The sequence below is a fragment of the Halobellus clavatus genome (genome assembly GCF_900107195.1).
Taxonomy (GTDB): domain Archaea; phylum Halobacteriota; class Halobacteria; order Halobacteriales; family Haloferacaceae; genus Haloquadratum; species Haloquadratum clavatum.
In genome coordinates this window covers 55,162-111,059 of sequence record NZ_FNPB01000008.1, presented here as the reverse complement: position 1 = coordinate 111,059, position 55,898 = coordinate 55,162, and the positions used below count along the sequence as shown (strand labels likewise).

The following is a 55,898-nucleotide window of genomic DNA, read 5'->3' as shown; positions in this document are numbered from 1 at the left end:
ACCGCGGCCTGTCGTATTAACCGACCGCTGGCCGTGGAGGTCTTCTTCACCGCCGACGGCCGCGACGACGTGCTCGCCCGCGACGGGACCCTCCGCCGGGACGCACTCGACCGGCCAGCCGTCTACAAGTCGGGACTGCACTTCCAGTACAAAGCGCAACTGTATCACGTCGGCCTCCTGACTGCGCGGGGGACCGACGACAAGGCGGCCGCGCTCGACGACCCCTGGGCGCTCGAACATCCGGTGGGGCCCGGATCGGCCGAACGTTCTTAGGGGAGCACGAGGCCAGACCGGTCGATGGAGCGAACCTTTCGCGTCGAGACCGGAGACGGGTCGTTCCCGATCACTGCTATCCGGCGGGCGGACTGGCGCGACCTGCGGGAGCCCTGTCCGGTCTGTGGTGGCGGAGACTTCGATCACGTCTCGACGTCGGGCGGTCACTACGGCCAGCGGGGGACGGCAGTCGTCTTGCGTGCCGACAGGTGGGCGGCCGAGCGGAGCCTCCTGACCCGATGCCGTGCCTGTGGGACAGTCCTGGACAAGCACGCAGCGATCGACCTGCTCTTCGAGTTCGATCGGGACGTCGACTCAGAGGAGGCCTAACGGGAGCGCCACAGTCGATAGAGAGCGCTAACTACTATACGGGGGCCTGCCGTTGCGTGGAGCGTGAGCGATTGGGGGGCCGAGTCGTCGGGCGATCCGCTGCCGGAAGTCACGACCGGGAAGCGCCGAACCGACCCGGACGCCGAGGCGATCGACGGCGACGACGACCCAGTGACTGAGCGGGCTGCAGAGAGCCGGGTGGCCGAGAATGCCACCGAGGACGGCGGATCCGGCGGTCCGGACGGGGGACACGCATCCGGCGGTCCGGACGGGGGACACGGAACCGACGGCTCCGACCCCAGCGGCACGGACGCGTGGCTCTACGGGTGGGCGCTCGGGTACGCGGCGGTCGGTGCGGCGTCGCTGTCGGTGCCCCTGTACGCGATCGATCTGGGGGCGGGCGCGTTCGTTGTCAGTCTGATCGCCGCAACGGCCGCCTTCGCGGGTGTCCCGGGCGCGATCCTCTGGGGACGGCTGGTGGCGCGGACGCGTCAGCGACGCCCGTTCGTCCTCGTGGCACTGGGTCTCACTACGGGGGTCCTGCTCTCGTTGCCGTTCCTCACGTCGCCGTGGACGGTCCTGCTGGCGAACGCCGTCCTGTGGTTCGTCGTCGCGGCCGCGGCCCCGGTGTTGAACATCATCGTCGTCGAGGGCTACGCGACGGACCAGTGGAACCGTCGCTTCGGCCTCCTGAACCACTACCAGGGCTACGGCTGGCTCGCCGGTCTCGTGGCCGGCGGTGCCTGGTCGGTCGCCGCAGGCCCACGCTTCGGGCTCGCGTCACTCCCAGCGATGCGACTGTTCTTCGTCTTCAGCGGCGTCGCGGGCGCGCTGGGCGTGCTCGTCGTTCTCGCGTGGTACCCAGAGGCCCCGACGATGTCCGAACAGCGTTTCCGGCGGCTGTCCCGCCGGATCCGCCTCTCCGGCGTGGGGCCGATCCGGAGCGCGCGCGGGATCCCGTTCGGACCGGTCCGCATCTACTGGGCGCTCGGGGACCTCGGCGGCCGGGGCGCGGGCTGGCACGGTCTCGTGGAGGGGTTCCGTGACCGCTTCCCGGCGTCGCTCCGTCGATACCTGCTCGCGGCGACGGTCTTCTTCGCGGGATTCTCGGCGTTCTTCGGCCCGCTCCCGGCGTACTTCGTCAGCGCGGGCTACGGGACCGGCGAGGTGTTCGCGCTGTTCATCATCAACTCCGCGGCATCGGCCGTCGCGTACGGCCGCGCCGGCGTCTTGGCGTCCGAGCGGGATGCCGTGGGCCTCCAACTCGGCGCACTCGCCTTCCGCGCGGGAAGCTTTCCGATCGTCGCCATCGTCGGCGCGGCTGTCGCGCCGCCGTTCGGTCTCGTCGCCGTCGCTGGGCTGTTCGTCGGGATCGGCGTCTCGTGGGCGGTCGTCGCGGTGACGGCGACGGGGTTAGTGACGCGGTTCGCGACCGAGACGGGACGGGCAGAAGCGCTGGGACTGTACACCGCGATCGGGAGCCTCGGTGGCGGGATCGGGAGCGCGCTCGGCGGTGCCGTCGCCGAGGGATTCGGCTACTCTGCCGCGTTCGTCGTCGCCAGCGGCCTCGTTGCCGTCGCGGTGCTCATCGTGCGCGGCAACGCTGCGGACCGCAGTAGTGCGATACGATGAGAACGGAGAGAACCGTCGGACGCGCAGTGGAACCGAGAGCGATCAGTTCGACGTCGTACTCGTCGGGGAGATCCAGACCACGAGCCCCTCCTCGCGGCGGACGATTCCCTCGATGAACTCCCCGCGCTCCATCGGCGGATCCTCGACGTCGTCCATCGAGACGCGGACGACCTGGTCGACTTCGTCGACGAGCCACCCGACGGCGGCATCGTCTTTGAATTTGCTGGCGTCGAAGATGACGATCCGGCTGGCCTCGCCCGTGTCTTCGACGTTCAGGAGCGTCTTCGGATTCACGATCGACGTCGTCCGGCCGCGGAGGTCCATCACGCCTTCGACGAACTCGGGCGCGTTCGGAACCGCCGTGAGCGAGCCCCGATCGACGATTTCAGAGACGTAGTCGATGTCGACACAGTACGTTTCGCCCCCCAGTTCGAACTCGAGGACCTGCATCTTGCGGGCGGTAGCGTCGGTGTCGTCGGTGGCGGTGGGTGCGGACGCGCCCGCCGCCGCAGTTTGTTCTTGGGACATATGGTGGTCGACGGCCGGGGCCGTCGGTCTTACACAAATCGGGGCACACGTCGGCAATAAATGTACGCACGCTATTATCAGTGATGATTTTCGCCGGCGAGTGCTTAAGTCCCCCAATTCGGAAGTGCAAGTATAGATGAGCGGGTACGAGTATGCCGCGGGGAAGTCGACTCCGACGCCGGACCGCCGGCAGTGTGCGTCCGAGGTATTCGGCGGCCGTCTGGCGGGCCGCACGATCGGACCGCACGCGGCAACACGCGACGAGCGAGGTATCGCCGTGGTCGACAACGGGGGTGCGGACCGGTGAGCGCGGCCTCCGAACCGGGCGGGAGCGAGGGATCGACCCGCGCGGTCGTCGTCGATGACTCGCGGTTCATGCGCACCCTGATCCGGAGTCTCCTCGAGGAGGGCGGCGTCGAGGTCGTCGGCGAGGCAGCGGACGGCTCGGACGCGCTCGATGCGGTCGTCGAACACGATCCGGACGTCGTGACGATGGACATCGAGATGCCCTCGATGAACGGGCTCGAGGCTGTCGAGGCGATTATGGCAGATCACCCCACGCCCGTGTTGATGCTCTCGGCACACGCCGAGGAGGACGCAGACGTGACCTTCAAGGCACTTGAGCGGGGCGCGGTCGACTTCGTGACGAAGCCGGGCGGCGAGGTCACGTCGTCGATGCCGCGCGTGAAACGCGAACTGGTCGAGAAGGTCGAGTCCGCCGCTCGCGTCGATCTCTCGGCGGACGTGCGGGCCACCGGTCGATCATCGAGTGGGCGTGGCGGGGCCGGATCGGCCGGTGGCGGCGCGGCAACCGCCGGATCGACATCCGGCGAGGCGAGCAGCGACCCCACAGCCGCCGGGGGCGCGAGCGGGCTCGGACGGAGCGACAGTCGGAGTTCGACGGGAGCGGCCAGCGCGAGCGGGTCAGCGTCGTCGTACCCGGACGTGGGCACGCTCGTCGTTGGCGCATCGACCGGCGGTCCGGCAGTCGTCGAGCGGGTCCTCGGCGGTCTGCCGACGGACGCGAACCTCCGCGTGCTCGTGGTTCAACACATGCCAGAAGGGTTCACGACGCGCTTCGCGGACCGTCTCGACGGCCGGTCGTCCTACACCGTCACGGAAGCGACGTCCGGCGAGCGGATCGGACCGGGTGAAGCCCGGGTCGCCCCGGGGGGCCACCATTTGCTCACGACGTCTGACCGGAGCGGTCGACTGGAACTCGAACTCACCGAGAGCGAACCGATCCACGGGGTGAGACCCGCAATCGACGTTACGATGGCTGCGGCCGCAGAGACCGTCGATGGGCCGCTCTGTGCGGTCCTCCTGACGGGGATGGGCCGCGACGGGGTCGATGGGCTCCAGCGCGTCGCTGGGAGCGGCGGTCACACTGTCGCCCAAGACGAGGAGACCTCGGCGATCTTCGGGATGCCCCGACGGGCAATCGAAGCCGACTGTGTCGACGACGTGGCGCCGGCGGGCGAAATCGCCGAGAATGCACTGCAGTACTTCGCGGAGGAGTGACCTATGGACGACGAACTTTACCAGGAATTCATCACCGAGTCAGAAGAGAGCATCACCCAGTTGAACAACTCCCTCTTGGATCTCGAATCGAACCCCGAGGACGACGAGGCGATCGACGACATCTTCCGGCAGGCACACACCCTGAAGGGGAACTTCGGTGCGATGGGCTTCGACGACGCGGCGAAGGTGGCTCACGCCGTCGAGGACCTGCTCGATGAGGTCCGCAACGACCGGATCGAGGTGACTCACGAGCGGATGGACCTGGTCTTCGACGGGATGGACGAGATCCTCGACATCCTCCACGAGATCGAGAAGAACGGCGAGTCCACGCGGGACCCCAGCGACCTCGTCGACGAGATCCGCGCGGCCGCAGAGCCCGTCGAGGGCGACGAGGCTGACGCCGAATCGGCGCCGGACGGGGCGGACGCAGAGAGCACTCCGGACGACGACGCGGAGAGCGGCGCGGACGACGCGGAGAGCACCGAATCGGATGCGGGGCAGGCGGTCGAAGCCGCGGCCGAGGCGCTCGAACTCGACGATCCTGCCGTCGCGGACGCCGACCGGCTCCACAGCGCAGAGATCGCGCTGAACGTCGGCGATATGAAGGGCGTCGACGGCGGGCTATTCGTCCAGGGGCTGCCGGAAGACCTCGGGGTTGTCGGGGCCGACCCGAGCCTGGATCGGATCGAAGCGGGCGACTTCGGCGAAACGTTCGTCGTCTACATCGCCGACGAAGAGCGGGGCGACCTCGAAGAGACCCTGTGGGATCTCTGGAAGGTCGAGTCGGTGACGCTCACCGACGTCACCGCTATCGTCGAGGACACCGATGGGGGAGTGGACGGCGACTCGGCGACCGCAGGCGGTTCCGACGCCGGGGCGGACGCGGATGGCAGTGCCGCCGGCACCGAGGGACCGACACCGGACGACGCGGCGGACGAGTCCGCACCCGCCGTTTCGACCGCTACGCCCACCGAGGACGTCGACACCGACTCCGCGGCCGCGGCGGTCGACGCCGTGGTCAGTGCCTACACTGACGGCGAATCGTCGGATGACGACGCCGAGAGCGGCTCGACCGACGATTCCGGCGGCGAGGGCGATGGCGAATCCGCTGCGACTGGATCGGACGACGGGACGCCCGCAGAAGCGGAGGCGGGCGAACCAGCCATCGAAGCGGTCCCGGAGGAGACCGATGCCGATCTGGCTGCGGCTGGGTTCGAGGCGGCCGAGGACGAATCGACCGACGATTCGCCTGCCCATCAAGCGGGCGACGGTGACGCGGAACCCGACGAGCGCACAGCCGACACCGACGACGGGGCCGCCGAGCCCGACGAGCGTGGTGGTGACACCGACGAGGGGGGAGCCGAAGAGGACTCCGAGGAGGAGGAGGCCCGCTCGATCTCCGCGGTGAAGTCGGTCCGCGTCGACGTCGACCAACTGGACGAACTCCACAGCCTCGTCGAGCAACTGGTCACGAGCCGGATCAAACTCCGTCAGGCGCTCGGCGCGGACGACTCCGCCGGCCGCGACACGCTCGACGAACTCGACAAGATCTCCTCGGACCTCCAAGACACCGTGATGGATATGCGGCTGATCCCGCTGAAGAAGGTGTTCGACAAGTTCCCGCGGCTGGTGCGGGACCTCGCGCGGGATCAGGACAAGCGAGTGGACTTCTCCGTCGAGGGACAGGACATCGAACTCGACCGGACGATTCTCGACGAGATCTCCGACCCGCTGATGCACGTGCTCCGCAACGCGGTCGACCACGGGATCGAGCCCCCCGAGGAGCGCGAATCGGTCGGCAAACCGAAGACCGGGTCGGTCGAACTCCGAGCGGAGCGCGAACACGACACGGTCGTCATCACCGTCGAGGACGACGGGGGCGGCATCGACGCCGACGTGATCAGAGACAAAGCGGCCGAGAAGGGGATCCGCCCGCGGAGCGAACTCGCAGAGCTGACCGACAGCGAAGTGTACGACTACATCTTCCACCCGGGCTTTTCGACCAACGAAGAGATCACCGACGTCAGCGGCCGCGGTGTCGGGATGGACGTCGTCAAGACCACCGTCGAGTCGCTCGACGGGTCGGTCAACGTCGAGAGTACACTCGGCGAGGGGACGACCATTTCGATTCGACTGCCGGTGTCGGTCGCGATCATCAAGGTCCTCTTCGTCCGGATCGGCGACCGGGAGTTCGGCGTTCCGATCAAGTACATCGACGAGGTCTCCCAGCAGTCCCGCGTCGAGCGCGTCGACGGCGCGGAGGTCATCGTCCATGAGGAGCGCATCTTCCCGCTGATCCGACTCCGAGAGGCGCTCGATATCGACGGGCCGCGCCACGAGGCCGGTATGACCGTCCGGATCCGGCCGGCCGACCGGCAGGTCGCGCTCCGATGTGACAGCGTCTCGCGGCAGGAAGAAGTCGTCGTCACGCCGCTGCAGGGGCCGCTCAAGGGGACTGAGGGGCTCTCGGGGACGGCCGTCGTGGGCGACGGGAACGTCGTGCCGATCCTCGACGTGAACTCCCTCTCGATCCCGGAACAGGGCAAGCAGGCTCGCCGCCAGTGGGCCCCGCCGGAAGACGACGCCGCCGAAGCAGAGGGGGCAGCCGACTGATGGGGTTGGACATCGACATCGGCTCGGGGTCCGACGACGACGCCGACGAGGACGACGAGGGGTTCGAGGAGTTGCTGGAGTACGTCGAGTCCTCGCTGTCGTTCGCGACGAGTTCGTACAACCGCTCGTATCTCGACCGCCGGATCTCCGCCCGGATGCGTCGCCAGCGAATCGACGAGTACGGCGTGTATCAAGACCTGCTCGCGGAGGACGACGACGAGCGTGAGGCGCTGTTGAACGCGCTCAGCGTCAACGTCACCAGCTTCTTCCGCAACCCCGAGGTCTGGGAGTCGCTCCGGGAGATCATCGCTGAACTCAGCCAAGACGGGCGAACGCGGATCTGGAGCGCCGCCAGTTCCGACGGCCGGGAGGCGTACTCCGCGGCAATGTTGGCGCTCGACGACGACCGGATCAACGAGCGGAAGGTCGAGATCCTCGGGACCGACATCAAACCCGAGATCCTGCGGGCCGCCCGACGCGGTGAGTATCACGCCTCCGAGACCAACGACCTCGAAGAACAACTCGAACCGCTGGCGGGCAACGCCCAGTACGTCGAACGCGACGGGGACACGTTTAGCGTCACCGACGAGGTGAAAGACCTGGTCTCGTTCCGGAAACACGACCTGGTCCAAGAGGACCCGCCGCAGACGTTCGATCTGGTCATTTGTCGAAACCTCTTCATTTACATCAACCGAGAGGCGAAGGAGGCGATCTTCGAGACGCTGAGTTCGGCCGTCGAATCCGGCGGATACCTCACGATCGGAATGACGGAGACGATACCGAGTTCCTGTCGTGACCGGTTCGATCCGGTGGAGAAACGGCTCCGAATCTACCGCGACGCCAGTGACGCCGGCGACGGTGGGTCGCGGTCCAGAAACCGCTCACGGAGGTGAGCACGCGTGCAACCCGGCGAAACGAAGATCGCTGACACACGAGGGGAGTTCCTGAGAGCCCTCCGTGACGGTCGCGAACGGAACGACGCCGGCTGGACCAACGGACGTATTCTCTTATCGAACAAGCGAATCGTTCTGGCGGGGACGGGCGGGAAACGCACGTTCCGGCTCGACGCCATCGACCGGGTCGGCGGACGGTTCGACGTGAACCAGCGCGTCGCTACCGTCTCGGACTACCTCGCGCTGCAGTTCGACGACGGCGAGAACGTGATCCTCATCGCACCCGCCGATTTCGAGGAGTTCGAGATGGACCTCTACGACGCCCTCCTCTCTTCGACGAAGTTCCTCGTCCGCCACCCGGCCGTCGAGGGCGGCGTGGTGCAGAACACCGAGTGGGAGGGTGCGCGGATGAAGGTCGAAGAGGAGTCCGTCAGCGTCGCGACCGTCTCTGGGACCTTCGTCGAGATCCGCCTCGACGACATCGGTGACATCGAGATGGGCCGACGGACTGTCCGCGAGGAACCCCGCGAGGTCATCGAAGTCGAACACTCCGACAGCGAGGGGACGAGCGTGCAGACGTACGTCTCCGGCCCCGAACGAGCCGTGAGTATCCTGAAGTCGCTCCTCCGAATCGGCGAGGAGCAGACCGAGACGTCGCTGGATCTCTCGATGCAGGACAAACAGGTGCTGATGGCGCTGTACTCCGGTGTGTCACCGTTCGACATCCCGCAGTTCCTCGGCATCGACGTCGATCAGGTCGAAGAGCTCTTCGTCCGACTGATCGATCACGACGTCCTCGACGAGGTGCGGATCCGTCACGAGGTGGAACTCAACGCCCGTGGCCGGTCGATCGCGGCGGACGCGATCGACGAACAGGGCGCGGAGATGTGACAGCGCGCCGCGACCGACACGGTCGGCCGACCCGTGGCTATATCCCGTCGGCCGGCGACGCAGAGAACGACCGATGATCGTCTTTCACGGCACCTTTCCGATCGATCCCGAGCGGATGGACGACGCGCTCGCGCACGCCGACCGACTGGTCGAAAAAACGAACGACGAGCCAGGCGTCATCGACTACCGCATAGCGAGAGACGTCGTCGACAACAACACGCTCCGCTTTTTCGAGCAGTACGAGGACGAAGCGGCCGTCGAGCACCACGCCCAGACGGCGCACGCTCAGGCGTTCGTCGAGGCGCTCTCGGACCTCCTCGCAGACGAACCGGAGCTGACACAGTTCACGGTCAGCGAAGCGAGCGAGCGAGAGCTCTGAAACCTCGTCTTCCCCGGGCTTCGGTCTGTGAGCGCCCGATCAGCCCGACGCGTGGGCTAAGATTTCCGTGCGGGCCTCAGAGGCGCAGTCGCGACCGCTTCGGCCGAAGTGCAGCGTGTTCTCGTTGACCGGATCGCTCAGCAGGCCGCCGGCGTCGACCGCAACCCCGGTCTGTTCGATCTGGAAATAGCCGATGGTGACGCCCTTCGAGAGGTCGACGCCCTCGATCTCGTCCGCCGGGATCGTCTTGTCGTCGAACCGCGAGCGCTCGACGCGCTCGATCTCGACGCGGTCGGCGTAGACGACGAGCGTCCCGTCCTGAAACGAACAGACGACTATCGCGTCGGGGTATTCGTCGGCGTCGTCGCTCGAATCGCCACCACCGCCACCCCAGGGGAAGTCGATCATCGCCGGAGTCTACCCAGAGCGCTCGCAAAAGCGTTCGGCCCGACCGGGAGTTGCCGAGTCGTTTGGGATACCCGCTCGGGCCGCATACTGATGACTCTCGTCTCTTACCGCCGGGCGCCGTCAACGGGGGTGACGCCCGGCGGTAAATAGTGAGCGTAGCCAGTATCAATCATTCGACCACTGTGCGTCCGAGAGCGTCCGCTGGACGGCCTCTTCGCCGACGGCGGCCGCCAGCGCCTCGAACCCACGGCGCTCCGCCCGATCGCGTGCGTTGGCCACGAGTCGGGAGACGATGAACTCCGGTGTCGACTTTCCGACGGTGCCGAACCGCGGCTGATAGTCGACTTCCAGAGCGAGGTCCTCGGTCAATCCTTCCGCGAAGATACCGTCGATGCGCGCCTCGGGCGGGAGCGGACTGAGGTCGTCTGCCAGGTGGGTGACGTAGACGCCGAGTGCCTCCTGGTCGACCGTCAGATCGACGAGTCCGTTCAGGAGATCGGCGGCCCGACCGGGTTCGGTGATCGCCTCGAACTCGTCGACGAGCATCAGGGTCCGCTCGCCCGTCGAGAGCGGCGGGACGATCGACTTCAGCGTCGATTCCAACACGCCGGCGTTGAAACTGGCGTGTCGACGGTGGAAGACGATCGTATCGAACCGGCCGACGGCCGCGTCGGACGCGGGGACCGGCAGTCCCATCGCCGCCAGCAGGGCGACCTGCGCGAGCGTCTCCAGGAGCGTCGTCTTCCCGCCGGAGTTCGCGCCGGTGAGAACCGCGACTCGGTCGCCGGTCGGTGGCGTTTGCGGACTCTCACGACGGGTCGAGGCGTCAGCCCGGGGCGCGGACGCGTCCCCGGCACTCGGGCCGTCCAGGTCGTGATCGCCGATGGCGTAGGTCACGGGTTGCACCTCGCCCGAGAGCGTGAGATTCCGCGCCCCGACGACCGCGAGGCCGTCGTCGACGAGTCGCGGGCGTGTGAGATCGTGCGCTGCTGCGAACCGCCCCAGCGAGAGGTCCAACGCGATGTCCGAAACCGCCGAGACCGCAGTCTCGACGCCCTCGCGTGCCGTCTCGATCGACTCTTCGAGCTGAGCGGCGACGGTCGCCTCCCGCTCGTCGACCTCATCGTCGAGTTCCGACCGAAGCGCGCGAAGCGAGGTGGCGGCGAAGTCGGCCTCGTCGTGGGCATCGCCGGCGACGGCGGCCTCGACGCGTCCCCGGCGCACGTCGGCCTCGCTGGCCACGTACTCGACGAAAGCGGCGCGGAACTCCTCGAAGTCGCGGACGCCGCGCTCTCTGATCGATTCCAGAACGTCGAGCGCGTTCGTCTCCAGTTCGGCGACGGCGTCGCGCCGCTGGCGCAGGCGGTCGAGTTCCTCGTCCGCGCCGGCGGCGACGCGGCCGTCCGCATCGATGGTGCCGAGCGCCTCGGCAGCTGCCTGCAGCGCGTCGTCGTCGAGGTCGTCGAGCGCGGCGAACGTCCCCCCGCGAAGCCCCGCGTCGCGGAGTTCCAGCGCCGTCTCGACGGCTGCGCGGTCGGTACCGTCCTCGCGATCGTACGCGTCGAAGGCCGACGTGATCGCTTCGCGGGCGGCCTCGTCGAGTCCCAGCCACGCGTCGCGCGCGTCGAGAACCCGGTCGAGTCGCGTCTCTCGTTCGTCGATGGTGGAAAGCGGCGTCATCACGCGGACGCGGTCGGCCGCGTGTCGGGTGAGCGCGTATTCGCTCGCGAGCGAGAGCAGGTCGTCGTAGACGTCGCGGGCGTCGCGCGTCCCGAGCGTCTCGATCCCGTCCGCGCCGTTGGCTCGTCGGAGAATGCGAACCGCGCGCCCCCGCGGGAGTCCGGCGTCCGCGAGCGCCCTGATGTCGGCGTCTTCGATGGCCGCGACCGCTGCCTCGACACCAATCGACTCGCGGAGTCGCTCGCTCGTCTTCGGGCCGACGCCCCAGTAGTCCTCCAGTCGCATATCCGCACCTCAGCCGGGACCGTCTTGTAGGTTTCCGGTCGGCGGTGGCGGCGACCGACAGCCGCGGTGTCTCCTCACGGCGGTGACCTGCACCGACGACGTCGGGCTGTGACGACGCCGACCGATGGCGTCGGACTACGATGATGCCGACCGACGGCGGTATCAGTCAGCGGGAGCGCCGCGGATCCTCAGTCCCACCCGCTGAGAACGGTCAGGTACCGTTAGGTCCATCGCGGTCGTCGGTTCAGGTATGATCCGATCACTCATCGGTCTCCTCGGGTGTCTCGCCGCTGCGGTGCCGGGCCGGCTACTCGACGTATTCGAGACCCTCGCCGTCGAGAACGCGGACGACCGAACGCGGCGGTCGTGGGCCGCGTCGGCGATACGAGCGGAGGGCGTCGTCGTGGCTGCCGCCAGCCGCACCGACGGACGAGCCTACGCCTGGATGCTGAATCTCACCGGGATATTCGGCGGTGTCGTCTTGATCGCTCCACGCCTCTACCGTCGGTTCGCCGCTGCGTTCCTCTACGAGGACGGCGGCGACGTCGTCTGGACCGACGCGCTCGATACCGGCGTCCGCGCGCTCGGAGCGGTGTACGTGCTCCTCGCGCTCGACGCGTTCAGGGAACGCCGACGGGGGGAGTGACGGCGTCCGTCTGCCGGCCGCGCGACCCGACCGCAACACGGGACGCGCGGACCGGCGGGGAAACGGGGTGGGAGAGAACTGTGTGACCCTCGGCGTCAGGGAGACGACGAGACGCGGCGGGCACGGGCGTCGCGGACCTCGGCACCCTCGCGGATCGCGTCCTCGCAGTGCGGGCAGACGCGGGCGTCCTTCAGCCCCTCGGGGGCGAACACGCGGACGTAGTCCCGCGATACGAAGGAGCCGCAGTTCTGGCATTCAGGCATCGGGGCCCACCTCGGTGACAGTTCGGTCGTGCATATCCACTTAGGTGGAGGGAACGGGAGTACCTAACACGGAACCCTATGTCGTTAGGGACCGTTCGCTGATTCGACCGAGGGGCAGTTATTTACCCGTGGACTCGCTTCTTCCGGGAGATACGATGCCGTCCGAGCGTCCCGCAGCCGACGATATCGAGAGCGCGAGCGGGGCCGCCGACGAACGCGCGGCCGCTCCCGCGGCGCAGACGGGGCGGGCCGAAGAGGAGGACGACGAACCGGTCGTGCTCGTCGTCGACGACGACAGGGACCTCGCAGACACCTGCGAGTACTGGCTCCGGGACGATTTCGCCGTCCGCGTCGCGTACGGCGGACGGGAGGGGCTCGACCGGATGGACGACGCCGTGGACGTGGTCCTCTTAGACCGTCGGATGCCGGATCTCTCGGGCGACGAGGTCCTCGCGGCGATCGACGAGCAGGGGTACGACTGCCGGATCGCGATGATGACTGCGGTCGAGCCCGACACCGACATCGTCGAGATGCCGTTCGACGAGTACCTCGTCAAGCCGGTCAACGAGACGGACCTCCGGGAGACCGTCGAGGAACTCCTCGTCCGCGCCGAGTTCGACGCGCGGGTGCGCGAGTACTTCGCTCTCGAATCCACCGAGGCCGTCCTCGAATCCCGCGACGCCCACGACCTCGGCGACCCGGGCGCGCTCGACGATCTGACGGCCCGAGTCCAAGAGCTCAGGGCCGAACAGGAGTCGGCGATCCGCGAGCGGGAACGCCAACTCGAACGGGCCCGCCGGATCAACGGCTTCCTCCGACAGATCGATCAGGCGCTGGTGGATGCGACCACCCGCGACGACATCGCACAGACGGTCTGTGACTCCTTCGAGGCGTCACCGTACGACGGTGCCTGGATCGCTCGATACGACGAGACGATCGACGCCATCGAGCGTCAGGCGGCTGCTGCGTCGATCGGCGACCCACTCGCGAGCGAGGACGGGCCGAGCGGAGACGCGAGCGGGCAGTCGGCCGCGGCACGGGAGCCCACCGCCGTCGTCCGCGAGGCAATCGAGTCGCGGTCGGTTGTCACCGCGCCGGTGTCGAAAGCGCACGTCGAACGCGCACTGACGACCCCTCCGTCGGTCGACGGAGGTCACAGCGTGATCGCCGTCCCGATCGTCTATCGGGAGACGATCTACGGGGCGCTCGTGATCTACGTTCGCGGGGACATTTCCGCCGAGGAGCGATCGATGCTCGCCGAGATCGGCGAAACCGTGGGCAACGGCATCAACGCCGCGGAGTCGAAACAGTTGCTCTACGCCGATACGGCGGTCGAACTGGTGTTCGGCCACACCGACACTCGGGACCTCGTGATCGATCTCTCACTGGAGTTCGAGACGACTGTTCGCGTCGAGGGGATCACACCAACGCACGAGGGCGTGGTTTCGGCGTACATCGCCGTCGAGGACGGAGACCCAGCGGCGGTCGTCGGAGCGGTCGCGCCGCTCGATGCGGTGATCGACGCGCGGACGGTCTCTGAGGAAGCCGACGAGGCGCTGTTCGAGTTTCGGATGACTGGCGCGTCGGTCTTCGTGACGGTGGCGGCGCTGGGAGCGACGCTGGAATCCTTCAGTGCGACGCGGGGTGACGGCGAGTTCGTCGTCAGTGTCCCGCCCCAGGCGGACCTCAGGGCCCTCCGGGACGCGATCGAGTCTGAGTTCCCGGAGACGTCGGTGCTGGCGAAGCGCGAGGTGGAGTCGGCGGTGCAGTCGCCGTCGTCGTTCCGACGGCAACTGGAGGAGAAACTGACCGATCGCCAGCGCGACGTGATGCAGACGGCGCTGGCCTCGGGGTACTTCGAGTGGCCGCGGGGGAGCACCGCAGAAGAAGTCGCAGACTCGCTGGGAATCGCCGCGCCGACGTTCCACGAACACCTCCGCGCCGGCGAGCGGAAGCTTATCGAGTCGTTCTTCGCAGAGACCGAAGCGGACAGGCGGGCAGGCGAACGGCGCGCGGGCAACGCGGCCGACGACGACTGACGCCGCCGCTCAGGCGTCGTTCATCCGCTGGCTTCGCTCGTCGCCGCAGGTGTGACACTTGGTCACGCGGTAGGGCTCGCGGGAGAACGCTCGGTTGGTCTCCTTTTTGCTCTCGGTCTTGAGTTCGATCGAGACCTCGTGGGGGGTCCGGGTGTCGCAGGTCTCACAGTACTCGGTCAGTTCGGTGACAGTGGGCTGGCTCTTGGACATCGTTGTTCGGTACTACAAACGAGGACTGCCACAACATTGACACCGGACCCTACAATGTTAGGGTGTCGATCAGATGTCGCCCTGTCGGTAGATGAGATTGCGTTGAATCTCGTTCGCACCCTCGTAGATCACCGGAATACGGGCGTCGCGGTACACACGCGAGATGGGGTACTCTTCGAGCACCGAGCGTCCGCCGTGGAGTTGCATCCCGCGCTCGGAGCAATCGACCGCAGTCTCCGTGGATTTGGTCTTCGTCGCGGCGGCCCAGAATCCGGCGTCCTCGCCCTGTTTGACCTTCCGGGCGGCGCGCCAGTTCAGCGCTCGTGCCGCCTCGAACTCCATTCGCATATCCGCGAGGATGTGCTGCGTCGATTGGAATTCTGCGATGTCCCGACCGAACGCCTCCCGGTCGTGGACGAACTTCCAGGTCTCCTCGATGGCGTGAGCCGCGAGACCGATCCCGTGGCCGCCGACGACCACCCGACCGTGGTTGAAGAAGTCCGCGAGCACGTAGAATCCGCCGCCCTCGGTGCCGACGAGGTTCTCCTCGGGGATCTCGCAATCGTCGAAGATGATGTGTCCCTGCTTGGACGCGCGCATCCCGATCTTCTCGGGGATGTGCTGGGCCTCGTAGCCGGCGGTATCCGTCTCGACGATGAACATCGAGTAGTTGCCGTAGCGGTCGTCGCCGTCGCCGGTCTTCGCGTAGACGGTGAGCCAGTCGGCTTCCACTGCGTTCCCCACCCAGTACTTCTCACCGTTCAGGACCCAGCCGTCGTCAGTCCGCTCGGCGGTGGTGGTCATCCCGGCCATATCCGACCCCGTCTGGGGTTCCGACACCGCGAGTCCGGAGAGTTGGTCGGTGGCCGCGACCGGGCGGAGATACTCGTCTTTCTGTGCTTCGGTTCCGTAGGTCTCGATGATCTCACACCCGAAGGAGGCGAGCATCAGCGTGAGCGCGATCCCCGCGTCAGCGGCGTAGAACTCCTCGTTGATCGCGAGTACCTGTTCGAGGTCGAGCCCCCGACCGCCGTACTCTTCGCTGATGTCCTGAGCGACGAGTCCCGCGTCCATTCCCGCCTCCAGAACGTCCCACGGGTACTCCCCCGATCGGAAGTACTCCTCAGCGTTCGGTCGGATGTGTTCGTCGGCGAACTCTCGGGCCTCCCGCTTCACCTCGTGGGCGTGCGCAGGGACGACCGATTCGTCGAGCAGATCCATAGCCACGGATGGGGGCGCGAAACTAAATAACCCCCAGAACTGGAGAAAACTTCAACTGGGTTGTTCGTTTATCACCGCGTTTCGCCGTCCTCACCGTCGTCAGACTCCGACGCTGGTTCCTCGTGCGTTCCGTCGTGGTCAGCGGTCGATTCGGGTCCCGCAGGCGATGCAGACTCGGGGGGCGACTTGGAGCCACCGTCCGAGTCGGAGTCACTGCCAGACTCGGAGCCACTGCCCGACTCGGAGTCACTGCCCGACTCGGATCCACTGCCAGACTCGGAGCCACTGCCCGACTCGGAGTCACTGCCCGACTCGGAGTCACTGCCCGACTCGGACCCGCCAGCCGATGCCGATTCGCCAGGGGTCTCGGGATTGGCGACCGAATCGGCCCCGACATCGGCGACCGTCGCCCCGTCGTCGCCTGCCGGGGGCTGGCCCGCGTCGGCACCAGAGAACTGCGCCCGCACGGCTTCTCGATCGATCGTGCCCGAGACCGTCCGGGGGAGCGACTCCGCGATCGCGATCGTCTTCGGGAGTTTGAATCCCGCCAGTCGCTCGCGGGCGAACGCGAGCACGTCGTCTCGATCCAGGGGATCACTGGGGTCGTCCGCGTGGGCGTCGACGTCGCTCCGGTGGGCGCGCTCCGGGACCACGAGCGCGGAGACGCGCTCGCCCCACTCGGCGTCGGGGACGCCGACGACTGCCGCGTCGTAGACTGTCGGGTGGGCCCGGAGGACGTCGGCGACTTCGCCGGGATCGACGTTTTTCCCGCCGGTGAGGATCCGATCGTCGAGGCGGTTCAACACCGTGAGAACGCCGTCCGCCGCCCGAACGCCGACGTCGCCGGTGTGAAAGCCGTGCTGGCCGAACGCGTCGGCCGTCGCGTCGGCGTCGCCGTAGTACCCCGGAGTGACGGTCGGCGCCTCGACGACGATCTCACCGGATTCGCCCGCCGGCAGCGGGGCCCCCGCCTCGTCGACGATGGTCACATCGGTGAAAAACAGGGGCCGGCCCACCGACTGGGGCGCCTCGAACGCCTCGGCTGGGCTGGCAGTGGCGATCTGCGACGCCGTTTCGGTCATCCCGTAGGTCGGGTACACCGGGACCGAGTAGTCTCGACAGCGTTCGATCAGGTCGGTGGAGGCGGGTGCGCCGCCGAGCAGCACGACCCGGAGCGAGTCCGGGAGCGTGCCGCGACGGGCGAGCATCCGTCGAAGCATCGTCGGCACCAGTGAAGTCGCGGTGGCGTCGTAACGGTCGATGTCGTCAACAGTCGCGCCGGCATCGAACGACTGCCGGAGGACGACCGTCGTGCCGTACAGCGGGAGCCGCAAGATCGGCGCGATGCCGCCCATATGGTGCAGCGAGAGCGTCACCAGCCACCGGTCGTCGGGATCGATCCCCAGCCGGAACGCGGACGCGACCGCGCTCGCGAGGAGGTTCTGCATCGTCAACTGGACGGCCTTCGGATCCCCCGTCGTCCCCGAGGTGAACAGCACGAGAGTCGTGTCGTGGAGCGCCCAGTCCGCCGGCGACACCGTCTCGGGCTCCATCTGCGAGAGCGCTTCGGCCCCCGACGTTCGCGGATCGTCGACGCTCAACACCGAAATGCGCTCTGTGGTCTCGCGGCCCTCGGTGGCGTCGACGACGGCCGGTTCGGTCTCCGCGCCGCAGACGACAGTAGTCACGTCGGCCGTCTCGAACTGTCCGGCCAGCTCGCGCGAGGTGAGTTCGTCCCCTATCGGGACGAGCCGGGCACCGAGGCGCATCGCGGCGTGGATCAGACAGACGTACTCGAGACGAGTGTCGAGAACGGCACCGAGATGTGTGCCCGCCCCGACCCCCGCCGCGGCGAGGCGGCCGGCGAGGTCCTCGACGAGCGTATCGAGGTCTTCGAAAGTGAACACGTCGCCGCTGCGAGCGACGACGAGCGCCTCGCCGGACGGCTCGATCCGGGCGCGGTGAGAGAGCCAATCGCGCATACTACCACCACTGGGTAGGCGACGGTCTAAACTGTACTGACCGGGGGGCCGTCACTCGGACGCGGCCGACGCGCCGTCGACGTACTCGACGAGCACGCCACCGGTCGAGTTCGGGTGTAAGAACGCCACGTCGTGGCCCCAGGCGCCGGGACGGGGCTCCTCGTCGACGAGTTCGACACCGGCGTCGCGGGCGCGGTTCAGGGCAGCGTCGAGGTCCGCAGTCCGCAGTGCGACGTGGTGGATACCCGGTCCGTTCCGCGAGAGGAACTGCGAAATCGTCCCCGTTTCGTGCGGTTCGAGAATCTCGAAGTAGCCCCTCCCGAGATCCAAGAACCGGACGGTCATCCCCCCGAAGCGCTCCTCGTGGACGAGCGACGCGTCGAAGAGCGTCTCGAACGTCTCGGCGAGGTCCGCTCCCGACTCGGTCGCGACGCCAAGGTGGTCGAAAGACACCGACATACCGGATTCCTCGCGCGAGAGGCGAATAAAGCGTCGGGGTCGGTGCGACGAGTACGGACGTCGCTACAGCCGCTACAGCGGGCGATCACACCGCGGGGCGATACTCGCCGAACTCCTCGCGAAGGACGTCCGAGATCTCCCCGACCGTCGCGTACGCCTTCACCGCCTCGACGATCGGCGGGAGGAGGTTCTCCTCGCCTGCAGCGGCCGCCCGGATGTCTGACAGCGCCGCCTCGACAGCCTCGTCGTCGCGCTCGTCTTTCACCGCTCGAAGGCGCTCTTGCTGCCGCCGTTCGTCCTCGGGATCGACCGCTTCGATGTCCGCCTCGGGTTCCTCGTCGACCTGGTACTTGTTGACGCCGACGACGACCCGTTCGCCGGCTTCGATCTCGCGCTGGCGCTCGAACGCGACGTCCTGGATCTGGCGTTTGACCCACCCGGATTCGACGGCCGGCCGCATCCCGCCGCGGTCGTCGATCTCCTCGAGCAGGTCTCGGGCTTCGGCCTCGATCTCGTCGGTGAGCGACTCGACGGCGTAACTCCCGCCGAGCGGGTCGATGGTATCTGCGACCCCCGACTCGTGCGCGAGGATCTGCTGCGTCCGCAGCGCGGTCCGAACCGACTCTTCGGTCGGCAGTGAGAGGGCCTCGTCTTTCCCGTTGGTGTGGAGGCTCTGGGCCCCGCCGAGGACGGCCGCCATCGCCTGGTAAGCCACGCGGACCACGTTGTTTTCGACCTGCTGGGCCGTCAGCGTCGAGCCCCCGGTCTGGGCGTGGAACTTCAGTTGCTTCGACTTTGGGTTGTCGGCGCCGAACCGCTCGTCCATAATCCCGGCCCACAGTCGCCTCGCGGCCCGGAACTTCGCGACTTCCTCGAGGACGTTGTTGTGTGCGTTGAAGAAGAACGACAGTTGCGGCGCGAAGTCGTCGACCGCGAGACCGGCGTCGAGCGCCGCCTCAACGTAGGCAATCCCGTCAGCGAGGGTAAACGCGATCTCCTGGGCCGCTGTCGATCCCGCCTCGCGGATGTGATATCCCGAAATCGAGATGGTGTTGAAGTTCGGCACTTCCTCGGCGCAGAACTCGAAGATGTCCGTGATGAGCCGCATCGAGGGCTCCGGCGGGTAGATGTAGAGGTTCCGTGCGATGTACTCCTTGAGGATGTCGTTCTGTATAGTGCCACGCAGTTTATCACGGTCGACGCCCTGCTGATCGCCGATAGCGACGTACATCGCGAGCAGCACCGCTGCGGGCGCGTTGATCGTCATCGACGTCGAGACCTCATCGAGCGGAATCCCATCGAAGACGACTTCCATATCCCGGAGGCTGTCGATGGCGACGCCCGCCTTCCCGACCTCGCCGGCGGCCATCCCCGCGTCGGAGTCATAGCCCTTCTGCGTCGGGAGGTCGAACGCCATCGAGAGCCCCGAGGAGCCCTGGTCGATCAGATACCGAAACCGCTCGTTCGTCTCACGTGCGGTCCCCATCCCGGCGTATTGCCGCATCGTCCAGAGTCGGCCGCGGTGCATCGTCGGATAGACCCCCCGCGTGTACGGTTCCGCACCCGGGAGTCCGAGATCCGCGTCGTAGTCGAGGTCTGCGACGTCGTCGGGAGTGTAGACCCGATCCAGTTCCGGGCCGCTCGTGTCCGTCGTGAACGTCTCCTTTCGCTCCCCGAAGCGTTCGATCGTGGGTTCGAGCGTCTCCTCCTCCCACTCGCGCTTGGCCGCGCGGATCTTCGCGAGGTCGTCGGGGTCGAACATACCCGAACGAGCGCGCCGGCGACCTTGAAACTGTGTGACGCGCGTGTCGTCGTGACGCCGCCCGAAGGAACAAAGGCCATAACGGAGGCCGACGAAGCGCCGGTTATGTCTGATGATGTCGATCCGGGTCGGGTTCGCGGCGGGCAAATGACCGACGCGGAGATCGACGCATATCTCTCAGAACAGGGTACCGGCATTCTCTCACTGGCCGACGACAGTGAAGCCTACGCAGTGCCGATCTCGTTCGGGTATGAATCCGGACGGGCGGTGTTCGCCTTCTGGCGATTCCGGTCCGACAGCCAGAAGATCGCGTTCAGTGAGGCGACCGAGCGCGCTTGCCTGGCGGTGTACGACATCGAATCGCAGGCTGACTGGCGAAGCGTGCTCGCGTTCGGGCCGCTGAGGGAACTCTCGACAAAGGAGTGGTCCGATATCGGCGCGTTGATCGACGAGAACGCGTGGTCGCCGGACCTCTCGAATGTGGGCCCACGGCAACTTTCGATCGTCGGGTACGAGATGGAGATCGAGGAGGCGACCGGCCTGCAGCGCTCGCCCGAGGAGTGACCGCTGGCCCGGCGCGTCGAACGAAATGCCCGCACAGGCCGGGTTCGCCACGCTTTTGCTACCGGCCGCCCTCGCATCGGACAACTATGTTTGGCGGAGGCGGAATGAACCCCCGGAAGATGAAGCAAATGATGGAACAGATGGGCATCGACGTCACCGAACTCGATGCCGAGGAGGTCGTCATCAAGACGGCCGACGAGGAACTCGTCTTCTCCGACGCGCAGGTCACCCGGATGGACGCCCAGGGGCAGGAGACGTACCAGGTCGTCGGCGAGCCCGAGACCCGCGAGCGCGGCGCCGGCGGATCCGACGGTGCCGACGCCGAAGCCATCGACGACGGGGCGGACGGGGAGGAGGGCATCCCGACCGAGGACGTCGAACTCGTCGCCCAGCGAGCGGGCGTGAACACTGATGCGGCCCGAGAGGCTCTCGAAGCACACGACGGCGACCTCGCGGCCGCCATCGCCCACCTCGAGTGAGCTACCTCCTCGTCCACGAGAATCGCGAGTACCTCCGCGCGCCGGGCGACGAACTCCAGACCGATCTCGGGGTGCTGGACGTGCCCGAAGACGTCGAACCCGGAGACGTCCTTGAGACGCATCTCGGGGAACCGTTCGTCGTCCGTCGGCTGCGCGGGCCGGACCTGTTCAACCACTTCGAGCGCACCGGCGCGCCGATGATGCCGCGCGACGTCGGCCTCGTGGTGGGCTACACCGGCATCGCGGCCGACGACCGTGTTCTCGACGCCGGGACCGGGACAGGTGTCCTCGCGGCGTATCTCGGTCGGATGCGGGCCCGCGTGACCTCCTACGAGATCGACCCCGAATTCGCCGAGGTCGCTCGCGAGAATATGCGCCTGGCCGGCGTCGACGACCGCGTCGACGTGCGGACGGGCGACCTCACCGAGCGCCTCGACGACCTCCCCAGCGGTGGAGCGTTCGACGCGATCACGCTCGATACGGGTGACGCACCCGAGGTCGTCCGCCACGCACCGGATCTCCTGTCGGATGGCGGCCACGTCGCCGTCTACTCGCCGTTCGTCGAGCACAGCCGCGAGGCCGTCGAGGCCGCCCGCGAGGCGGGGCTGGTCGACATCGAGACCTACGAGACGATCCAGCGCGAGATGGACTTCGGCGAGCGCGGGTCCCGACCCTCGACGGCCGGCGTCGGTCACACCGGCTATCTGACGTTCGCGCGAAGCGGGCGATAGCGCTGTAATCGGCGCAGGTCACTCCGGAGCGTACGCTTCGTGAATTCGATCCATACGCGCCGCCATTACGAAGTCGGTCTTGTGTAGTCCGTCGATTTTGTGGGTCCACATCTCGACTCGAACCTCGCCCCACTCGAGTTGGATATCCGGATGGTGCCACTCTCGTTCCGCGAGTTCCCCGATCTCGTAGGTGAACTCCAGTGCATCGCGGAAATCCTCGAACGGGTACACGCCTTCGAGATGGTGATCGTCAACGACGTCCCAGACGTCGTCGTCGATTTCGGTCAGGTACTCGGCGTACGCCGTCTCGGTGAGCGGTTCGTCCTCTGACGTACAGGCCTCACATTCCTCATCAGCAAGTGATGATGCCATAGCGATATCTTCAGTCGGCTCGACACTTGTGTGTTTGTCTAAAATAGCAGCCACTGTCGACACGGCCGGAAAGCCGACCCGACCGACCACACTTATACACCGAGAGAATCGCGCTCGCGTCCGATACCACGCGAACGCTGTCGGCATCCCACGCGAATCGATAGGAATACAGAGGCGCTAGTCCCCTCACTGTCGCCCGACCGTTTTGGGACAGAGTCCATCAGTTGCCGGCACCGACCAATCGCCCGTGAGGCCGGGAGCCTACAGTTCCCAAATCAAACGCGAGGCTGTGAAACCGCCGGCTACTTTGTGATTAGGAACAAATTCGAGGTATGCTCTCGGCCCTCCAGCGAGCAGTGACGCAGCCGGCAACGTTCTTTGAGACGGAATCAGAGGATCCGAGTCTGGGGCCACCGGTGGTGGTTGTCGGACTCGTCGCAGTGGCGGGAATCCTCGGATCGATCCCGACGGTTCTCGCGGTCAACCGAGCGCTTCCAGCGGAAGCCGGACTGTTTGCGGCCATCGGCTTCTTGTTCGGCAGCATCACCGCTGTGATCGGTCCGTTCGTGTCGTGGGTGATAGTCGCCACGTTGCTCTTCATCGGCGCAGTGCTGGCGGGCGGCGATGGGGCGTTTCGGGACCTGTTCGCCCTCGCCGGGTGGGGGTTTGCCCCACGAATCGTCGTCCCCCTCGTCGGTGGAGTCGTCGCGTTCCTGCTCCTCTCCGGGACGAACTTCTCTGACCCGCAGCAGGCTCGCAGACTATCTCAAACGGCCACGACTGGGACGCTCGGCCTGGTGTCACAGGGGGTGAACGCGGTGATGTTCATCTGGGCTGGATGGATGTGGACTCACGCGATTGCCTCCACGCAGAACCTCACCACTCGAACCGCCGGGGTCGTCTCCGGTGCTGTCGTCCTCCTCCAGCTCCTGGTTAATCTCGGCCTCTCACTGCTGAGTGCTTCGCTCGTCTGAGTCGAATCCGCATTCGAGCTGTATGCTTGCCGAGTGAACACCTGCTGAACCATAGTTTAGAGCCTTGACACGACAGTTCGAATCGGAAGTGGCGACCATCGGGACAGCCACACGGTACTGGCGATATCAATCGAGCGCTCGGACGGCACCGCTACACGCGCGATGTCGCCGACAGTCAGGTCGTCGAACGCCTCAGCGATACCGGCGAGGATGAAGTATCGGCCCGGACGGACATCGCGCTGCGACAGCGACGCGGGCCGACGGTTCAGAGGCCAGGACTCACAGACGCGAGGGGATCAGGCTCTGGGGGATGCAACGACACCGGCGAATACGTTCGAATACTCGTGATTACTTGGTGATGGCGACCGAGTACGACTGGTGTGAAAGTGACTACCGTACGGCTTCCGGACGACCTCGCCGAAGCAGTCGAGGAGGCCGCCGACGCCTCGGAGCGTAGTCAATCCGAATACATTCGATTCGTGCTGCGTAATCATTTCGATAGTGAACCGAATACAGACGCCGGAGCCGACCGCGTTGCCGAGTTGGAGACGCGCCTCGCGTCGCTCGAAAGCCGGTTCGAGGCCCTCGACCGCACTGGAGCGTCCGACGAACGGATCGACGCGTGGCGGTCTGTCGCCGAGTCCGACGACCGCTAGGGCGACAGTCGCAACGCCGAGTCGTCCGTCCCCTCGGGCCAGCACTATCTCTAATTCTTCAACTGATAGTACGTTTCGGCCTGCCCCTCGTCTCACAGCAGCCTCACCGCACCATCTGCAGTCGGGGCCGGCCGTCACTGCTGTCGAACGCGTCCCCGTCGTCTCATCGGATCGATCGCAGCATCGAGAACAGTTCTTCCCGTCCACGTTCGGGATCGAACGTCTCCGAATCGGGGAGCGACAACGGATACGCACCGCCGCCGAGCAGATACGCGCCGTCGTCGGGCCACACCGCGACGTACGCCTCGACCGGGACGTCGAGGCCGTCGATCCGCACGCTGGCCCGGTATCGCGTCGCGTCGGCCGTCTCTTCGCCCACGTCCAGGCGGTGGTCGTCGGCCCGCTCGATCGCCTCGAACCCGCGCTCACGCAACACGTCCCGGAAACGCGCGTTCGCTCTGTCCGTGACGAGTCGTGTGAGCGACTGCGACACCGACGTCGCCGGGCGGATTCGGAGTCGACTGGCGAAGACGAACCGCCAGGTGGTTTCCGTGCCGGTGACGTCGGCGAGGCGGTCGCGAAGCGCGTCGTCCTCGTAGATCCGGGTCGTCGCGTCGACCGAGACGACGCCGACGTCGAACGGTGTCTGCCGCTCTTCGGAGACCAGACGCCAGTCGTCGGGCACATCCAGTTCGGGCGGCGGGACGTCGCGCGTCACTCCCGATCCTTCGGGTGGTGGCGACTTAATTCGTCGCGGTGGGGCTCAGACAGTCCTCAGCGGACCAGCAGCCGGCTCGTTTCGAGAGTCATAAACCGCTTTTTGCTACATAAAATATCCATAACTCCCGTCGTCGACCGACTACACGGGGGTACAGGACGCACGCAGGTCTGGACGCTGGACGCGCTGACCCCGTTCGGACGGATCCCCGGCTTCCGGTAGGAGGTGCTGGTCCTGTCGCTGGCGATACTCGCCTCGCGCTCGATTCCCGGGTGACTGCCCGACACCGGCCGGATGATCCGCGTGGTAGACCTGGGACGTTCTCGTACTCGGGTTCGCTATGTCTGTCGACGTTCGAGGAGCGCTGAGCAACAGGCCGGACAGCTCCGCCGCAGTGATTCTCGTCTTCGCCAGTTCCGAAGTCGCGTTCACAGTCGCTGTCGCAGTCGCTGTCGTCGGAACGGAGACGGGTCCCTGTTCAGTTGGACGTTCGGCGCGCGTCGGTGTCGCTGATAAGCGCGCTGGGTGTCGTGAGAACCGTACCGAGCGGATAGCGGCAGAAGCGTTGCGGGCGGACTGCAGGACTGCAGACTGTCTTGTGGCCCCGACCGGATCGAGACACTGGCCCTCGACCGTTCAGTGGTCGTCCTCGCGCCACTTGTGCCCGCAGTCTGTACAGGTGAAAAAGCGCGTCTCGGATTCGTCCGCGGAGCGGATTTGCTTCATCTCATAGCGCGCGCGGTCGTGGCCGCACTCCGGGCAGATGACGGTCGTCGTCGGGCCGATCTCGGAGTCGTCGACGTCGGACATATCGACGACCTCGCTCTCCTCGCGGGCGGCCGTCGAGGTCATATGTGCTTCGTCGGCTGTGTCGCGGTCCGCTTCGTTCCCGCAGTTGTTGCAGACCCAGACGTCGCCGTCGGTCTTCATCATCGAGCCGCATTCGTCGCAGAACTCCATAGTACGTCTACCGCCACGCAGAGGCTTGACGGACTTAAACGACCGGGATCGACGCGACGGGATGTTGAAACGACTTTGTACTCGGGGACGAACTGCCGGGTGTGACCACCGATCCAGCCCTCTCCGAAGCGGAGATTTCGCGCCTCGCCGACGTCGTCCGGTTGCAGCCGACGAAGAACAAGGAATTACAGGACGCGTGGGGGATGGAATCCGGCAGCGAGGTCCACCAGTACCTCGAGAACGAACTGGGGGACTACTACTACCGCGACGACAACAGCCTCATTCGGGCGACCCCCGAGGCTGCCGATCTGGTGGACGTCGAACCGGGCGTCGAGGGAGGCGACGGCTCCGACGGCGTTCCCGCGGTAATCCGCGTGCCCGAACTGGAATCGCAGGTGTTCGCGGTCGTCGCCGGTCCTGAGGAGCGGTCCGAGAGCGTCGTCAGCGTTCTGCAGGGGGTTCGCGAAGCGTTCGACGTCGACCCGCCGGTCGAAGACGTCCGGGAGGCGCTCCAGAGCCTCCGCAGGAAGGGCGTCGTCGAGGTGATCTACCGGACGGTCCCGACGTTCCGACTGGCCGCTCCGCGCGAGGAGATCGACATCGAAGTGACGGACTCCTGAAACTCAGCCGCCGTCTCCGCCACCACTCGTCTCGCGTTCCCGTTCGCGGACCCACTCGCGTCGCCCGCGAAGCAACGCCTGGATGCCCGTTCCGGGGCCGCCCTCGATCGGCCACCCGCGGGTGCGCCAGGCTGGCGGCTCAGGCTCGAACGCCGGACACGACCCGGCGCATTCGGCGGCGGTCGGAGATCGGTCCTTGGCCGCGCAGTGCGGGAGCAGCGACCGCCCGAACCGACGGAGTTCGAAGTGTCTGCAGTCCGGTCGCATCGTCTCGACGTACGAGCGCCAGCCGCGTCCGTAGGCCCGCTCGGCGAGCTCGAAGCGACGGCGACGCCGCTCGTCGTCGCCGGGCGCACCGGGGGGCGTCACCTCGCTCGGGAGCCACTCGACCGACGCCGCGGTGCGGGCCGGACCGGCAGCGACGGGACCGTCAGCGGCCCCGTCCCCGCCGGCGCTGTCAGCCTCGTCGAACGAGAACGCGAGGATCCCGACGTCGACCGGGAAGTCCGCCAAGAGCGCCGGTTCGATACGCTCGCCGGTCGCCTCCGTGGCGACCCAGACCTCGTCGGCCAGTCCGGTCTCGACGTCGTGGGCGACCTGATCGGCGAGCGCTCGCGCGGCCGACGCGTCCAGATCGGGTTTGTTCTCGATGGCGACGAGTCGATGCAGCCAGTCGGGATACGGCGCGATGCGTCTGATCTCGATCCGGTTGCCCTGGCGGCGCGTCTCGACGACGTCGCGGTCGGCCGCGCGGTGGACCGCAGCGCGAACATAGCGCCACGGATAGCCCGGATCCGGGAGCGCGTCGCGGTACCACGCCCACTCGGCGGGCGCGTGGCGAACGACGTGCAACAGGTCCGAATCGAGTTCACGCGGGCCGAATCGCTGACGGGCCGCGAGTCCCGCAGGGTCGCATTCGAGAACGACTGTATCCCAGCGCCGCTGCTGCGTACCGAGTTGACGCGCGACCACGACGGCGTGCTCGCGGTCGCCCGTCGGCGGCCACGACAGCTCCGCCCAGCGACAGACGGACAGTTCGAATCCGAACTCCGCAGTTCCGGGGGACACGCCGCCGCCTACGCGAGGTACTTCCCTTCCTCGCCCTCACCGCTCTCGGCGGCGAGTTGGTCGAGGTATTCGTGGGCCTGCTCGAAGATCTCGCGCGGACCGTCCTGCGTGATCGTGTTGAGCGCCTGCTCGTAGTCGCGCCACTGCAGGTCGCGGTGCTCGTTCGAGAGTTCCGCACTGGCCTCGAACGAGCGCGCGATGAACAGGTGGACCGTCTTGTGAATCGTCTTCCCGTTCGCCTCGAAGACGTAGTCGTACTCCTCGCGGAACCCGTCGATGAGGCGGAAATCGTCGATTCCCGCCTCCTCTTTCACTTCCCTGATAGCCGTCTGCTGGAGCTCCTCTTCGCCCTCGACCCCGCCTTTGGGGAACTCCCAGTCCCCCGGTCGGCTCTTCAGGAGCAAATACTCCCGTTCGCCGCGGGTGTCGCGGAAGAGGATGGCTCCAGCGCTTACCGCTTCCACTGTCATTAGGTGGATAAACCGGGTAGGGAGTTAAGAGACTATCGGACGTTCGAGGCCGGCAGACCCCCGTCGGAGCCCCGAACTCGGCTCGCCCACCGGCCGGTGGACGCACTGTCGTCCCCTCCTGTCACGAGGGCTCACGCGCCCGATAGATGTGTTTTTACGGCTCGGCGTCGATGTGTCAGTAACTCAGCCTCACGATGACTTTCGTCACAAAACTACACTTTCAGTCGGGGAACCGATACGAACTGGAGTCCGCGGTCTCCGACCTCAAGTCGATGATCGAACGCAAGGGCGCCGAGTGCAAGGGCCCCCACGCCGACCCGCCCGAGCGGATCACCGTCCCGCAGTACCGACAACTCCAGCCGGGCGACGAGTTCTCCTCGTGGGACTACACGGTCTACTCCCGGCAACTGGAGATCCACGGCAACGACCACATCGCCCGCGAGGTCGGCCACATGGAGTTCCCGGAGAGCCTCCACATCGAGATCGAAGTCGAACAGAAGAAGCCGCTCGGCCACCGGCGCGACTGACGTCATCACCCCCGGCGATCACGACTGACCCCGTCTCTTCTCCAGCCTCCGACGCCTGCGGCTGACGGCTTCACGCCTCCAGACGTCACACCCGAAGACCGTCCGATCGACGCCCTCACTCGGCTTCTTCGAGGACGTCGACGACTCGGGCGGTCCCGCGGTGCGTTCGCGCGTCGAACGACTCGATCTCGATCTGCACTTTCGCGTCGAGCAGCGACGGGTCCGCGTCGGGGAGTTCCAGCACCGTATCGCCGACGCGGACGAGGAGGCCGTCGTCGCCGCGGCCGGTCACGAACGCCGGGACCTCGTCGCCGACCTCGAAGGCCGGCGTCGACGTGCGGAAGGTGAGGCCGGCGAACAGACTCTCGAAGCGGCTCATACGCGACTCACCTCCTCACTCGCCCGATCGGAGACGTACTCCCGGCCGTAGCCGGTCCACGCCGCAAGCAGGAAGACGGCGACGAGGAACCACCCGTGGAAGACGAACGGGAAGACCGAGGCGGGGTTGACGACCATCGCCTGGGTGAACCACTCGTACTGCTCGGGGAGTCGCTGCATCGCGGAGAACCCCGCGAGCAGGCCGCCGCCCCACGGGAAGATGTAGCCCAGCGCCGACGTGTTGGCGTCGAGGATATTCGCCCGGCGGTACCCGTTGATGTTGAATCGGCGGCCGAGCGTTCGGATGTATGGCGCGATCGCGATCTCCGCGGCGGTGTTGATCGTGATCATCGCGTTCACGAGCGCCGTCCCGACCACCATCGTCGTCTCGGCACGCCGAACCGTGGTGGCGACGCGCTCGAGGAGGAACTCCTGGATCGCCTCGAAGCCGCCGCCGCGTTGCATCACCTGCGCGGCCGCGACGATCAGGAGGACGAGCACGATCAGCGGGAAGAAGCCGACCGCGCCCGTATAGAGGCTCCCCGAGACGGCCGCGTTGCCCGGGTCGACGGGAACCACGAGTGCGCCGATGACCGGGACCGCGTCCAGCGCTTGCACGATACCCGACGTCCGGGGTGCCTCGAAGGCGACGATCGCGGACGCCTCCGCGAGACCCAGCACCAAGTTGAGCACGACCGAGAGGATGATCCCCCACGAGATGGCTTCGACGATGTGGCGGCCGCGGACCGCAGTGACGATCACGACGCCGATCGAGAGCAGGTGGACTAATCCGAGCGCGGTCCCCGCCCCCCCGGCGCTGCCGACGTCGACGGGCGTCCCCTGCATCGTCTGTCCGGCGAACAGGTATGCGGCAAACGCGAAGACGGCCGCGACGATCGCGTACTTGAATCGCGACGCGACGACACCGCCGATGTCGGCGTTCTGCGTCACCGCGGAGACGATCGTGGTGTCGCTGACGGGCGCGAGGTTGTCGCCGAAGACCGCTCCGGAGAGGATCGCGCCGAACAGGAGCACCGGGGCAGCCCCGATCGCGACGCCCGCGGGGAAGACCAGGGCGGTGAACGCGATAGCGGTGCCGTATCCGGTGCCGATCCCCGTCGCCAGGAGCGCCGCGAGCACGAACGTCACAGCGGGAAACAGCCCGGCCCCGACCTGCGCGACGTCGGCCGCCCAGACCAGCCCGTCCACGAACCCACCGGCCTGGATCGTCTCGGCGAACATCCCGGCCCACAGCCAGGCAACGATCGCCGTCGCGGCGACTCGCTGGGTCATTCCGTCGAAGAGGACGTCCGCGTAGACCTTCCAGGCCCCGCGAACGAAGAACATCCCGACGATCAGTCCCAGCAGGATTCCCACGATGAGGCCGCTCGTATCCCCGATTCCGAGGAGTCCGCTCTGGACGATGGCCCAGACGATGAAGAAGCCGATCGGGATCGCGCTGGCGGCGCGACCGCCGTAGAATCGAAGCGTCGTCGACTCGTCACTCGTATCACTCATCGCGCGGAGGATCACGATCCCTCCCGATAAACCGACCGATACTGGGCCGGGGTGAGTGAAGGTGACTCACTCGAACGCGCGAGCGCGACCGCACGATGTCGGTTCGCGTGACCCGTCGTAGCCGACGCGATTTTATTGGGTGACTGCCCAGAGGGAGATATGACCGCCGCCGACCTCGTGGCACTCCGTCGCGACCTGCACCGGCATCCCGAACCCGCGTGGCGCGAGTTCTACACCACCGCCCGGATCGTCGACGAACTGGAGACGCGCGACATCGACGCGCTCTACGTCGGGAGCGAAGTCCTCGGAGACGACCGCGCTGGTGTCCCCGACGAAGACGAACGCGACGCCTGGCGCGAGCGCGCTCGCGAGGCGGGCGCTCGCGAGGATATCCTCAACCGCCTCGACGGCGGGCAGACGGGCGCAGTCGCGGTCGCAGAGCGGGGCGAGGGGCCGACCGTGGGACTGCGGGTCGACATCGATGCGCTCCCGATCACCGAGTCCGACGACGACACGCACGCACCCGCGGCGGGGGGCTTCCGCTCGGAGAACGAGGGGTATATGCACGCCTGCGGCCACGACGCCCACGCGACGATCGGGCTCGGCGTCCTCGATGCGGTGCTGGAGAGTGACTTCGAGGGGACGCTGAAGGTGTTCTTCCAGCCCGGCGAGGAGCGGATCGTCGGCGGCGAACCGATGGCGAACTCCGGCCACCTCGACGACGTGGACTACCTGCTGGCCGTCCACGTCGGCCTCGATCATCCATCGGGCGAGGTCGTCGCCGGGATCGACGGCTTCCTCGCCGTCTCGCAGTTCGCGGCCGAGTTCACCGGGTCACCAGCGCACGCGGGGGCGCGCCCCGAGGCCGGCGATAACGCGATGCAGGCGGCCGCGACAGCGATCGAGAACCTCTACGGGATTCCGCGGCACGGGGACGGTCCGACCCGGGTCAACGTCGGTGTGATCGAGGGCGGGACCGCGACGAACATCGTCCCAGAGCGGGTCCGAATCGAGGGAGAGGTACGCGGTGAGACGACAGAACTGATGGAGTACATGGATACGAAGGCGGAACGAGTGCTCGAGTCAGCAGCCGAGATGCACGGCTGTACGGTCGAGCGCACGCCCGCGGGGCGGGCCCCCTCGGCTGAGAGCGACCCCGAACTCCGCGATCTCGTCTCGTCGGTCGCGAGCGAGACGACGGGCGTGACGTCCGTCGTCGAAAACGACCATCTCGGCGGGAGCGAAGACGCGACGTTCCTGATGCGCCGCGTGCAGGAACAGGGCGGAAAGGCCGCATACGTCGGGGTGGGGACGGATCACCCGGGCGGCCACCACACCGAGACGTTCGACGTCGACGAGTCGAGCATCGGCGTCGGGATCGACGTCCTCGCGAGCGCCGTCGTCGCACTCGGTGACCGGGCGGCCTGACGCCGAGTAGTGGGTGCCGCGCGCCCTGAGAGGAGCGCAGCGGGAGGTCGAACCTCCGGAAAGTATTTGATGCGGATTCAGTGATACACATAGGGATGAACAGTCGTACTATCGACGTGGTGACCGATTGGGAGACGGTCGCCGCGCCGGACGGATACGAGGGGCTCCACCAGCTTTCGGAATCGGAGTTTAGCGGGGCCGTCTCCGCCGGGACGACGTGGGCCTTCTTCTTGAACGGCCGGATCGTCGGGGTGTTCGAGGGGAAGATCGAGGACTTCGAGGACGCACAGTTCACTGCGTACCGCGCCGCCGATCCCAGCCTGCCACTGCTTTTCTCGATGCAGGAGCGCGGCGGCGAGACGCGGGCGAACTACTACACCAACAAGACGCCGCTCTCGGACGCGGATCAGACGCTGTCGAGCGGCGGGTTCACGGGCTACATCGAACTGTCGGAGAACGTGCTCTCGGGGGACTACTACGTCGTCTACCACGGCGGGAAGTCGATGAGTGCCGCCTTCGTAGGCAGTTCCGAACGGCTCATCACGGGGGACGAGGCGTTCGAGCGCGCCGCCGACGAGGTCGGGATCTACGAGGTCACAGACGTCGACGTGGAACTGACCGAGATTCCGGACCACTCGGATCCGGAATCCGATCCGGCGGCCGACCCCACCTCCGAGGAGGACGCCAGCAGCGGAGACGACGCGGAACAGTCCGGCGACGACGCGGGACAGACAGCCTCCGAAGACGCCGCGGTAGCCGATCCCGACGCGGGAATGACAGAAGGGCCCGACACCGGCTCCGACGCAGGAGTGACAGAAGGGCCCGACACCGGCTCCGACGCAGGAGTGACAGAAGGGCCCGACACCGGCTCCGACGTGGACGGACCAGCCGAGGACGACGCCGTAACGGCCCGCGAAACTTCCGATCAGCCCGACTCTCCCGAATCCGACGACGGGGGAGTCGCGGCCGAAGATCCGGTGTCGGCCGACGCCGACGAGGAGCCGTCTGGGGAGGCGGAGGCGACGACCGATACCGAGTCGGTGGCGGCCACGACACAGGCGTCGGCGGCCGAGGTCGCGGACTCCACCGACGCGACCACTCCGGACGAGCCCGAGACGGACCGGACAGATCCTCCCCCGACAGACGACCCGAACGAGCCCCAGGTCGATGCAGCCGACCCAGAGGAGTCGGCAGCGGCGGACGCCGACGGTGCAGACGGCGTGTTCTCCGACGAGGCGCGCTGGCGGGAGGCGCAGACGATCCCGTCGCTGGACCCGAGTGAGTCGAGTGGCGAGGCCCGGGCCCAGGACGATGGCGCGGACGCCGACCAGCACTCGGCCCGCGAGGCCACGGCACAGATGACACAGCGCCAGCCGGCAGCGCGGACGCGGGAGCGTACGGCGTCCGGCCGAGAGCAACGCCGGAGTCGCAGTCGGTCCGACTCCGAGGAGTCGCCGGAAGCCGATCGCCTCCGAAAGCGACTCTCGCGGGCGAGAGACCGGATCGAAGCGCTCGAAACCGAACGCGACGAGCTCGCCGCGACCCGGGACCAACAGCAGGAGCGCATCGACAAACTGGAAGCCGAACTCGACGAGCAGCGGACGCTCGTCGCAGACCTCGAAGCCGAGCGAGACGAACTCCAGGCGGAAATCGACCGTCTGGAAGCCGTAGGAGCAGGCGTCGAGGAGGCGGTCGGAACCGACACGGAGACGATGCCGCCCGAGCGCGCACTCGCTGGGACGAATCTCTTCGTGCGATACGACCGAAAGAGCGAGGCGACGCTCGAACACGCCCACGACGGCGAATCGACCCGAGAGGACGTCAGCGCCAACCTCCGTCTCGAACACCACACCACCTTCGAGACCGACGGCCTCGTCGTCGACGATCGCCCCTACGAGGAGTTCCTCCGAGACACGACAGAGTACTCGTTTGCCGAGTGGGTCGTGATCGACCTGCTCTACGAGATCGGCGAGACGGGCAACCGCTCGTCGCTGAGCGGCGTCTTCGATGCGATTCCGGAGATCGACCGGATCGAACTCGACGGATCTGTCGGGATCGAGGGCGACGAGGGCGTCGAGCAGCGCGACTTCGACGTGATCTTCCGAGATCAGATGGGCGATCCCCTCTTCGTCGCCGACATCAACGCTTCCCGCAACGCGACCACCGAGGCGATGGTGAGTTCGCTCGTCGAGAACGCCAAGACGATCGCCGAAAGCGAAGAGTCGTTGGCTTCGGGCTTCTACGTCACCGAGTCGTTCTACGAGCCGGGCGCGCTGGAGACCGTCGCAGGGGCCACCGGCGGAGGGTTGCTCTCCCGTTCGAACAAGCTCTCGTACGTCAAACAGTCGCGAAAACGCGGCTATCACCTCTGCTTAGTCGAGGCCCGAAACGGCGAATTCCACCTGAACGTTCCGGATCTATAGCGACGGAGACGAATCCGATACAGCGTTCAGTTTTCGACTTCGACGGTCTCTTCGATCTTCATCTCGTCGAGTTTGTCGACGATCTGATCGAGTTTCTCGTCGAGTTCGTCGACGAATTCAGCGGTCTGCTCGGTCGTGATGGCACCCTGACTGGACGGCTCGATGAGGTTCTCTTCTTCGAGGACGCGGAGGGAGTAGCGGACCTTGTGATGGGGGTAGCCCGTCTCGTTCGACATCTTGACGATGCCGATGGGTTCGCTCTCGATAACCATTCTCAGGACCTGTAAGTGGCGTTCAAGCATATCCACTTCTTTTTCGAGTCGGTCTATCATGTCATCTGTTAACTTGTCTGGTCGGGATTTAAACCTTGCCCTCCGGACGCCGAACCGCGAGACAGTGGACAGGTGGAAGTAGGCCGGTCCGCGTAATTAATCTTGTTAACGGGAGCCGTAGACGGCCCCTCCGATCCCGCTCGATCGAGCCGTGGCTCTCGCAAACTCGCAATCGAAACCCGGGCGTTGCACCCGATCAAGCGGCGTCACGAGGGTTTAGGTCGCTGCGCGACGGACCGTAATGGGTTTCACCGCCGGCGCAGAAGCGGCACGTATGACCGTCACGATTGTCGGCTCCCAGCTGGGCGACGAGGGCAAAGGCGCGCTCGTCGACCTGTGGGGAGGCGACGCCGACGTGGTCGCCCGGTATCAGGGCGGCGACAACGCCGGCCACACCGTCGTCCAAGACGGCGATGAGTACAAGCTATCGCTGGTCCCGAGCGGGGCCGTCCGCGACAAGGTCGGCGTCCTCGGAAACGGCTGTGTCGTCAACCCGAAGACGCTGTTCTCGGAGATCGACGAATTGCGCGAGCGCGGGCTCGATCCTGACGTTCGCGTGGCTCGGCGCGCACACGTCATTATGCCGTATCACCGCGTCCTCGACGGAATCGAAGAGGAGGCGAAGTCGGATTCCGATCTCGACGCCGGCACGACCGGTCGCGGCATCGGCCCGACGTACGAGGACAAAGTGGGCCGTCGCGGCATCCGAATCGGAGACCTTCTCGATCCAGCGGTGCTCCGCGATCGATTGGAGTACGTGGTCCCGCAGAAGCGCGCGCTCGCCGAGGACGTCTTCGGCGTCGAGGCGGGCGAGGAGTTCGACGTCGACGCTGTCTACGAAACGTACCGAGAGATCGGCGAGCGCCTCGAGCGCGAGTCGATGACCGTCAACGCCGGCGAGTTCCTCAGTTCGCACGTCGACGCCGGCGAGAACGTGCTGTTCGAGGGCGCACAGGGAACCTCGATCGACATCGATCACGGCATCTATCCCTACGTGACCTCCTCGAATCCGACCGCTGGCGGTGCGGCTACCGGCACCGGCGTCGGGCCGACTGTCGTCGGCCGCGGCGAGATCGTCGGCATCGTGAAGGCGTATCTCTCTCGCGTCGGAACGGGACCGCTCCCGACCGAACTGACCGGTGACGACGAGGAGCTAGCGGACTACATTCGCGAGAAGGGCGGCGAGTTCGGGACTGTCACCGGCCGTCCCCGACGCATCGGCTGGCTGGACGTGCCGATGCTGCGGCACGCCGCGCGCGCAAACGGCTTCACCGGCATCGCCGTGAACCACATCGACGTGCTCGCGGGACTCGACGAAGTGAAAGTGGGCCACTCCTACGATCTCGACGGCGAGGAACTCCTGTCGATGCCCGCGACGACCGAGCGCTGGGGCCGCTGTGAGCCGAACCTCCGCGAGTTCGAGCCGTGGCCGGAGGTCGACTGGAGCGAAGTCGCCGCCGAGGGGTACGACGCGATCCCCGAGAACGCCCGCACGTATCTCGAGTACCTCGCCGATGCGGTCGACGCCCCCATCTACGCCATCGGCGTCGGTCCCGACCGCGCACAGACGATCGAACGACAGAATCCCTTCGAGCAGTAAGGCGAGCAGCCGGCACACCCGTTCTCGAACCGATCCCGCGTCGACGTGCCGGACGACCGCAACCCGACGCGGGGCATTCGTCAGATCACAGAGTCGGTGATCCCCCCTTCGGTGATAAACCTCCGGCGCAGTCACCGGGAACCCGTAGTCTTTTCACCGCCGCTCGCCACCTATCGACCGATGAAAGAGTCACTGATGGACATCCTCTGTGACCCCCTCGACAAGAGCGACCTCGAACTCGAGGTCGACGAACGCGACGGCGACGAGATCATCGAAGGGCGACTCATCGGAACCGTCACGGGCGAAGTCTACCCCATCGAGGACGGCATCCCGAACCTCCTGCCCCCGGATATGCGCGACGAGGACTGATCCGGATTCGAGTCTCGGCCAGAGAGCGTCTCCGCCGACGGCGTCATCGGCGGCGGAGCCACCACCACCCCCCGATCATCGCGACCACGGCGACGAGCGCCCCGATCGCGAGGAGAGTCGTGTCACTCGCACGCTGCTCGGCGGCGACCGACACCGGCACGACGAACGTGTCGACGGTGATCCGCTCCCCGTCGGGCCGCTCGGCGGTGACGGTGACCGCAATCGACGAGCGAGTCGCCACCCCGTCTTCTGAGACCGTGAGCCCGAACGCCAGCGTCTCGGTCTCGCCGGGGTCGAGCTGATCGACGTACGCGAGCCGCGACTCCGTCGAGAACGGCGGTTCGGTCTCCAATCGCGCCCTGAGGTTCGACAGCGCGACGTCCTCCGTGTTCTCGACGCGAACGGCCAACCGGTTGTCCGTATCGATGCCGAACGTCGCATTCTGCGCGGCGAGTCGGAGCCAGTCTCGCTCGGGATCCACCGACACCGTCGGTGTGAGCGGATCGCTCCGGTGGCGCGTCCCCTGGGGGTCGCGGTAGCGGACCGAGAGATTCAGCTGTCGGTCTCCCGCCGAGGCCGCTGATCCCACGTCGACGTCGAAGGTGAACGACCGGCTCTCACCGGGGTCGAGGCGGCCCACCGACGCCGCGCGGTCGGTCGCCGTCACCGAGCCGGCGGACCGGAAGACGACGACTGCGTCGTCAACGGCGATCGGTCCCTCGTTGCGGATCTCACCACGGATCGTCCCGGGTTCGTCGACGTGGAGTTCCGCCGAGAGGTTCCCCACCGAGAAGGAGGTCTCCGGACGGGCCTGCAGCCCCGCGTTCAGCGGTCGCGACATGTGCTCGACGCCCGCGACGCCGGTGAATGCGACGGTCCCGTTGAGGGGATACTGCCGTGACACGGCGTCGCCAGCGACGGTCGCCCGGAACTCGAAAGTGCGGTTCTCGCCGGGCGCCCAGGTCCCGGCGAAGGCGTCCGATCGATCCGCTCCGCTGCCGAACGTCACCTCATCGTCAGACGAATGCACCCGAAGCGTCGCCGCGCGCGCCGGGGCCGTTCCCGTGTTCCGGACCGTGATCGAAACCGGACCGTCGCCGCTGACCCGCGCGGCCGAGTCGACGTCGACGATAGCGAACTGCGCGCGGTCCCTGACGATCACCGAGACGGCGAGCGTCTCGCGCCGGTCGACGTAGCGGTACTCGGGACCGTCAGTCCCGGACCCGTAGTCGACAGACGGCGCGTAGCTGTACCGGACCCGGACCGGGATCCGGTAGGTACCCGGCGGCGTGTCTTCGGGGATCGTCAGCGAGAGCGGAATCGGACCGGACGTGCCCTCGGGAACGTTGCCAACGGGATAGGTCCCGGTGTTGACCTCGATCGGCGTCTCACTGTCCCGCGCGGTGAGCCGTACGGCCCGCGCAGTCGTCACCCGCGCGACGAGCCCGTCCGGCCCCGACTCCTGGAGTCGACCCTCGTTGGAGACGTACACCGGGAGTTCGACGTCGGTACCCGGCGCGACCTCGTTCGCGGGCGCCTGCAGAGAGATGTCGGGCGATCCAGTGACCTGATCGGCAGCCACGACGGCCGGAGTGACGCCCGCAAGAGCGATCAGGACGGCCATCACGAGGACCACAAACCGTTCGCTCATCGATCCGGTCCCTCGCGTTCGTGCCGACGGGGAGCCGCGAAAGGCTGGACGGAGCTGAATCGATGGACGGCGTGTGCGGGCATTGCTCGGCACAGACACCGCCATCCAGTGTAAAATTATGGGTCAGGTTACATATCTGGCCCCAAGCCCGAAACGCGGTGGCGCGGAAGTGCGTCAGACGTCTCGGGACTGAAATACGAGTAAGCTGGCGAAGAGCAAGAGCAACGCGACTGCGAGAAGGAACACCGCGTCGCCGATGCGGATCGTCTCTTCGAGGAGGACCTCCGTGGGATCCACGTACCGGGTGGGACTCACGCGTCCGAGCCACTCGTAGTCCGTGCCGGCAGTGACCGAGTCGAGCAGGAACAGCAGGAATATGATCGCGATGCCGCCCAGCTGGGCCGTGTTGCCGCGACTGAAGGCAATCGAGAGGACCTGACCGATGCCGAGACAGACCAGATGATAGGGGATCGAGACGGCGTGCACCGCCAGGAGGTAGGCCGGATCGATGGGGTAATCGATGAGGATGGTCGTGCCGAAGACGACGAGCGGAAGTACCAGATTGAGTACGACGAGCGGCGTGAGCAGCGCGAGGGTCTTCTCGACGAGAAGGCGGGCCCGGGAGATCGGCGTTGCGAGCACCAGGTACAGCCGCTTGGACTCGATGTCGCCGGCGAAAGCGCCACCGGCAGTGTAGGCCATATACAGCCCCAGGAGGAGAATCCACAGAAACTGATACAGTTCCGCGGCGACGAAGCCCTCGATGGACGAGTACGCTTCGATGCCGAGCCCCTGACGGACCGATTCGGGAAAGGCCTGAATCAGCGCGTCGATGTCGGCGCTCGACTCCGCGATCGACGGGTAGAGATAGACTACGAGCACCGCGAACGCGGCCAGAATACTCGTCAACGCGACAGACCCACGGATGCGTCGACGGGCTTCATAGCGCGTCGTGTCAAGTCCCATGTTCGTCCCCGTAGAAGTGCAGAAAGACCTCCTCGATGGGCGGTTCTTCGATCTCGACGTCGATCACATGGTGGGTCGTGAGTTCGTCGAAGAGCACGTCGTAGTCGCCGGTGAACGTGAACTGGACCTCTCGACCCTCGGTCTCGAACTCGACGATACCGTCGAGATCGAGGTCGGCCGCTCGCAGGGGCGTGTCCGTGTGGATGCGGATGCGCTTGCCGCCCCGCTGAAGCAGTTCTTCGACATTCTCGACGGTGATCAGTCGCCCCTGACGAATGATACCGACGCGGTCGCAGACGCGCCGGACCTCGCCGAGGACGTGCGAGGAGAAGAAGACCGTCTTGCCGTCGTCGCGCTCGCCCCGGAGGAACCGATTAAACGCCTCCTGTTTCAGCGGATCCAGGCCCGACGTCGGTTCGTCCATCACCACGAGGTCGGGATCGTGCATAAACGCCTGGACGATCCCGAGCATCTGCTTGTTCCCCGTGGAGTATTCGCGGATCTTCCGGTCGAGCGGCGGCGTGAACAGTCCGAGGAGTTCCTCGCGCCGCGGATCGCCCTTGAGTCGGGCGTGGTAGTCCAAGAATTCGGCGCCCGTCACGCTCCCGTCGAACGCGGGTTCGCCCGGGAGGAATCCGATCCGATCTTTCACCGACTGGAGCGCGGCCTCGTCTCTGACATCCGCGCCGAGAACCGTCGCGGTGCCCTCAGTGGGCGCGTGAAAGCCGAGTAGCTGTCGGATCGTCGTCGATTTTCCGGAGCCGTTCGGGCCGAGGTAGCCGAATATCTCGCCGCGTTCGACTGCGAATTCCAGGTGGTCGTTCGCGAGCGTCTCGCCGTAGCGTTTGGTCAGCCCCTGGACCTCGACCGTGGCCATCGTGGGTCCGGGTACACCGCAGGGCCTAATAAATCATCGTCGCGTCCGGACCGCCACCCACCTGAACGCTTTTACTCGTCCGCTACGTCAGTCGGGTCGTGTCAGAGTCGCTTCGGGTGGCACTGAACGAGGGGGCAGTCCACGCGATCGACGCGCCCGACGAGGCGACGGTCCGCGGCCCGTTCCACGTCGTCTTAGCGAATCGCGGTGGGCCGGTTCACGTTCACCTCCACTTCGACGACGACCTCTCGGCGGTCGCGCGGATCGACGAAACGAACCACTACGTCGAGGGCGGCGAGACGAGCCGGATTCCGATCGGGGTCGTCCCGGAACACGCGCCGGCGCGTGGCGTCCTCGAAATCGTCACGGGGTACGGCGCGGAGACGACCCGCGTCGACCTCACGTTCGTCGACGACGGTCCGACCACCGCCGACGACGGCGCCGAGGAGACAGTGGCCAGCGAAGCCAGCGCGGCCGCCACCCACACCGGGGCGTCGGGCAGCGGCGGAACCGCGAACCGAAATCGTAGTCGGCAGGCCCGTCAACGATCGCGTCCGACGCGTTCGAGCCGCGGGACGGCGACGTTCTTCGATGATACGGCGTCGACACTTCTCGCACAGATCGGGCTCGACTCTCGAGAAAGACTGGCGTTCCTCGGCGTGGTTGCGGTTGCGCTCGTCGTCGGACTCGCCGTGATCACCGCGGTCGGCGAGATCCTGCTCTCACTCCTCGTCGTCGCGATCGTCACGGCGGCTGTCGCGATCGCGGGCTGGCTCCTCATCGAGTGACGGAGAGACCGGCCGCAGCCCGCTCACTGGAGATACGACGGCTCCTCGGCGCTGCAGTTCTCCTCGTGGGTCTTCGCTTCCGTCTCGTCTTCGAGCAACAGGCCGCACTCCTCACACTCGTACCACGTTTGACCGTCCCGTTCGACGGTGTTCACCATACGCTGTGAGAAGGTGGCGTCCGGCAAAACGCTTCCCCCGCGGGCAAGACAAAAGACCGACCGCGCCGAACGTACCGTATGAACGCGGACGAGGGCCTCGAACTCGTCGTTCGGGGCGCCGAAAAGCGGGACGCCGGCCGCGGGATCGCACGACTCCCCGAGGCGGCGCGGCGGCGACTGGGCGTACTCAGTGGGGACACCGTCGTCGTCGAGGGCGAGCGCGAGACGGTCGCGAAGGTGTGGCCGGCGGGTGGCGGCGTCGCGGAGAACGTCGTCCTCGTCGACGCCGACACGCGGACGAACGCGGGCGCGAAGATCGACGGGACCGTCCGCGTCCGCAAGGTCGACGTCGAGGAAGCCCGGTCGGTGACGCTGTCGATGCCGGACGACGTCGCCTTCGCGGACGACGACCGTGCCGTCGAACTCATCAAACGCGCGATCCGCGACCGGCCGATCCAGCCGGGCGGCCAGATCCACTTCGAGTCGCTGAGCGAATCCCCGTTCGTCGTGAGCGAGACGACCCCCGCGGGTCGCGTCCGGGTGACAGACGCCACGAAACTCCGTCTCGAACGGGACGGGACGCTGAGTCGCGTCGTGTCGGCGGTCGCCGGAAGCGGCCGCGATGGCGGTGCCGCGGGTGGGCCGACCGGCTCGGCGTCCGGCGGGGGCTCCGGGGGCGACGTCGGTGGATCAGAGCCGGGACCGACAGTCACCTACGAGGACATCGGCGGTCTCGACGAGGAGTTGGACCTCGTCCGCGAGATGATCGAACTCCCGCTCTCGCGGCCGGAGGTGTTCGCCCACCTCGGGATCGACCCGCCGAAGGGCGTGTTGCTCCACGGGCCACCGGGGACGGGCAAGACCCTGATCGCGAAGGCCGTCGCCAGCGAGGTCGATGCGACCTTCGTCGACGTCTCCGGGCCGGAGATAATGTCGAAGTACAAGGGCGAATCCGAGGAGAAGCTCCGAGAGAAGTTCCAGACGGCCAGGGAGAACGCGCCGGCGATCGTCTTCTTCGACGAGATCGACTCGATTGCGGGGAAGCGAGACGACGGCGGGGACGTCGAGAACCGAGTCGTCGGCCAGTTGCTCTCGCTGATGGACGGGCTGGACGCCCGCGGCGACGTCGTCGTCATCGGCGCGACAAACCGCGTCGACACGCTCGACCCGGCGCTTCGGCGGGGCGGTCGCTTCGACCGCGAGATCGAGATCGGCGTGCCGAACGAACAGGGCCGCCGAGAGATCCTCGAGGTCCACACCCGGCGGATGCCGCTCGCCGACGACGTCGACGTCGAGCGCCTGGCGAGTCGAACCCACGGCTTCGTCGGCGCCGATCTGGAGTCGCTGACGACCGAGGCGGCGATGAACGCCCTCCGTCGCGGGCGGAAGGAGCACGTCGAGGCACCGATCACGGATCTCGAGGTCACGCGCGCAGACGTCGAGGCCGCGATGGCCGCGGTCGAGCCGTCGGCGATGCGAGAGTACGTCGCCGAGTCGCCCACGACGACGTTCGACGACGTCGGTGGCCTCGAAGACGCCAAGCGGACGCTCGAGCGCGCCGTGACGTGGCCGCTGACCTACGGCCCGCTGTTCGAGGCGGCGAAGACCGAGCCGCCGACGGGGGTGCTCCTCCACGGCCCGCCGGGCACGGGCAAGACGTTGCTCGCGCGCGCCATCGCCGGCGAGAGCGGCGTCAACTTCGTCCAGGTGGCGGGCCCCGAACTCTTAGATCGCTACGTTGGCGAATCAGAGAAGGCCGTCCGTGAGGTGTTCGAGCGGGCGCGACAGGCCGCGCCGGCGATCGTCTTCTTCGACGAGATCGACGCGGTCGCGACCGACCGCGACGCCGCAGGCGGCGACTCCGGCGTCGGCGAGCGCGTGGTCTCACAGCTCCTGACCGAACTCGACCGGCTGGCCGATCATCCCAACCTCGTCGTGCTCGCGGCGACGAACCGGAAGGCGGCACTCGATCCCGCGCTGCTCCGCCCCGGTCGCCTCGAGTCACACGTCGCGGTACCGGCCCCCGACCGAGCCGCCAGGCGTGAGATCATCGACGTTCATCTCGACGGCAAGCCCCTCGGCGAGGACGTCGACCGCGACGCCCTCGCGCGGGAGTTAGAGGGGTACTCGGGCGCGGACGTCGCCGCCGTGGTCCGCGAGGCGGCGATGCGCGCGATCGAGGACGTCGCGGCCGCCTACGAGGGGGCCGCCGCGAACGAGCACGCCGACGAAGTGCTGATCGAACGCCGGCACGTCGAGGCGGCCGTCGACGCAGTCGGCCCCTCCGAGGAAGCGTGATCGGCACCCACGAGCCCACCCGTCAGTCCCAGAACGACTGCGTCCGGGCGTACTGCCGCTCCTGTTCGAGGATGTCGCGGTAGAAGTCGGCCTCGTCCTCGCGGAGTTTCGCGATGATCCGCGCGGCGGTCTGCGGGCCGACGCCACGGGCCGCCAGCGCGATCACGGCCTGCTTACCGTGGCTCTGGACCAGGCTCGCTGACCGATACGCGCGCTCGACCAGTCGCTCCGCCTCGTCATCGCGGTCGGCGGCGTCGGCACGGACCGCCGCCACGGTCTCTTCGTCCCAGGGGTTCAGACAGGCGATCCGGGTCGCACCGCACTCGGGACACTCGGGCTGGTCGCGGACGCGACGCACCTTCGTCTTGTGTTCCCAGTCGGAACAGTGCAGACACAGCAGTCGAACGCGATCGTTCCTGATCCGCTCTTTGACGGCCTCGATCACGCTGGCGTCGGCGTTCTCTGGGACCAGTAACTCGCGACCGCTCGAGCGGCCGCCCGTCCCGATCGGGGTCCGCTCGCGAGCGGTCGCGAGCGTCACCGCGTCGCCCTGCAGCCCCGCGAGGAGGTCGGCCGCCGCCTCGACGGCGAGATCGACGTGGAACACCTCGCGGACGGCCTCGTCGTAGACGGGCGTGTCTTCGAGCGCGGCCAGTAGCCGGTCGGCCCCGAAGCGGTCCCGACCCTGATAGCGCTTGAGCGCGCCGAACTTCGCGGCGACCTGAGCGAGCGTGAACTTCAGCGCGTCCGAGTTCTGCAGCGCGAGTTCGAGGACGGCCTCGACGTGTGCGGGATCGGTCGTCTCCAGCACGTCCGTGACGTCGGTGACCGACGCGCGGGTCGGCACTTCGAGTTCGATCCGATAGGGACTGACCTCCATCCCGACCGAGGAGCCGGTCCGCTGGCCGACGAGTGCGGCGAGCACCCGCCCCAGCGTCTCGTTGATCCGGTGGCCGTAACAGCTGTTCAGGACGACCGTGCGGGCTTGCCCCTCGGCGACGAGTCGCTCGGCCGTCGGGACCGGGAGGTCGGCGTCGACCTGTCGCTCGATCGGGTCTAGCGCCGCTTCGAGCGTGTCGCTGTCGGTCGGATAGCGGTGCCGGAGGTCGCGAGCGACCGACTCGCGGGAGGCTCCCCCTCCGAACTGCTCGGCGGCGACGCCGCGGATCTCACCGACCTCGCGCGCGACGTGTTGCGGGACCGGGATCTCCGAGCCGGTCCAGGAGGGGACCTCGCCGCTTGGGTCCTCGATCGGGGTGACGTTGACCCGCGCCTCCTCGTCGTCGATGTCGTTGATGCGCCACATCTCGCCGCGCTGGATGAACGCGGCCCCCGGTTCGGCGAAGTTGACGACGAAGCGCTCGTCAAGCGTGCCGATCTGGCCCCGCGAGGAGATGTCGTGGACCTCGTAGGTCTCCTCGTCGGGAATCATCGAGAGGTTGGCGTAGAAGTACTGCCAGGTCCCGCCGGATTTCTCGAGTCGGTCGGCGTCTTCCTCCAGCCAGAGGAGCCGGTTCTTCGAGAGTTCGCGGACGACCTCGCGGAACGTCGCTTCCTCCAGATCAGCGAAGGGGTAGGCCGCGGTCACGATCTCGTACGCCCGCCGCGCCGACACCTCGCCCTCGTCCATCACGACGCCGACGATCTGGTTTGCGACGGTGTCGAGACTGGCGTGGTGGATCCGCGCGGGCTCGACCTCCCCGGCCTCGGCGCGGCGAGCGATCGCGAGGGCTTCCAGCGTGTCGTCGGGTTCGGCGGTGACGAGCGTGCCGCGGGACACCTCGTCGCGGCGGTGGCCCGCGCGGCCCACACGCTGGAGGAGCCGGGAAACTTCGCGGGGGCTACCGTACTGGACGACGTGGTCGACGCGGCCGACGTCGATGCCGAGTTCCATCGACGACGTGCAGACGAGGGCGTCGAGATCGCCGGCCTTGAACCGGTCCTCGACGTTGATCCGGACGTCCTTCGAGAGCGATCCGTGGTGGACTTCGATGGGTTCACCGAGCGTCTTGAACCGGGAGCCGAGCGCCTCGGCGGTCTGCCGGGTGTTGACGAACACTAGGGTAGACTCGTGCTCGCGGACGAGGTCACGGATGACTCTGACGTGGCTCGCGATCTCCGCGTCGGTCGCGAGTTCGCCGGCCAGACGTTCGTCCGCGGCCGTCACCTCGGGGTGCGTGACGGTGAAGGAGACGTCGCTACCGACGTCGACTTCGACGATCTCGAACCCCCTGTCGCCGGTGAGGAACTTCCCGACTTCCTCGGGCGATCCGACCGTCGCCGAGAGCCCGATTCGCTGGAACGGCCCCGCGAGTGCTCGGAGGCGTTCGAGCCCGATCGTCAGTTGCGCGCCGCGCTTTGCAGAGGCGAGTTCGTGGACCTCGTCGACGACGACGTGGCGGACGTCCGAAAGCGCGCGCCGGAGTTTCTTCCCGGTCAACATCGCCTGCAGCGTCTCGGGGGTCGTCACGAGCACGTCCGGGGGGTCGTCGGCCTGTTTGCCACGCTGGTACTGGGTCGTGTCGCCGTGACGGACGTCGATCTCAACGTCCAGCGTCTCGCCCCACCACTCCAGCCGCTGGCGCATATCGCGGTTCAGCGCGCGCAGGGGCGTGATGTAGAGCGCCGAGAGCCCCTGTCGGGACTCGTCGTCGGCGCGAACGATCGCGTCGAAGACTGGCAACATCGCCGTCTCGGTCTTGCCGGTGCCGGTGGGCGCGATCACCAGGGCGTCGTCGCCGGCAGCGAGGGGCGGAATCGCGCGGCGCTGTGGCTCGGTCGGGGTCTCGAACCCGCGCTCGGAGAGCGCAGCGCGTACGGCGTCGCCGAGGGCTGTGAAGGCGTCCATTCCCCGCGCGGCGGTGCCGTCCGACATCGACGGTACTACCGGCGCGAGCGGATTAAGCGCAGCGTTCGGGCGGTCCCGGCCGGCCGGCGGATCACTCGACGAAGACTCTGAGCGCGACGCCGGTGGCCGCCACGAGCACACCCAATATGAACGTGCCCGGGATCGGGAGCGCGAACAACAGTACACCAGCGATCAGCACGATCGTCGAGGTTCGCATACGTCACGCTCGCGCTGGGGCGCAAAAAGATCGGCGCCGACAGGACCGGCCGGGCCGTCGGCCTCGCCGACGGACGAGACTCCAGGTGGCTGCGTATTTTTGTGTTCGCTGACGAAACGGCACCTGTGAATCCCCGGAATACGTTCTGGAGTGCCCTCCTCGCGTACGGTCTCTTCTCGATCGCGTCAGTCGCCGATTCGTTCCGTCTCAGCGACACGAGCGCAGTCGTCAGCGCCGCCGCCGGTGCGCTCATCGTCGCGAGCGCCGCATACGCGCTCCGCAGACCCGAAGACGTTGGCGGCCCCGAGAAGTGGGATCTCACTGTCGTCGCCGCCGTCCTCGGTGCGGTCGGCTACGCGCTCGCCCTGCTGATCGGTGGGATCTGAGCGACCGCCGTGTCCGCGGCCGATCCGAATCGACCCCGGTCAGACCGTCCGGTACGGCCCGAGTCTGGTGCCGTCGAGGAGGTACGCGTCGACGGCGTCGGCGACGAGCGCGTCGGGGAGGAACGGCGAGAGGAACCCCTGTCCCTCGACGTTCACCCAGGTCCCACCGGAGCGGTCGTTGAACGCCGGAAAGACGACGACCGCTGGATTCCGCCAGTCGAGGTCGTCGGCCGCGACGCCCAGATGGTCGGCGAACGGCTCCGGACGGAGCGGGCCACGGAGCCACGCGCGCTCTTTGCGCCCGCCGCCGACCTCGTCTTCGAGGCGCACCGCGGGATGCTCGTGACCGACGCAGAGGATATCGCTCTCGACGACTGCCCGTGCGGGCCAGGTGTGCCCGTGGAGGAACCCGACGCGACCCAGTCGGGTCCCCGCTGGCTCCGTGATCGCGAGCGGGTGCCGTCCTGACTGGCCGAACTCGTCGGGATCGAACCCGGCGTCGTGGTTGCCGCGGACGATCGTCACCGGCACGCGGTCGAGGACCGCCGTCAACAGGGTGGCGAGTTCGTCGGCCTCCCGGTCGCCGGCGTCGCCGATCCGGTGCCCGAGGTCGCCGAGGACGACGAGTCGGTCGGGATCGACGCGATCGAGCAGGCCGACCAGACGGATCCGCCGGAGGTCGGCGTTGCTTTCGAGTTCGACCCCGCGCTCGTACCGGAGTCCGACCTCGATGCCGGCGTGGTAGTCGGCCACGACGAGGGCCGTCTCGCCATCGACGGACGCGCGGGCGGCGGGGGCGCCCGGGACGGGTTCGACGAGCGCCGGCCCCGAATCGGCTCCGGCCATCCGCGTCAGATCGCCTTCAGCGTCCCCTCGGAGGGCTCATAGCACTGTCCACTCATCAGCGCCTCCTGGATGGCGTCTTCGACGGCGTCGGGGTCGACGCCGTACTCGTCGACGACCGCCGCGAGGACGGCCTCGCGGTCGGCCCCGTCGCCGTCGTCGAGTTCCGCCATCACCGAGACCGCGGCGGCTTCGAGGTCGACGTCCGATGGGTCGGTCTCGCGCGCCTCGGCGACGGCGTCCGACGACGCCGAAGCGTCCGGGTCGTCTGGTGACGAGTGATCGGCGGACGGGTCGTCCCCGGGCGAGTCCTCGACTGCGGCCGGTGATTCCTCGGTCGGGTCGGCGGAATCGACCGCTGTCTCCGCGTCGGTCTCCGCCGAGTCGGTCCCCGTGTCGGGAGTCGAATCGACCCTGGAATCGTCCGCTGTCGAGTCCTCGCTCGGCACCGCACCGGCAGCCGCCGATTCCAGTTCCTCGACGTCCGGGACGTCGATGTCGGCCTCTCCCGGTTCACTGACCTCGTTCCCGGTCGAGAACTCGGTCCCGTACTCGGCCTCGATCTCCGCGCGCTCCTCGGGGTCGAGTTCGTACATCTCGCCCTCGTCGAGGTCGGGGTCGGCGGCCGCCGACGCTTCGTCGGCCGCCGGTTCGTCGGCCGTCGATTCGTTGCCACCCGCCGGTTCGTCGCCGCTCGTCGTCCCTCCGCCGACTGCGGGGCCCTCGTCGCCCGTCGGTTCGTCGGCGACGACTGCCTCGTCCTCGACGCCGAAGTCGCCGAGGCCGTCGGACCCCGAGTCGGGGTCGTCCGCTGGCGCTGCCGCGTTCACGGGGTCGTCGCCGACGCCAGCCGCCTCCGATGCGGTCGGTTCGTCGGCGGCCGGTTCGCTCTCGGTCTGTTCGGCGTCAGCGCCGGGATCCGAGGCGGTGCTCTCTGGGGCCTCTGCCGTCTCCGCAGTGTCGGAAGCCCCGGATGCGGACTCGCCGTCGGAGGCGTCGTCGACGCTCCCCGGGGACTCCGCGTCGGTGACGTCGGCGCCGGTGTCGGACCCCGTCGCTGCCGCGTCGTCTGTCACTTCCGTGGTGGTGGCGTCCGTCGATTCGTCGGCGGAGGCGCCGCCCGCACTCGAAGCCGTCCCGCCGACGGCAGAAGCGACGTCCTCGTCCGCCGTGGCCGACGCCGCGGCGACGGCGGGGAGCGGGCCGAGCGTGTCGGGGCCGGTCTCGTCGGGGGCGACGTCGAGACTGTCGACCGCTTCGCGGTCGCCGGCGACGAGTTCCAGCCCCTGGACCGCCATCGTCCGGACGGCTTCGAGGTAGTGCTCGGTGGGTTCGTAGTGATCGAGCGCGAGCGCGACCCCCTGTGCGAGCGCCCCCTCGACCCCCCGAGATTCGAGTGTCGCGCGCAGGTCGTCGCCGCGCGCGTCTATTTTCAGCGCCGCGGCTGTCGTCGCGATGCGGTCGAGCGTCGCCTCCGCGGCGGCCACGACCCAGCGGTCCCGGGTGTCGGCGTCGACTTCGTTGAGACTCTCCGGCCGGACCGAGGTGAAGATGCGGTCGGAGTCATCGGGTTGGTACGTCCGGGCCTTCCCCGTCAGCGAGACGAACGACGGGGGCGTCGCGCGTTCGAGGAAGGCCATCGCGTCCGGCTGGTACTGCCCGGCGTAACTGACGAAGACGCCCGTGGGGTCGGCGACCCGCCCACGCACAATCTCGTCGTTGACCGCCTCGACTTCGGTGAGCGCGCCGACGGCGAACAGGCGGTTGATGCGCGCGCCCGTCGGCGTCACGACGTAGTTCGGGGCGCGCTCCTCGTCGCCCTCCGAGTACGAGAGCGTCGCGTCGTCGAACTCGGCCGCGAAGACGCGGCGGGCGACCTCGCGGGTCTGTGGCGCGTCGCTCACGAGCGCACCTCCGTCAGGAGTTCGGTCGCACGCGTCGCGGGATCGTCGTCCGCACGCTCGAACTCGCTGCCCTCGACGTTCGCGCCGTATTCGTCCACCGAGAGGTTACCTCGGACCCGGTACTCGTGGCCGACGACGCGCTCGCGGATCTCGTCGGCGACGACTTCCTTACTCATCGCGTCGCGGGCGGCCGCCATCGCCTCTTCGAGCGTGCCGCCGTACAGTTCCTCGGTCAGGTCCCGATCCAGGATCGCCGTCACCGTCCCCGTCCCGTCGTCGACGATCGCCTTCACGCGCATATCGTCCTCGCCGTCGACCTCGCCGTGCGTGCGGCACTGTCCGTTCTGGAGGACGCGTCCGCACTCGGGGCAGCGCTCGATGAGCCCAGAGCCGTCCCGGACTTCGAGGACGTTGCCGACGAGTTCGACATCGAAGAGCCCGCCGGAGCCGACCGCCTCGGCGATCCGCATCCGCGGGGCCTCATCTTCGACCGCGACCTCGCGGGAGAGCGGCGTGACGGTCGAGAACTCAGAGAGGTTGACCTGCGGCACGCCGCGGAACTCGCGGACGTACACCTCCTCGAACCGGAAGTCGTGACCTTCGCGAAGTTCCGATCGGGCCTCCCAGTCGGTGAACGGCAACCGTCCCGTCTCGTCGGCCACGACGCCCTCGCGAATCGTCGTCTCGCCGTTCCGACCGTCGATGACGCGCTCGTTCGCCTTGAGCACGCGGACCTCGACGTTCCGCCCACGGTCGCCCGCGCGGAGTTCGACGAGGTCGGTGTCGCCGCCGACCTCGTAGGGCACGTCGACGGGGTCAGTCTCGAGCGCGACGGTCGACGACTGGCCGACGTTCAGTTCTGGGTCGCCGTCCCACTCGCGGACGCCGGCGTTGCCGATCGTGATCGAGTCACCGGGCTCGAACCCGAAGTCCTCCCAGGCGGTGTAGGAGATCTTGCCGGTCGCATCCGCGAACTCGCCCTCGCGGATGACCTGTTCGTCACCCTGATACCTGATCGAGCGGCGGCCGACAGAGAGCACGCGCACGGTGACGGTGACGTTGCCGTCCTCGGGCGTCACCGCGGCGACGTCCTTCGTCGTCGGCGTGGCGTCGCTTCCGTCGCTCCCGCCGTGCTTCCGACGGATACTCTGTTTCGCCTCGTCGATCGGGACGCTATACGACACGAGGTTCTCCAGGTCGTCTTTGACCTCCGCTTTGTCGACACCGAGGGCGGAGGCGAGCTCCTCGGCGTGTTCGTCTACGTCCATCGGTCGAGACTACAGCCGCCTGGAATAAAAAGGGTCGCGGGGAGCCGATCCGACGCTGACGAAGGTTCATATCAGATGGGGGGTCCACCGACCCTATGACGTGAGGATCGAACCCACGCCGGTCCGCGGGTGTCCGGCACGCCGTCGTGGGTCTGCTGCCTGCCGGCTGTTCGCCATCTCTTCGGCCTCGAAGACTGCACTCACTCGCCGTCGATCGACTGCGAGACGTAGACGACCAGCGCGAGCGGGACGCCGAGAACAAGCGCGAGCGTCAGCCCCCCGTAGAGCGCGAACCCGAGTGGCGTCGGCGGCAGCGCCACGAGAAACAGAAACCGCGGCGCGGTGAGTCCGTCGACGAACGTTCCGGTCAACAACCCGGCCGTCGCCCCGACGGCGACGAGCGCGACGTACAGTTGGATGACGAACCGGGAGCCGTCTCGCCCCGCTTCGGTCGCGTCGCCGGACTCTCCCTCGCTGGCTTGTGCACCCGCGTCAGGATCGGCCTCCCGTTCGGTCACATCGGACGTGTGTCTCGCGAGCGCTTAAACGGCCCGTTCTGGCGGGCTCACGGGACCGACGGACCTTTGCCCGACGGCGGCGAACGGTGGGTATGACCGATCGAGATCTCCTCGGGATTATCCTGGCTGCAGTCGTCGTCCTGATGTTTGCGACGGGCATCGTCCTCGTCGTCTGATCGGGAGCGAACCGTATCGGGACGGGCCGGTCGGCGTTCTGGCCGATGTCGTAACAGCGTGAAAAACACGGATCGAGCGTCGGTCGCAGTCAGTCGTCGGCTGCGTCGACGTCGCCGCCGTCAGTCCGGACTGACTCTTCCTCGTCGCCGCCGTCGGTCAGCACGGAGTCTTCCTCCTCGCCACCGTCGGCGATCGCCGTCTGGAGCTTCTGGTCGTACCAGTCCCACTCGGCCGTGTAGAGGCCAGATTCGCGGAGATCCCACGGATCGCCGTCGTCGACCGTGGGGCCTTCGAGCCACGACTGGACGAAGTTCCACACGAAGATGACCTGCCCCACGAACAGGATCAGGGCGCCGATCGTCGCGACCTGGTGGAGCGACGCGAACTGCGGGAGGTACGTCGCGTAGCGCCGCGGCATCCCGCCGTAGCCGAGCAGGATCATCGCGAAGAACGTGATGTTCGTCCCGACCATCGAGAGCCAGAAGTGCGCCTTGCCCAGGGTCTTCTGGTACATCCGGCCGGTGTAGAGCGGGTACCAGTAGTAGAGGCCCGCGAAGCCGGCGAACGCGATCGCGCCCATCACGACGTAGTGGAAGTGCCCGACGACGTAGTAGGTGTCGTGGAGGATCAGGTCCACCGGGATCGACGCCAGGAAGACACCGGTGACGCCGCCGATGATGAAGTTCGAGACGAAGCCGATACAGAACAGCATCGGCGTGGTCAACCGCACCCGGCCGTTCCACATCGTCGTGATCCAGTTGAACGTCTTCACGGCGCTCGGAATCGCGATTGCGAGCGAGACGGCCATGAACGAGGCGCGAAGTCGGGGATCCATCCCCGTCGCGAACATGTGGTGCGCCCAGACGCCGAACGAGAGGACCCCGATCGCGAGCGTCGAGTAGACGACGAACTTGAAGCCGAACAGCCGCCGGCCGGAGAACCGCGGGAGGACGTAACTGACGATGCCCATCGGCGGCAACACCAGAATGTAGACTTCGGGGTGGCCGAAGAACCAGAACAGGTGCTGCCACAGCATCGCCCCGCCCTCACCGGCGAAGAACGTCGTGCCGAAGTTGCGGTCGAACAGGAGCATCACGAGCGCGCTGCCGAGCAGCGGGAAGGCGAACAGGATGAGTCCCGACTGCGTGAGGATCGTCCACGAGAAGATGTCGAGGTTCGCCCACGAGACGTCGTCGCCGCGCTCGGTGAAGATGGTCGCGATGAAGTTGATCGACCCCATCGTGGCCGAAACGCCCGAGAGATGGAGTCCGAGAAGCATCAGGTCGACGCCGGCGTTGGCCTGATTACCGGCACCGACACCCGCAGACAGCGGCGTGTACATCGTCCAGGCGGTCTGTGCCGGGATAAGATCCGGGATGGGGAAGAACCCGGCCCAGATGAGCAGTGCCGCCGGGGGGAGCAGCCAGAACGCGATGGCGTTGATCCGCGGGAACGCCATATCGTCCGCGCCGATGAGCAGCGGCACCAGATAGTTCGCGAAGGCCGCGATGATGGGTGTCCCGAAGAGGAACAGCATCGTGATGCCGTGGCTCGTCAGCAGTGAGTTGTAGAACTGATTGGAGATGAACGACATCCCCGGGTCGATCAGTTCGATCCGCATCACGGTGACCATCAGTCCGCCGACCACGAAGGCGATCAGACCGTACGTACCGTACAGGAGTCCGATGTCCTTGTGATCGACTGTCGTGAGCCAGCGGATGATCCCGGACGGTTTCTCTTCCGAGACGTACCCTTCCTGCTGTCCGAGCGCACCACCGCCCCCGATCGGGGTGTACGAGCGCCAGTTCTCGATCCGCGCCAGCCACGCGGCGACGGCCACGAGGAAAATCCCCATCAGGACCGTCAGTGCGAGCTGTCCGTTGACCTGCATAGAAGCACCTGAGGAACGAAAGGTAATGAAAGGTTCGGGACGGTGGCGGTCGATGCGCAGGGATCGTTGCACCGGGCGAAACCGTGAGACATCGGACGGACCGACGGGGGCGAAAACTGCGGCCGGCGGCGACAACGATGCCCCGAACGGCAGGGTGATCGACTGCGTCGTCAGCGGTCGTCAGCCGCGTAATCAGTGGTCGTCAGCCGCGTAATCAGTGGTCGTCGGCCGCGTCGTCTGCGGTCTCACCTTCGACGGCGTTCGTCTGGTCCCGCTCGAGCGACTCGGGCGTGTCGTCGAACTCCTCGAGTGGTTCGGCACCGCGCACGCTCGCCTGCCCGGGGAGATACACGTCGCTGGAGTGCTCCGCTCCGGCGACAGCGCGGCCGGCGAAGTACGTCAGGACCGCGAGCAGGACGAACGGCACGGCGAGCAGTCCGAACTGAATCGCCGACGCCAGCGGGTCGATACCGAACGGTGCGAGCACCACGAAGCCGACGACGAAGAAGCCGATAATGAACAGCGGGACGACGTTGACCGTGAGGTCCAAGAGCGTATCCCGGTCGAAGATCTTGTTCGCCATACGCCAGCCTTTCGGTGGAGAATCAAATAGCTTGTTGGTTTCCGGTCTACGATCGGAGCGGCGGGACGGCACGCCGTCGGAAGTGGGAGGTGTACCGAGGCTCGCCGCCGATCGGTCGATCAGTACGTCGGGTCGTTGGTCGTGTTGAACGCGGAGCCGACGACTCCCGCCGCCGCCAAGATGACCGCGGCCGCGACGATCGCAAAGCCGCGGTTCGGGAGGTTGATCGTGGTGAAGACGAACCCGGCGCCCAGGGCCGCCAGCGGGATCGCGACGACGACGAGCGCCCGCCACGGCGTTCGCGCGTACCCCGATTCGGTCGCCATCCCGGCGACGCTCCCGCCGAACAACAGCAGGCCGCCGACAGCGAGCGGCAACAGTCCGAAGAGAATGCCGAGTTCGGCGATCGGGATTCCCAGCGCGATGAACAACGGCCAGGGGCTCGCCATCCGATACTGCTCAGACAGACCCGGTTCAGCGTCCATTACGTCCCGGTAGGGGCCCGATGGTACAAAGGGCTTCGATTCGCTGGGTCTCGGTCGCTGGCGCGAATCGGGCGGAAAGAACAGGTTTTTCGACGCAGGTCGTCGAACGATAACCGATGGGACTGGAAGACGAGATCGACGAACTCCGCGAGGAGATCGCGAACACGCCATATAACAAAGCCACCGAGGAGCACATCGGCCGGCTGAAGGCGAAACTCGCGGAGAAGAAAGAGAAACTCGAGAACCAGTCCTCGAGCGGCGGCGGGCACGGGTACGCAGTGGAGAAGACCGGCGACGCGACCGTCGCACTCGTCGGCTTCCCCAGCGTCGGCAAGTCGACGCTCATCAACGCGCTCACGAACGCCGACAGCGAAGTCGGCGAGTACGAGTTCACGACGCTCGACGTCAACCCCGGGATGCTGAAGCACAACGGAGCGAACATCCAGATTCTGGACGTCCCGGGTCTGATCGAGGGCGCTGCCGGGGGCCGCGGCGACGGCAAGGCGGTCCTCTCGGTCGTCCGGACGGCTGACCTCGTGGTGTTCTTGCTCTCGGTGTTCGAGATCGAGCGCTACGAGCGACTCGCACAGGAGTTGTACAACAACAAGATCCGCCTCGACACCTCGCCCCCGAACATCACCATCTCGAAGCGCGGCAAGGGCGGCATCCAGGTGACGACCTCCGACGACGTCAGCCTCGACGACGACACCATCGCGAGCGTCCTCCGCGAACACGGGTACGTCAACGCCGACGTGACCGTCCGCGGAGACATCACGATCGACGAACTCATCGACGGGATCATGGACAACCGCGTCTACCTGCCGTCGATCGTGGCGGTCAACAAGGCGGACCTGATCGACCGCGAGTACCTCCCCACCGTGAAAGAAGACCTCCGGGACGTCGGGATCGATCCCGAGGAGGCGACGTTCATCAGCGCCGAGGCCGAGAAGGGCCTCGACGCACTCAAAGAGCGGCTCTGGGAGGAACTGGGACTCATCCGGGTGTACATGGACAAGCCCGGCCGCGGCGTCGATTACGACGAACCGCTGGTCCTGATGGATGGCGAGAACACCGTCGACGACGCCCTCAGGAGACTGGGCGGGACCCTCGACGAGCGGTTCCGATTCGCGCGGGTGACGGGCCCGAGCGCGAAGCACGACGAACAGCAGGTCGGCCGCGACCACGAACTCCGGGACGAAGACGTCCTGCGCGTCGTCGCACGGAAGTGAGCACGTGTGAGCCGGGCCGACACCGCGTCGCACGCCACCTCGGAACGGACGCCCGGACCGCGGACTCGCGTCGCCCTCCTGCTTGCGCTGCTGTTGCTCCCCTGGTCGATCCAGGTGTTCACCGCCCGGGACGCCACGTTCCTGTTCGCCTGGGGACTCGTGAACACGAATCCGGTCTCGATGGTCTCGCTCCCGGAATTTCTGTTCGTGTACACGCGGGGTCTCCCCGAGTTCATCCTCGCGTGGCCGCTGTCGGTGATCTGTTACGCCCTCGCGCTCGCGAGCGCGGTGGTCGGGTGGCTGGCCGGACGAGAGGATCCCCGCGTCACGGCGGGCCTCCTCGCTCTCGCCGCGATCGCACAGGTGCGACTCGCGTGGGGATTCTCCATCCAGCCGAACCGGACGGCGTGGCCACTGGCGACGTTCGGACTGCTCGTCGTCGTCTGGTGGAGTTACTGGCCACAACTCCGCGCGACGGTCCGGTGAAACGGACGGAGATCACCCGATTCGACGGACGGAGACGGGTGGAAGACTGCCGTGACCGCGGGTGACAGATCCCGGGGGGGCGGGATCCGAACACAGAACGCCGCGTTCGGCATCCTTTTTCAC

General features: G+C 67.1%; 57 protein-coding genes (1 of these 57 running past the window's edge). 27 read left to right on the top strand and 30 right to left on the bottom strand.

Annotated features, from left to right (window positions below; translation table 11 throughout):
* The 3 genes from BLU74_RS12345 to BLU74_RS12335 form a co-directional block, all read left to right on the top strand.
* Positions 1-273 carry the end of a hypothetical protein gene (locus tag BLU74_RS12345; protein ID WP_175454637.1) on the top strand. 969 nt of this gene lie to the left of the window's left edge, so 273 of the gene's 1,242 nt are visible here — the last part of the coding sequence; its start codon lies off the left edge, out of view; its stop codon occupies positions 271-273.
* 24 nt (positions 274-297) lie between these two features.
* A complete protein-coding gene (locus BLU74_RS12340) occupies positions 298-603 on the top strand; it encodes a hypothetical protein (protein ID WP_089767666.1) in 306 nt (101 codons plus the stop codon).
* Between the two features lie 63 nt (positions 604-666).
* Positions 667-2,235 (top strand): MFS transporter, encoded by a 1,569-nt coding sequence (locus BLU74_RS12335; RefSeq protein ID WP_245705792.1) that lies wholly within the window; start codon positions 667-669, stop codon positions 2,233-2,235.
* 42 nt (positions 2,236-2,277) lie between these two features.
* Here BLU74_RS12335 and BLU74_RS12330 read toward each other — a convergent pair whose 3' ends face one another.
* Positions 2,278-2,763, bottom strand: a complete 486-nt coding sequence (locus BLU74_RS12330) for a chemotaxis protein CheW (RefSeq protein ID WP_089767665.1) — start codon at positions 2,761-2,763, stop codon at positions 2,278-2,280.
* A 136-nt stretch (positions 2,764-2,899) separates the two neighbouring features.
* Here BLU74_RS12330 and BLU74_RS18980 point away from each other — a divergent pair, with 136 nt between their 5' ends.
* The 6 genes from BLU74_RS18980 to BLU74_RS12305 all read left to right on the top strand — a co-directional run bounded on the left by BLU74_RS18980 (position 2,900) and on the right by BLU74_RS12305 (position 9,060).
* Entirely contained in the window at positions 2,900-3,070 is a 171-nt protein-coding gene (locus BLU74_RS18980) for a hypothetical protein (protein WP_175454636.1), read from the top strand.
* Positions 3,067-4,284, top strand: coding sequence for a chemotaxis-specific protein-glutamate methyltransferase CheB (cheB, locus tag BLU74_RS12325; RefSeq protein WP_281241853.1), 1,218 nt, complete (start codon positions 3,067-3,069; stop codon positions 4,282-4,284). The genes BLU74_RS18980 and cheB overlap by 4 nt, the downstream gene beginning before the upstream one ends.
* A gap of 3 nt (positions 4,285-4,287) precedes the next feature.
* Positions 4,288-6,897 (top strand): chemotaxis protein CheA, encoded by a 2,610-nt coding sequence (locus tag BLU74_RS12320; RefSeq protein WP_089767663.1) that lies wholly within the window; start codon positions 4,288-4,290, stop codon positions 6,895-6,897.
* Positions 6,897-7,790, top strand: coding sequence for a CheR family methyltransferase (locus BLU74_RS12315; protein ID WP_089767660.1), 894 nt, complete (start codon positions 6,897-6,899; stop codon positions 7,788-7,790). The genes BLU74_RS12320 and BLU74_RS12315 overlap by 1 nt, the downstream gene beginning before the upstream one ends.
* 6 nt (positions 7,791-7,796) lie before the next feature.
* The gene (locus tag BLU74_RS12310; RefSeq protein ID WP_089767658.1) at positions 7,797-8,681 is read left to right on the top strand and encodes a CheF family chemotaxis protein; all 885 of its coding nucleotides are present in this window, start codon (positions 7,797-7,799) and stop codon (positions 8,679-8,681) included.
* Positions 8,682-8,754: 73 nt separating this feature from the next.
* Positions 8,755-9,060, top strand: coding sequence for a putative quinol monooxygenase (locus tag BLU74_RS12305; protein WP_089767655.1), 306 nt, complete (start codon positions 8,755-8,757; stop codon positions 9,058-9,060).
* 39 nt (positions 9,061-9,099) lie between these two features.
* On the opposite strand, the gene BLU74_RS12300 is transcribed toward BLU74_RS12305, so the two are convergent.
* The gene (locus BLU74_RS12300; RefSeq protein ID WP_089767653.1) at positions 9,100-9,468 is read right to left on the bottom strand and encodes a hypothetical protein; all 369 of its coding nucleotides are present in this window, start codon (positions 9,466-9,468) and stop codon (positions 9,100-9,102) included.
* A gap of 165 nt (positions 9,469-9,633) precedes the next feature.
* Positions 9,634-11,433 carry a DNA mismatch repair protein gene (locus BLU74_RS12295; RefSeq protein WP_089767651.1) on the bottom strand — a complete coding sequence of 600 codons (1,800 nt, stop codon included), beginning with the start codon at positions 11,431-11,433 and terminating at the stop codon, positions 9,634-9,636.
* 250 nt (positions 11,434-11,683) lie between these two features.
* Here BLU74_RS12295 and BLU74_RS12290 point away from each other — a divergent pair, with 250 nt between their 5' ends.
* The gene (locus BLU74_RS12290; RefSeq protein WP_089767648.1) at positions 11,684-12,079 is read left to right on the top strand and encodes a hypothetical protein; all 396 of its coding nucleotides are present in this window, start codon (positions 11,684-11,686) and stop codon (positions 12,077-12,079) included.
* 95 nt (positions 12,080-12,174) lie between these two features.
* Here the strand turns inward: BLU74_RS12290 and BLU74_RS18975 are convergent, their stop codons facing one another.
* Positions 12,175-12,342 carry a DUF7563 family protein gene (locus BLU74_RS18975; RefSeq protein WP_175454635.1) on the bottom strand — a complete coding sequence of 56 codons (168 nt, stop codon included), beginning with the start codon at positions 12,340-12,342 and terminating at the stop codon, positions 12,175-12,177.
* 155 nt (positions 12,343-12,497) lie between these two features.
* Here BLU74_RS18975 and BLU74_RS12285 point away from each other — a divergent pair, with 155 nt between their 5' ends.
* Positions 12,498-14,381, top strand: coding sequence for a bacterio-opsin activator domain-containing protein (locus BLU74_RS12285; protein ID WP_089767835.1), 1,884 nt, complete (start codon positions 12,498-12,500; stop codon positions 14,379-14,381).
* A 9-nt stretch (positions 14,382-14,390) separates the two neighbouring features.
* Here the strand turns inward: BLU74_RS12285 and BLU74_RS12280 are convergent, their stop codons facing one another.
* From BLU74_RS12280 to BLU74_RS12260, 5 genes are all read right to left on the bottom strand, one after another.
* A complete protein-coding gene (locus BLU74_RS12280; protein ID WP_089767646.1) occupies positions 14,391-14,591 on the bottom strand; it encodes a DUF7835 family putative zinc beta-ribbon protein in 201 nt (66 codons plus the stop codon).
* A 69-nt stretch (positions 14,592-14,660) separates the two neighbouring features.
* The gene (locus BLU74_RS12275) at positions 14,661-15,812 is read right to left on the bottom strand and encodes an acyl-CoA dehydrogenase family protein (RefSeq protein ID WP_089767643.1); all 1,152 of its coding nucleotides are present in this window, start codon (positions 15,810-15,812) and stop codon (positions 14,661-14,663) included.
* Between the two features lie 71 nt (positions 15,813-15,883).
* Positions 15,884-17,794 carry a class I adenylate-forming enzyme family protein gene (locus tag BLU74_RS12270; protein ID WP_089767641.1) on the bottom strand — a complete coding sequence of 637 codons (1,911 nt, stop codon included), beginning with the start codon at positions 17,792-17,794 and terminating at the stop codon, positions 15,884-15,886.
* A gap of 51 nt (positions 17,795-17,845) precedes the next feature.
* Positions 17,846-18,247 (bottom strand): methylmalonyl-CoA epimerase, encoded by a 402-nt coding sequence (mce, locus tag BLU74_RS12265; RefSeq protein WP_089767833.1) that lies wholly within the window; start codon positions 18,245-18,247, stop codon positions 17,846-17,848.
* A 91-nt stretch (positions 18,248-18,338) separates the two neighbouring features.
* A complete protein-coding gene (locus tag BLU74_RS12260) occupies positions 18,339-20,015 on the bottom strand; it encodes an acyl-CoA mutase large subunit family protein (protein WP_089767639.1) in 1,677 nt (558 codons plus the stop codon).
* 105 nt (positions 20,016-20,120) lie between these two features.
* Between BLU74_RS12260 and BLU74_RS12255 the strand changes: the two genes are divergently transcribed.
* From BLU74_RS12255 to BLU74_RS12245, 3 genes are all read left to right on the top strand, one after another.
* The gene (locus tag BLU74_RS12255) at positions 20,121-20,579 is read left to right on the top strand and encodes a pyridoxamine 5'-phosphate oxidase family protein (RefSeq protein WP_089767637.1); all 459 of its coding nucleotides are present in this window, start codon (positions 20,121-20,123) and stop codon (positions 20,577-20,579) included.
* Positions 20,580-20,665: 86 nt separating this feature from the next.
* On the top strand, positions 20,666-21,058 hold the full coding sequence (locus BLU74_RS12250; protein ID WP_089767635.1) for a nascent polypeptide-associated complex protein: 393 nt from the start codon (positions 20,666-20,668) through the stop codon (positions 21,056-21,058).
* The gene (locus BLU74_RS12245; protein WP_089767633.1) at positions 21,055-21,789 is read left to right on the top strand and encodes a tRNA (adenine-N1)-methyltransferase; all 735 of its coding nucleotides are present in this window, start codon (positions 21,055-21,057) and stop codon (positions 21,787-21,789) included. The genes BLU74_RS12250 and BLU74_RS12245 overlap by 4 nt, the downstream gene beginning before the upstream one ends.
* An 18-nt stretch (positions 21,790-21,807) precedes the next feature.
* On the opposite strand, the gene BLU74_RS12240 is transcribed toward BLU74_RS12245, so the two are convergent.
* A complete protein-coding gene (locus tag BLU74_RS12240) occupies positions 21,808-22,161 on the bottom strand; it encodes a 4a-hydroxytetrahydrobiopterin dehydratase (RefSeq protein ID WP_089767631.1) in 354 nt (117 codons plus the stop codon).
* 332 nt (positions 22,162-22,493) lie between these two features.
* Between BLU74_RS12240 and BLU74_RS12235 the strand changes: the two genes are divergently transcribed.
* Together BLU74_RS12235 and BLU74_RS12230 are read left to right on the top strand one after the other, a co-directional pair.
* Complete coding sequence (locus BLU74_RS12235) at positions 22,494-23,135, top strand: Yip1 family protein (RefSeq protein WP_089767629.1); 642 nt, start codon at positions 22,494-22,496, stop codon at positions 23,133-23,135.
* Between the two features lie 380 nt (positions 23,136-23,515).
* Positions 23,516-23,791, top strand: coding sequence for a ribbon-helix-helix protein, CopG family (locus BLU74_RS12230; protein ID WP_089767626.1), 276 nt, complete (start codon positions 23,516-23,518; stop codon positions 23,789-23,791).
* Between the two features lie 163 nt (positions 23,792-23,954).
* Here BLU74_RS12230 and BLU74_RS12225 read toward each other — a convergent pair whose 3' ends face one another.
* Together BLU74_RS12225 and BLU74_RS12220 are read right to left on the bottom strand one after the other, a co-directional pair.
* On the bottom strand, positions 23,955-24,509 hold the full coding sequence (locus BLU74_RS12225) for a DUF6517 family protein (RefSeq protein ID WP_089767623.1): 555 nt from the start codon (positions 24,507-24,509) through the stop codon (positions 23,955-23,957).
* A gap of 636 nt (positions 24,510-25,145) precedes the next feature.
* Entirely contained in the window at positions 25,146-25,469 is a 324-nt protein-coding gene (locus BLU74_RS12220) for a transcription factor S (RefSeq protein ID WP_089767621.1), read from the bottom strand.
* Between the two features lie 101 nt (positions 25,470-25,570).
* Between BLU74_RS12220 and BLU74_RS12215 the strand changes: the two genes are divergently transcribed.
* On the top strand, positions 25,571-26,089 hold the full coding sequence (locus BLU74_RS12215) for a DUF5797 family protein (RefSeq protein ID WP_245705791.1): 519 nt from the start codon (positions 25,571-25,573) through the stop codon (positions 26,087-26,089).
* Between the two features lie 3 nt (positions 26,090-26,092).
* On the opposite strand, the gene BLU74_RS12210 is transcribed toward BLU74_RS12215, so the two are convergent.
* Together BLU74_RS12210 and BLU74_RS12205 are read right to left on the bottom strand one after the other, a co-directional pair.
* Positions 26,093-27,157: a DUF5787 family protein gene (locus BLU74_RS12210; protein WP_089767619.1), complete on the bottom strand. Its 1,065-nt coding sequence runs from the start codon at positions 27,155-27,157 to the stop codon at positions 26,093-26,095.
* 8 nt (positions 27,158-27,165) lie between these two features.
* Entirely contained in the window at positions 27,166-27,627 is a 462-nt protein-coding gene (locus BLU74_RS12205; protein WP_089767617.1) for a bis(5'-nucleosyl)-tetraphosphatase, read from the bottom strand.
* Between the two features lie 194 nt (positions 27,628-27,821).
* Between BLU74_RS12205 and BLU74_RS12200 the strand changes: the two genes are divergently transcribed.
* Positions 27,822-28,154 (top strand): uS10/mL48 family ribosomal protein, encoded by a 333-nt coding sequence (locus BLU74_RS12200; RefSeq protein ID WP_089767614.1) that lies wholly within the window; start codon positions 27,822-27,824, stop codon positions 28,152-28,154.
* A gap of 115 nt (positions 28,155-28,269) precedes the next feature.
* On the opposite strand, the gene BLU74_RS12195 is transcribed toward BLU74_RS12200, so the two are convergent.
* Together BLU74_RS12195 and BLU74_RS12190 are read right to left on the bottom strand one after the other, a co-directional pair.
* The gene (locus BLU74_RS12195; protein ID WP_089767612.1) at positions 28,270-28,533 is read right to left on the bottom strand and encodes a DUF7513 family protein; all 264 of its coding nucleotides are present in this window, start codon (positions 28,531-28,533) and stop codon (positions 28,270-28,272) included.
* A complete protein-coding gene (locus BLU74_RS12190; protein WP_089767828.1) occupies positions 28,530-30,050 on the bottom strand; it encodes a Na+/H+ antiporter NhaC family protein in 1,521 nt (506 codons plus the stop codon). Before BLU74_RS12190 ends, BLU74_RS12195 begins: the two co-directional genes overlap by 4 nt.
* A 159-nt stretch (positions 30,051-30,209) precedes the next feature.
* On the opposite strand from BLU74_RS12190, the gene BLU74_RS12185 reads away from it, so the two are divergent.
* Both BLU74_RS12185 and BLU74_RS12180 read left to right on the top strand, forming a co-directional pair.
* Positions 30,210-31,478, top strand: a complete 1,269-nt coding sequence (locus BLU74_RS12185; protein WP_089767610.1) for an amidohydrolase — start codon at positions 30,210-30,212, stop codon at positions 31,476-31,478.
* Positions 31,479-31,573: 95 nt separating this feature from the next.
* Positions 31,574-33,901 carry a DUF7527 domain-containing protein gene (locus BLU74_RS12180; RefSeq protein ID WP_089767608.1) on the top strand — a complete coding sequence of 776 codons (2,328 nt, stop codon included), beginning with the start codon at positions 31,574-31,576 and terminating at the stop codon, positions 33,899-33,901.
* A gap of 26 nt (positions 33,902-33,927) precedes the next feature.
* Here BLU74_RS12180 and BLU74_RS12175 read toward each other — a convergent pair whose 3' ends face one another.
* The gene (locus BLU74_RS12175) at positions 33,928-34,233 is read right to left on the bottom strand and encodes a hypothetical protein (protein WP_089767606.1); all 306 of its coding nucleotides are present in this window, start codon (positions 34,231-34,233) and stop codon (positions 33,928-33,930) included.
* 274 nt (positions 34,234-34,507) lie between these two features.
* Here BLU74_RS12175 and BLU74_RS12170 point away from each other — a divergent pair, with 274 nt between their 5' ends.
* Together BLU74_RS12170 and BLU74_RS12165 are read left to right on the top strand one after the other, a co-directional pair.
* Positions 34,508-35,833 carry an adenylosuccinate synthase gene (locus BLU74_RS12170; RefSeq protein ID WP_089767603.1) on the top strand — a complete coding sequence of 442 codons (1,326 nt, stop codon included), beginning with the start codon at positions 34,508-34,510 and terminating at the stop codon, positions 35,831-35,833.
* Between the two features lie 180 nt (positions 35,834-36,013).
* Entirely contained in the window at positions 36,014-36,202 is a 189-nt protein-coding gene (locus tag BLU74_RS12165; RefSeq protein WP_089767601.1) for a methytransferase partner Trm112, read from the top strand.
* A 43-nt stretch (positions 36,203-36,245) separates the two neighbouring features.
* Here BLU74_RS12165 and BLU74_RS12160 read toward each other — a convergent pair whose 3' ends face one another.
* The 3 genes from BLU74_RS12160 to BLU74_RS12150 all read right to left on the bottom strand — a co-directional run bounded on the left by BLU74_RS12160 (position 36,246) and on the right by BLU74_RS12150 (position 39,696).
* Complete coding sequence (locus BLU74_RS12160) at positions 36,246-37,853, bottom strand: COG1361 S-layer family protein (protein WP_089767599.1); 1,608 nt, start codon at positions 37,851-37,853, stop codon at positions 36,246-36,248.
* Between the two features lie 174 nt (positions 37,854-38,027).
* The gene (locus BLU74_RS12155; RefSeq protein WP_089767597.1) at positions 38,028-38,819 is read right to left on the bottom strand and encodes an ABC transporter permease; all 792 of its coding nucleotides are present in this window, start codon (positions 38,817-38,819) and stop codon (positions 38,028-38,030) included.
* A complete protein-coding gene (locus tag BLU74_RS12150; RefSeq protein ID WP_089767594.1) occupies positions 38,809-39,696 on the bottom strand; it encodes an ABC transporter ATP-binding protein in 888 nt (295 codons plus the stop codon). Before BLU74_RS12150 ends, BLU74_RS12155 begins: the two co-directional genes overlap by 11 nt.
* A gap of 98 nt (positions 39,697-39,794) precedes the next feature.
* On the opposite strand from BLU74_RS12150, the gene BLU74_RS12145 reads away from it, so the two are divergent.
* Positions 39,795-40,484, top strand: coding sequence for a DUF7524 family protein (locus BLU74_RS12145; protein ID WP_139175755.1), 690 nt, complete (start codon positions 39,795-39,797; stop codon positions 40,482-40,484).
* 23 nt (positions 40,485-40,507) lie between these two features.
* Here BLU74_RS12145 and BLU74_RS19505 read toward each other — a convergent pair whose 3' ends face one another.
* Positions 40,508-40,642, bottom strand: coding sequence for a DUF7128 family protein (locus BLU74_RS19505; protein ID WP_281241852.1), 135 nt, complete (start codon positions 40,640-40,642; stop codon positions 40,508-40,510).
* A gap of 78 nt (positions 40,643-40,720) precedes the next feature.
* On the opposite strand from BLU74_RS19505, the gene BLU74_RS12140 reads away from it, so the two are divergent.
* A complete protein-coding gene (locus BLU74_RS12140; RefSeq protein ID WP_089767589.1) occupies positions 40,721-42,940 on the top strand; it encodes an AAA family ATPase in 2,220 nt (739 codons plus the stop codon).
* 22 nt (positions 42,941-42,962) lie between these two features.
* Here BLU74_RS12140 and BLU74_RS12135 read toward each other — a convergent pair whose 3' ends face one another.
* Positions 42,963-45,815 (bottom strand): DEAD/DEAH box helicase, encoded by a 2,853-nt coding sequence (locus BLU74_RS12135; protein ID WP_089767587.1) that lies wholly within the window; start codon positions 45,813-45,815, stop codon positions 42,963-42,965.
* Between the two features lie 64 nt (positions 45,816-45,879).
* Complete coding sequence (locus BLU74_RS19500; protein ID WP_281241851.1) at positions 45,880-46,005, bottom strand: hypothetical protein; 126 nt, start codon at positions 46,003-46,005, stop codon at positions 45,880-45,882.
* 125 nt (positions 46,006-46,130) lie between these two features.
* On the opposite strand from BLU74_RS19500, the gene BLU74_RS12130 reads away from it, so the two are divergent.
* Positions 46,131-46,391: a hypothetical protein gene (locus BLU74_RS12130; protein WP_089767585.1), complete on the top strand. Its 261-nt coding sequence runs from the start codon at positions 46,131-46,133 to the stop codon at positions 46,389-46,391.
* A gap of 39 nt (positions 46,392-46,430) precedes the next feature.
* On the opposite strand, the gene BLU74_RS12125 is transcribed toward BLU74_RS12130, so the two are convergent.
* The 7 genes from BLU74_RS12125 to BLU74_RS12095 form a co-directional block, all read right to left on the bottom strand.
* Entirely contained in the window at positions 46,431-47,237 is an 807-nt protein-coding gene (locus BLU74_RS12125; RefSeq protein WP_089767582.1) for a metallophosphoesterase, read from the bottom strand.
* A gap of 5 nt (positions 47,238-47,242) precedes the next feature.
* The gene (locus BLU74_RS12120; RefSeq protein WP_089767579.1) at positions 47,243-49,138 is read right to left on the bottom strand and encodes a hypothetical protein; all 1,896 of its coding nucleotides are present in this window, start codon (positions 49,136-49,138) and stop codon (positions 47,243-47,245) included.
* Positions 49,135-50,406 (bottom strand): Single-stranded DNA binding protein, encoded by a 1,272-nt coding sequence (locus BLU74_RS12115; RefSeq protein WP_089767577.1) that lies wholly within the window; start codon positions 50,404-50,406, stop codon positions 49,135-49,137. Before BLU74_RS12115 ends, BLU74_RS12120 begins: the two co-directional genes overlap by 4 nt.
* 200 nt (positions 50,407-50,606) lie before the next feature.
* The gene (locus tag BLU74_RS12110; protein WP_449271657.1) at positions 50,607-50,924 is read right to left on the bottom strand and encodes a DUF7520 family protein; all 318 of its coding nucleotides are present in this window, start codon (positions 50,922-50,924) and stop codon (positions 50,607-50,609) included.
* 265 nt (positions 50,925-51,189) lie between these two features.
* Entirely contained in the window at positions 51,190-52,956 is a 1,767-nt protein-coding gene (locus tag BLU74_RS12105; RefSeq protein ID WP_089767824.1) for a cbb3-type cytochrome c oxidase subunit I, read from the bottom strand.
* Between the two features lie 250 nt (positions 52,957-53,206).
* Positions 53,207-53,575 (bottom strand): DUF6684 family protein, encoded by a 369-nt coding sequence (locus BLU74_RS12100; RefSeq protein WP_089767574.1) that lies wholly within the window; start codon positions 53,573-53,575, stop codon positions 53,207-53,209.
* Positions 53,576-53,694: 119 nt separating this feature from the next.
* Complete coding sequence (locus BLU74_RS12095) at positions 53,695-54,060, bottom strand: DUF7541 family protein (RefSeq protein ID WP_089767572.1); 366 nt, start codon at positions 54,058-54,060, stop codon at positions 53,695-53,697.
* Positions 54,061-54,176: 116 nt separating this feature from the next.
* Between BLU74_RS12095 and BLU74_RS12090 the strand changes: the two genes are divergently transcribed.
* Both BLU74_RS12090 and BLU74_RS12085 read left to right on the top strand, forming a co-directional pair.
* Positions 54,177-55,289: an OBG GTPase family GTP-binding protein gene (locus tag BLU74_RS12090; protein ID WP_089767570.1), complete on the top strand. Its 1,113-nt coding sequence runs from the start codon at positions 54,177-54,179 to the stop codon at positions 55,287-55,289.
* Positions 55,290-55,295: 6 nt separating this feature from the next.
* Positions 55,296-55,775: a TIGR04206 family protein gene (locus BLU74_RS12085; protein WP_089767568.1), complete on the top strand. Its 480-nt coding sequence runs from the start codon at positions 55,296-55,298 to the stop codon at positions 55,773-55,775.
* Positions 55,776-55,898 lie beyond the last annotated feature (123 nt).

Excerpts from the sequence above, each read along its gene's own strand:
- BLU74_RS12185 (WP_089767610.1), top strand. The coding sequence starts at position 30,210 with ATGACCGCCGCCGACCTCGTGGCACTCCGTCGCGACCTGCACCGGCAT.
- BLU74_RS18980 (WP_175454636.1), top strand. The coding sequence starts at position 2,900 with ATGAGCGGGTACGAGTATGCCGCGGGGAAGTCGACTCCGACGCCGGAC.
- BLU74_RS12295 (WP_089767651.1), bottom strand. The coding sequence starts at position 11,433 with ATGCGACTGGAGGACTACTGGGGCGTCGGCCCGAAGACGAGCGAGCGA.
- BLU74_RS12150 (WP_089767594.1), bottom strand. The coding sequence starts at position 39,696 with ATGGCCACGGTCGAGGTCCAGGGGCTGACCAAACGCTACGGCGAGACG.
- BLU74_RS12160 (WP_089767599.1), bottom strand. The coding sequence starts at position 37,853 with ATGAGCGAACGGTTTGTGGTCCTCGTGATGGCCGTCCTGATCGCTCTT.
- BLU74_RS12280 (WP_089767646.1), bottom strand. The coding sequence starts at position 14,591 with ATGTCCAAGAGCCAGCCCACTGTCACCGAACTGACCGAGTACTGTGAG.
- BLU74_RS12180 (WP_089767608.1), top strand. The coding sequence starts at position 31,574 with ATGAACAGTCGTACTATCGACGTGGTGACCGATTGGGAGACGGTCGCC.
- BLU74_RS12155 (WP_089767597.1), bottom strand. The coding sequence starts at position 38,819 with ATGGGACTTGACACGACGCGCTATGAAGCCCGTCGACGCATCCGTGGG.
- BLU74_RS12275 (WP_089767643.1), bottom strand. The coding sequence starts at position 15,812 with ATGGATCTGCTCGACGAATCGGTCGTCCCTGCGCACGCCCACGAGGTG.
- BLU74_RS12305 (WP_089767655.1), top strand. The coding sequence starts at position 8,755 with ATGATCGTCTTTCACGGCACCTTTCCGATCGATCCCGAGCGGATGGAC.
- BLU74_RS12220 (WP_089767621.1), bottom strand. The coding sequence starts at position 25,469 with ATGGAGTTCTGCGACGAATGCGGCTCGATGATGAAGACCGACGGCGAC.
- BLU74_RS12205 (WP_089767617.1), bottom strand. The coding sequence starts at position 27,627 with ATGACAGTGGAAGCGGTAAGCGCTGGAGCCATCCTCTTCCGCGACACC.
- BLU74_RS12235 (WP_089767629.1), top strand. The coding sequence starts at position 22,494 with ATGCTCTCGGCCCTCCAGCGAGCAGTGACGCAGCCGGCAACGTTCTTT.
- BLU74_RS19505 (WP_281241852.1), bottom strand. The coding sequence starts at position 40,642 with ATGGTGAACACCGTCGAACGGGACGGTCAAACGTGGTACGAGTGTGAG.
- BLU74_RS12290 (WP_089767648.1), top strand. The coding sequence starts at position 11,684 with ATGATCCGATCACTCATCGGTCTCCTCGGGTGTCTCGCCGCTGCGGTG.
- BLU74_RS12125 (WP_089767582.1), bottom strand. The coding sequence starts at position 47,237 with ATGGCCGGAGCCGATTCGGGGCCGGCGCTCGTCGAACCCGTCCCGGGC.
- BLU74_RS12320 (WP_089767663.1), top strand. The coding sequence starts at position 4,288 with ATGGACGACGAACTTTACCAGGAATTCATCACCGAGTCAGAAGAGAGC.
- BLU74_RS12260 (WP_089767639.1), bottom strand. The coding sequence starts at position 20,015 with ATGTTCGACCCCGACGACCTCGCGAAGATCCGCGCGGCCAAGCGCGAG.
- BLU74_RS12105 (WP_089767824.1), bottom strand. The coding sequence starts at position 52,956 with ATGGGGATTTTCCTCGTGGCCGTCGCCGCGTGGCTGGCGCGGATCGAG.
- BLU74_RS12095 (WP_089767572.1), bottom strand. The coding sequence starts at position 54,060 with ATGGACGCTGAACCGGGTCTGTCTGAGCAGTATCGGATGGCGAGCCCC.
- BLU74_RS12115 (WP_089767577.1), bottom strand. The coding sequence starts at position 50,406 with ATGGACGTAGACGAACACGCCGAGGAGCTCGCCTCCGCCCTCGGTGTC.
- BLU74_RS12340 (WP_089767666.1), top strand. The coding sequence starts at position 298 with ATGGAGCGAACCTTTCGCGTCGAGACCGGAGACGGGTCGTTCCCGATC.
- BLU74_RS12300 (WP_089767653.1), bottom strand. The coding sequence starts at position 9,468 with ATGATCGACTTCCCCTGGGGTGGCGGTGGTGGCGATTCGAGCGACGAC.
- BLU74_RS12175 (WP_089767606.1), bottom strand. The coding sequence starts at position 34,233 with ATGATAGACCGACTCGAAAAAGAAGTGGATATGCTTGAACGCCACTTA.
- BLU74_RS12100 (WP_089767574.1), bottom strand. The coding sequence starts at position 53,575 with ATGGCGAACAAGATCTTCGACCGGGATACGCTCTTGGACCTCACGGTC.
- BLU74_RS12240 (WP_089767631.1), bottom strand. The coding sequence starts at position 22,161 with ATGGCATCATCACTTGCTGATGAGGAATGTGAGGCCTGTACGTCAGAG.
- BLU74_RS18975 (WP_175454635.1), bottom strand. The coding sequence starts at position 12,342 with ATGCCTGAATGCCAGAACTGCGGCTCCTTCGTATCGCGGGACTACGTC.
- BLU74_RS12255 (WP_089767637.1), top strand. The coding sequence starts at position 20,121 with ATGTCTGATGATGTCGATCCGGGTCGGGTTCGCGGCGGGCAAATGACC.
- BLU74_RS12270 (WP_089767641.1), bottom strand. The coding sequence starts at position 17,794 with ATGCGCGATTGGCTCTCTCACCGCGCCCGGATCGAGCCGTCCGGCGAG.
- BLU74_RS12315 (WP_089767660.1), top strand. The coding sequence starts at position 6,897 with ATGGGGTTGGACATCGACATCGGCTCGGGGTCCGACGACGACGCCGAC.
- BLU74_RS12250 (WP_089767635.1), top strand. The coding sequence starts at position 20,666 with ATGTTTGGCGGAGGCGGAATGAACCCCCGGAAGATGAAGCAAATGATG.
- BLU74_RS19500 (WP_281241851.1), bottom strand. The coding sequence starts at position 46,005 with ATGCGAACCTCGACGATCGTGCTGATCGCTGGTGTACTGTTGTTCGCG.
- BLU74_RS12285 (WP_089767835.1), top strand. The coding sequence starts at position 12,498 with ATGCCGTCCGAGCGTCCCGCAGCCGACGATATCGAGAGCGCGAGCGGG.
- BLU74_RS12190 (WP_089767828.1), bottom strand. The coding sequence starts at position 30,050 with ATGAGTGATACGAGTGACGAGTCGACGACGCTTCGATTCTACGGCGGT.
- BLU74_RS12170 (WP_089767603.1), top strand. The coding sequence starts at position 34,508 with ATGACCGTCACGATTGTCGGCTCCCAGCTGGGCGACGAGGGCAAAGGC.
- BLU74_RS12135 (WP_089767587.1), bottom strand. The coding sequence starts at position 45,815 with ATGTCGGACGGCACCGCCGCGCGGGGAATGGACGCCTTCACAGCCCTC.
- BLU74_RS12330 (WP_089767665.1), bottom strand. The coding sequence starts at position 2,763 with ATGTCCCAAGAACAAACTGCGGCGGCGGGCGCGTCCGCACCCACCGCC.
- BLU74_RS12090 (WP_089767570.1), top strand. The coding sequence starts at position 54,177 with ATGGGACTGGAAGACGAGATCGACGAACTCCGCGAGGAGATCGCGAAC.
- BLU74_RS12140 (WP_089767589.1), top strand. The coding sequence starts at position 40,721 with ATGAACGCGGACGAGGGCCTCGAACTCGTCGTTCGGGGCGCCGAAAAG.
- BLU74_RS12200 (WP_089767614.1), top strand. The coding sequence starts at position 27,822 with ATGACTTTCGTCACAAAACTACACTTTCAGTCGGGGAACCGATACGAA.
- BLU74_RS12195 (WP_089767612.1), bottom strand. The coding sequence starts at position 28,533 with ATGAGCCGCTTCGAGAGTCTGTTCGCCGGCCTCACCTTCCGCACGTCG.
- BLU74_RS12165 (WP_089767601.1), top strand. The coding sequence starts at position 36,014 with ATGAAAGAGTCACTGATGGACATCCTCTGTGACCCCCTCGACAAGAGC.